The organism is Ralstonia sp. RL, from assembly GCF_001683835.1.
Taxonomy (GTDB): Bacteria; Pseudomonadota; Gammaproteobacteria; order Burkholderiales; family Burkholderiaceae; genus Ralstonia; species Ralstonia mannitolilytica.
Genome location: NZ_LWRX01000247.1, coordinates 57,672 through 112,574, shown reverse-complemented (window position 1 = coordinate 112,574; position 54,903 = coordinate 57,672). Strand labels below are relative to the sequence as shown.

Genomic DNA, 54,903 nt, shown 5'->3' with positions numbered 1-54,903 from the left:
CGGCATAAGCGCCGTCAGAGATCGATCGACTGCTGCACGGCATTGCGCCCAAGCAGCGCATCGACCAGCCCGTAGCCGCGTGTAAGGCCGGCATCTTCGGCGTGCGCGCGCGTGGGCAGCGGCCGCTCGTCATGCGAATGGGCGACGAGCGTCTCCACCGCTGTCGGATCCGCCCCCGACTCGCAGATGCGCACCACAAAGTCCCATTGCGACGGCGCCGTTGCGCCTTCGCCGGACGCCCGCTCCGCGCGCGGAATGGCCAGCACGTAGACGTCGAAGCCCTTGTAGAACTCGGTGCGCCAATTCGATTGCACTGTCATGTTGCCTCCTGGAGAAACGGCCCGAAGGTACGTTGACCGTGCCGGGCGCTGCATCACAGACCGTGTTCGCAAAAAACAAGCCGGTCCAGGACCGGCTTGCCGTTGCAGCGTCAGTATCAGCACTCGCCCTTGCGTGCGTGGCCCGGCGGGCAGTGATAGCGGCCATGGCCGCGCCCGTGTCCGTCGTCGTCGCGATCCCAGCCGCCTTCACGCAATACCCAGCCACGCGGACCCTGCTCCCAGCGTGGCTCGCGCCAGTAATAGCCTGGCCGGGCATGCACGCGATATCCGGAGCGCCAGACATAACGCCCGTCACGCCATTGCCAGTAACCGGGCGTCCAGACATAGCCGGGCGGCAGGACCGGCACGGCTTCATAGCGAGGCGGCGGCGGAGCGTAGCTCGGCCCGATCTGCACCCCAATGGAAACCTGAGCCTGTGCCGGCAGAGCGATCGAACCGGCCAATCCGGCTGCCACCAGGCAGGCGGCGAGCATCCATGCGTTCTTCTTCATATCAGGACCTCCTTCAAGGCAATCGAGCTTGATTCGATCGTAGCATCGCGCACCTCGACCGGCTCTAGGGTGTTACGCAGCGTTACCTTCGTTACGGGAGACCGACAATGTGTTCACGTTTGTGTGACGTTGTGGGCGAGGCTCCTCCAGCCACGCACAGAATGCCTGCACCACTTCGTCGCCCAGGTTGCGCGCGGGGCAGTACCAGTAGTAGCTGCGCGCGCTCAACGCAAGGTCCGGAAAGGGGGCCACCAGACGCCCCTCCTCCAGGTCCTCGGTGATGAGCGCCGAGGGCCCCATCGCCACACCGAGCCCGTCGATCGCGGCCTGGATCGACAGATAGAAATGCTCGAACGTGAGCGCATGCGCCGGCCGCAGGTTCGGCACCTCCGCGAGCACGAGCCAGCTCGGCCACACCGAGGGCAACGTATCGGAATGCAGCAGCGTGTGATGGCGCAAATCCGATGGCGCCCGCAACGGCACGCGTTCGAGCAGCGCCGGGCTGCATACCGGAAAGCGACTCTCGTCGAGGAACCGGCCCGAGCGGAATCCCGCGTGGATCTCCGGCCCGCCACGGATGATCACGTCGAAATGGTCGGGCAAGTCTTCGATGTCGTCGGTGGAGGTGGTGAGCCGCACCTCCACCCGCGGAAACCGCATCTGAAATGTCGAAAGCCGCGGAATCAGCCAGCGCATCGTGAAGGTCGGGATGCTGTTCACGCGCAGAATGCGCGCCGCATCGCGATCACGCAGTGCCTGGCTGGCCATGCTGATGCGATCGAGCGCGACACCGATCTCGGACAGGTAACGCTGGCCGGCGTCGGTCAGCTCGACGCGGCGATTCAGCCGTCGGAACAACACGACGCCGAGCCACGCTTCCAGCGCGCGGATCTGCCGGCTGATGGCGCCATGCGTGACGTTGAGCTCTTCGCCGGCGCGCGTGAAGCTCAGATGGCGGGCCGCCGATTCAAAGGCGCGCACCGCGTTCAGTGGGGGCAGCTGGCGCATTCACGTGAGTTTTTTGCACAGATCGGGTCAGTATATATCGATTGTGAATCCCTCTTTCTGGGGATACGCTGGCGCTTCTTCATCCAATCCATGCGATATCGGGTGAGAAAAATCCACCCGATCACACATCGCCATCGTGACCCCCGCCGTCATCGCTCTCGTCCTGTGCGCCGCGCTGCTTCATGCGTCTTGGAATGCGCTGCTCAAAAGCGGCACCGACCGCCTGCGCGCCATCACGCTGATGACGCTGGCCTCGGGCGTGGCGGCCGTGCCGATGGCGATCGCCCTGCCGCTGCCCGCCCCGGCGGCTTGGCCGTACGTCGCGGTCTCGGCCGTACTGCACGTCGGGTACAACGTCTTCCTCGCGCGCGCCTACCGGTTCGGAGAGTTCGGGCAGGTCTATCCCATCGCGCGGGGCTCGTCGCCGCTGCTGGTGACGGTCGGTGCCGCCCTGTTTGCGGGCGAGATGCCCGGCGCGATCGCGCTGACCGGCGTGGTACTGGTCAGCGGCGGCATCTTGAGCCTGGCGCGCGGCCGCAAGGCAGACGTCGGCTCGACGCTGGCTGCGCTGGCCACCGGTGTGTTCATCGCCTGCTACACGGTGTGCGACGGCATCGGCGCGCGCGCGGCGGGCAACGCCAACGCCTATTCGGCGTGGCTGTTCATGCTCGATGGCCTGCCGATGGTGCTGCTGTATCGCGTGTGGAAGGGCCCGCTGAACATCGACGTGCGCGACGCCGACACGCTCAAGGCGTTCGGCGGCGGCGTGGTGTCGCTGGCCGCGTACGGCATCGTCATCTGGGCCGTCACGCTCGCGCCGATGGGCCCGGTATCGGCCCTGCGCGAAACGTCGGTGGTATTTGCTGCACTGCTCGGCCGCGTGTTCCTGAAGGAGTCGCTCACCGCGCGACGCCTGTCGGCCTGCTCCGTGATTGCCCTGGGCGCCTATTGCCTGGGCCATCCGGCCTGAGCGTCGCGCTCACGTCTTGCGCGGCGGATACCGGACTTCAAGGATGTCGATCTGCTCCACGCCCGTGGGCGTGCGCAGCGGCACCGTATCGCCTTCACGCGCCTTGATGAGCGCGCGCGCAATCGGCGAGATCCAGCTCACGTGACCCTTGTCGAGATCGACCTCGTCCATGCCGACGATCGTGATGGTGGTTTCCTCGCCGGCCTGGTTCGCATAGGTGACCGTGGCGCCGAAGAAGATCTGGTCGTTGTCGCCCTGCAGGCTGGCGTCGACCACCTCGGCCTTTTCGATGCGGCGCGTGAGGAAGCGGATGCGCCGATCGATTTCGCGCAGCCGCTTCTTGCCGTAGAGGTAGTCGCCGTTCTCGGAGCGGTCGCCATTTGACGCGGCCCACGACACGATGCCCACCACTTCGGGCCGCTCGGTGTCGATCAGGTGCATCAGCTCGGTGCGCAGGCGCTCGTACCCCGCAGGTGTGATGTAGTTCTTCGACCCCGGCGGCAGCGGCGCAGCACCTTCGGGCAGGTCGTCTTCATCGTCGCCGGCATCTTCCCGGACGAAAGCCTTGTTCATGGTCGGACCAACGGTAAAGCCTGATGGATCAAGGCTCCATTATAGAAAGGTGGCCCCGTCGACAACTCCAGCGAAGAAAAAGTGAAGAAGGGGGTTCACAAGATCGAAAATCTCTGTATAATCTCATTTCTCGGTTGCGGCTGTAGCTCAGTTGGATAGAGTACTTGGCTACGAACCAAGGGGTCGTGGGTTCGAATCCTGCCAGCCGCGCCAACCTCATTCAAAAAGGGCTTCCAGAAATGGAAGCCCTTTTCTTTTGCCCGTTCGACAGGCTCGGGGCACGACCTCACGCCGACGTGCTTCGCGCGTGGATCACAAACAAAAAAGCGAAGCCTCGTGGCCTCGCCTTCTTGGTTCCTCGCTCGGGCAGGACGTCAGTCGCCGCCACGATCCCGCGCAATGCGGATCACATCCGGGTTGCGCCGCAGCGCGCGCATCACGTCTGCCAGGTGCACGCGGTCATGCACCTGGATCAGGAACGTCATGAACGTCGCCTCCTGGTCGCCCTCCTGCTCCATCGACACATGCGCCACGTTGGCGTCGGCCGACGTAAGGTCCGCCGCCACGCGCGCGAGAATGCCCTTGGTGTTGCGCACCAGCACCTTGATCGACACATCGAAGGCGCGCGTCGTGTGCTCGGCCCACATGACGTCGATCCAGTGTTCCGGATCCTTGCCGTGCAGCCGCTTGGCGACGCGGCACTCCTGCACGTGGATCTGCAGCCCTTCGCCCTTGCCGATGTAGCCGACGATCGGGTCGCCGGGGATGGGCCGGCAGCACGGCGAGAACACCATCGCCATGCCCTCGTCGCCGCTGACCGTGACGGCCGGTGCCTCGTCGCCCGCAAAGGTATGGACCGCGGCCATCAGCGCCTCGTCGCCCTCGTGTCCGGCATCCTGCAGGACGATCTCGATGCGGCGCGCCACCACGGCGGCCACCCTGCGCCCGAGCGCCAGGTCTGCGAAGACGTCTTCGCGCGCCTTGTTGCCCGTCCACTGCACGATGCGCTCCCACACCGGCGCCGGCACGGCCTTCATGTCGATACCGAGCTGGCGCAGGGCCTGATCGAGCAGGCGTTCGCCCAGCTGAATCGCCTCGTCCAGCTTGGCCGTCTTGAGGAAATGACGGATGGCCGCACGCGCCTTGCCCGTGCGCACAAACGTGAGCCAGGCCGGATTCGGCTTGGAGTACGGCGCGGTCACCACTTCAACGATGTCGCCGTTCTTGAGTTCGGTACGCAGCGGCAGCAGCTCGTTGTTGATCTTGACCGCCACGCACTGGTTGCCCAGATCGCTGTGCACGGCATAGGCGAAATCCAGCGCCGTGGCGCCGCGCGGCAGTGCGCGGATCTCGCCCTTGGGCGTGAACACATAGACGGCATCGGGGAACAGGTCGATCTTGACGTGCTCGAGAAACTCCTGCGAATCGCCCGTCTGGCTCTGGATATCCAGCAGCGACTGCAACCACTGATGCGCCTGCTGCTGCGCGCGATCGGGCTCGTCGTGATGCTGCTTGTACATCCAGTGCGCGGCCACGCCGGCTTCCGCGATCTGGTTCATCTCGCGCGTGCGGATCTGGAACTCCACCGGCGTGCCGAACGGGCCCACCAGCGTCGTGTGCAGCGACTGGTAACCGTTGATCTTCGGAATGGCGATGTAGTCCTTGAACTTGCCGGGCATCGGCTTGTAGAGGCTGTGCAGCGCGCCCATCGCCATGTAGCACTGCATCTGCGTGTCGACCACCACGCGAAAACCGTACACGTCCAGCACCTGCGAAAACGACAGCTGCTTGTCGTGCATCTTGCGATAGATGCTGTAGAGCGTCTTCTCGCGGCCGGTCATCTCGGCCGGGATGCCGGCATCCGTCAGGGCCCGCTGCGCGGCCTCAAGGATGCGACTCACCACTTCGCGCCGGTTGCCGCGCGCCGCCTTGACGGCCTTCTCGAGCGTGGCATACCGGAACGGCGACCCGATGCGGAAGCTCAGTTCCTGCAGCTCGCGATACGTCGTGTTCAGACCGAGCCGGTGCGCGATCGGCGCGTAGATCTCCATCGTCTCGCCCGCGATGCGGCGGCGCTTCTCGGGCGGTACATGGTCGAGCGTGCGCATGTTGTGCGTACGGTCGGCCAGCTTGACGAGGATCACGCGCACATCGCGCGCCATCGCGAGCAGCATCTTGCGGAAGCTCTCGGCCTGCGCCTGCTCGCGGCTCTGGAATTCGAGCTTGTCCAGCTTGGTCAACCCATCGACGAGTTCCGCGACCTTCGGGCCGAATTTCTCGGCGAGTTCGCTCTTGGTGACGCCCTGGTCTTCGATCACGTCGTGCAGCAATGCCGCCATGATCGATTGCACGTCGAGCTTCCAGCCGGCGCAGATTTCCGCCACCGCCACCGGGTGCGTGATGTACGGCTCGCCGCTCTGGCGGTACTGGCCGAGGTGCGCCTCATCGGAGAAGTGGAATGCCTCCTTCACCAGCTTGAGGTCAGCGGGCTTCAGGTACGACAGTTTCTCTGTGAGCCCCGCGATGGAAACGACCTGCTGGCGCGGCGGCGCGGCCGGCTGCGAAGTCGGGCCGAACAGGTGCCGGTAAGTCTGCTCCAGCACCGCATCGATGAAGAGGGTGTCGCCGGCCTCCGGCTTGGCGGCCGGAGTGGCCGCGTCGGCGGCAGGGCTCTTGTGGGATTTGGGCGGCAGTGCCGACCGCTCCCCTACCAGGTCGGCGCCACGCGGGTCAGGCAGGTTCGGCGCGCCCGTGCGAGGCGACGTGGGGCCGGAAGCGGATGACGGCATGGAGACCAACGAAGCGGAGGAAGACCCAGATGGCGGCACCGACTCGGCCGGCGCGCTGCCGGACGGTCCCGCCGGCGGCACGTGGTTCTCGTGCGTGGCGGGACGTTTGGTCCTGGGAGAAGAGGAAGCAGGCGAGGTAGGCATGCCGGGTCTCGGGCAATCGCGGCTTTCACATCCATGAAAGATCGCACGAACGATCCATCGCCGCGATCAGTGACCGGGGCAGCGTACCACGCCAGGCAATGCGTCAGCTCAGGAAGGGACCTTCTTGAGCATTTCGATACCGACCTGGCCGGCGGCGATCTCGCGCAGCGCGATCACGGTGGGCTTGTCCTTGGCATCGACCTTGGGCGTGTGGCCCTGCACCAACTGACGCGCGCGGTACGTTGCGGCCAGCGCCAGTTCGAAGCGGTTCGGAATCTGTTTCAAGCAATCTTCGACGGTAATACGCGCCATGAAAACTCCACCTGGTGGCAAATCTTGTTGATCTCGGTATTTTAGCAGCAGCACAGCCCTCGCCTCGCAGCCGGCGGCGGCACGAGCGCTACCACACTTTTGCCGGTGCACCGGAAAACCCGGGCGCACCGCACGGCTCAATGGATGCCCAGTTCCACGAAAAGCTCGCCGTGGCGCGCCTTCTGTGCACCGAAACGCAGCCGCGTCGCCTGCACGACCGTGCGAAGTTCGGTGAGTGCCGTGTTGAAATCTTCGTTGATGATCACGTAGTCGGCTTCGGGCGCGTGGGCCATCTCGGAGCCGGCGGCGAGCAGGCGGCGCACGATCACATTGGGTTCGTCCTGGCCGCGCTTCTTCAGGCGGTCTTCCAGCGCCGTGAGCGATGGCGGCAGGATGAAGATCTCCACCGCGTTGGCAAAACGGCGGTGCACCTGCTGCGCACCCTGCCAGTCGATCTCCAGCAGGACGTCGGTGCCGGCGCGCATCTGCTCTTCGATCCACACGCGCGAGGTGGCGTAGTAGTTGCCGTGCACCTCCGCCCATTCGAGGAACTCGCCGCGGTCACGGCAGGCCTTGAATTCCTCCACGGTCATGAAGTTGTATTCGCGGCCATGCTGCTCGCCCGGGCGCGGCTTGCGCGTGGTGGCCGAGATCGACAGCCGGATCGATGGATCCTGCGCCAGCAGCGCGTTCACCAGCGTCGACTTGCCGGCGCCAGACGGCGCCACGACCATGAACAGGCTGCCCGGAAAATGGTTCTCGATGGGCGTATCAACGGCGGAGTGCGCTTGAGGGGATGGCATGTTCTCGTTCTGTCGTGCTGAGGGTGTTATTCGAGGTTCTGGACCTGCTCGCGCATCTGCTCGATGAGCAGCTTCAGCTCCATCGACGCGTCCGCCAGTTCCTTGGCGGCGGCCTTCGAGCCGAGCGTGTTGGCCTCCCGGTTGAGCTCCTGCATCATGAAATCCAGGCGTTTGCCGATCTGGCCGCCCTTCTCCAGGATGTGGCGCGTCTCACGCAGGTGCGCCTGCAGGCGCGAGAGCTCTTCGGCGATGTCGATGCGGATGCCGTAGACGGTCGCCTCCTGACGGATCCGCTCGGAGAGCTCGTCGCGGGTGAGCGCCGGCGTGCCTTCCGGCGCGGCGAGCCCGAACGCTTCGCGCAGGCGCTCCGTCAGCTTGTCCTGATGCTGCTGGATCAGCACGGGCACCATCGGCGTCAACCGATCGACGATCGCCAGCATCGCGTCGACGCGCTCCAGCAACACGGCCTTGAGCGCATCGCCTTCGCGGCGGCGCGACTCCAGAAGTTGCTTGAGCGCCTCTTTGGCGGCGTCGATCACGGCATCGCGCAGAGCGTCCTGCGTCAGTTGCGGCTCTGCGAGCACTCCGGGCCAGCGCAGGATCTCGCCCATGCGCAGCGATCCCGAAGCGGGCAGATGACGGGTGACTTCCTGCTCCAGCTTCACCAGCTGTTGCAGCACGTCGACATTGAGGGCGGCGACATCGCTGGCGGCTTCCTGGCGCTGGAGGTTGATCCGGCATTCGAGCTTGCCCCGCGACAGCGCGCTCATGAGCATCTCGCGCAGGGCCGGCTCGAAGGCGCGGCACTCTTCCGGCGCGCGGAACAGCAGGTCGAGGAAGCGCGAATTGACGGTGCGGAATTCGACCGACACGGTGGCAACGCCGCCGCTGGGTGCGCCATGCGCATCGGTAAAGGCTGCCTGGCGTGTAGCGACGCCGTAGCCGGTCATACTGTGGATCATGGAATCGTGGTGTGTTCTGGATACGGATCGGGAATCCGGCGGCGTCTTTTCAGGCCCCGAATTGGCGGGGAATCCCCCACCTTTTGTCGCTTTACAACGTATGGACTGCTCGGGGAGAATCCGTCAGCCATTTCGCGATACAAACCCATGACAGAGTCAAAAGGCTCAGGACAGCCACGCAGTGCGCCGCTGCCGGTCGGCACGTTGCTGTCCAACTATCGTATTGTAAAGAAGTTGGCCAGCGGGGGGTTCAGCTTCGTCTATCTCGCCACCGACGAGCATGGGACGCCGGTGGCCGTGAAGGAATACCTGCCGTCGTCACTGGCCCGTCGCGCGCCCGGCGAGCTGATCCCCGTCGTGCCGGAAGAAAGCGCAAGCGCGTTCCGCCTGGGGCTCAAGTATTTCTTTGAAGAAGGCCGGTCGCTGGCCAGGATTTCGCACCCCGCCATCGTGCGCGTGCTGAATTTCTTCCGGGAAAACGGCACCGTCTACATGGTGATGGCGTACGAGCAGGGCAAAACGCTGCAGGAGCACATTCTCGCCGCGCGCCAGCAGGGCAAGCTGAAGATGCTGCGTGAGCGTTTCATTCGCCAGGTCTTCCACGACCTGATGAGCGGTCTGCGCGAAGTCCACATCCACAAGCTGCTCCACCTCGACATCAAGCCTGGCAACATCTATCTGCGCGAAGACCACTCGCCGATCCTGCTCGACTTTGGCGCGGCACGGCAGACGCTGACTGCCGAGGCGTCGCGCTTCCAGCCGATGTATACGCCCGGCTTTGCCGCGCCGGAGCTGTATCGCAAGCACAACGAACTGGGGCCGTGGACCGACATCTACAGCATCGGCGCCACGATCTACGCCTGCATGGCCGGCACGCCGCCCCAGGAAGCCACGCAGCGCGAAAAGGAGGACAAGCTCGAAGAAGGCCTGGAGCGCCTGCGCAAGGTCTATACGAGCAGCCTGATCGACCTGGTCGGCTGGTGCCTGAAGCTGAAGCCGGAAGAGCGCCCGCAAAGCGTCTTCCGCCTGCAGAAGGTGTTGCGCGAAGAGAGCAATGCCCTGACCGAGATGCAGGCTCTGACTGCCGTCACGCTGGGCGGTCCCGTGCCGGACGAAAAAGAGCCGCTGACCACGCGATTCATGAGCCTGTTGCGCCGCCGGGACAACTGACCCGCTCGCGCGGAGTATGATTTTTACATTCCAACGGTGCAGCACTGGACGCGACCAGCCGCTGCACCGTTTTCCCTTTTGATCGAAACCTCACTGCCACGATGCGTTTCTCGGTTTATCAAGAAAGCAAGAAGGGCGCGCGACGCGTCAACCAGGACCGCATGGGCTACTGCTTCACGCGCGACGCCATGCTCATGGTGCTGTGCGACGGTCTGGGCGGACACTCCCTGGGCGAAGTCGCGGCCCAGCAGGCGCTGCAGACCATGGCGCGCCAGTTCCAGCGCCACGCCCGCCCGTCCATCCGCAATCCGCGCGATTTCCTGCATGAAGGCATCATGCTCGCGCACCGCGACATCCACCGCTATGCCGAGACCAACGGCCTGCCCGATGCACCGCGCACGACGATCGTCTGCGCCCTGGCGCAGCGCGGTGCCCTGCATTGGGCGCACGCGGGCGACTCGCGCATGTACCTGATGCGCAAAGGCGCGCTCGTCACGCGCACGCGCGATCACTCCAAGATCGAGAACCTGCTGCAGCAAGACCGCGTGCTGCCGATGCAGGTGGCCAACCATCCCGAGCGCAACAAGATCTACAACTGCCTGGGCTCACCCAACCTGCCGCTGATCGACATCGGCGGGCCGGTCAACCTGGAGCCCGGCGACGTCGCCATGCTGTGCTCCGACGGCCTGTGGGGCAGCGTGCAGGAAGACGAACTGGTCGACACCTGCACGAGCTTCTCCGTCACGCAGGCCATTCCGGAGCTCATCGCGCGCGCCCTGCGCAACGCCGGCGACACGGCGGACAACACCACGGCCATCGCCATGATGTGGGAACTCGATGCGGTGACGACCACGCAGGATTCGGTGCAGACCGACACCCTGCCGCTGAACGCCTTCACCACGTCCATCCTTGACGCGCCCAGCGGCGAATCGGGGCTGATGTCGGAGGAAGAGATCGAGCGCTCGATCGCCGAGATCCGCGCCGCCATCGACAAGACGAGCAACCTGACGCGCTGAGCCGCTGGTCTGCACGCCGCCGGCCCGCCCTGCCAGCATCACGCTGGCAGCGCGGGCCGGTATCATGTCGGGCTACACGTTTTCTCAAGCGAGACCCCACATGCGACCCAGCGGCCGCCAGCCCGACCAACTCCGCCCCGTCACCCTCACCCGCCACTTCACACGCCATGCCGAAGGCTCGGTGCTGGTGTGCTTTGGCGACACGCAAGTGCTCTGCACGGCAAGCGTGCTGCCCAAGGTGCCGCCCCACAAGAAAGGCAGCGGCGAAGGCTGGGTGACGGCCGAATACGGCATGCTGCCGCGCTCGACGCACACCCGCTCCGACCGCGAAGCCGCGCGCGGCAAGCAGACCGGCCGCACGCAGGAGATCCAGCGCCTGATCGGCCGCGCGATGCGCTCGGTGTTTGACCTGGCCGCACTGGGCGAACATACCCTGCACCTCGATTGCGACGTGCTGCAGGCGGACGGCGGCACGCGCACCGCCAGCATTACCGGCGCATTCGTCGCCGCACATGACGCCGTTTCGGTGATGCGCGAAAGAGGCCTGCTCGTGGGCGAGCCCATCCGCGATTTCGTGGCGGCCGTCTCGGTCGGCGTGGTCGACGGCGTGCCGGTGCTCGACCTCGACTACCCCGAAGACTCCGCGTGCGACACCGACATGAACGTCGTCATGACGGGCAGCGGCGGCTTTGTGGAGGTGCAGGGCACGGCCGAAGGCACGCCCTTCACGCGCGCCGAAATGGAGGCGCTGCTCGGCCTCGCCGACAAGGGCATCCGCGAACTAATCGGCCTGCAGAAGCAGGCGCTGGGCCTGTGAGCGCAACCGTCGCGGCAGCCATGCGCAAGATCGTGCTCGCCTCCAACAACGCCGGCAAGCTGGCGGAATTCAACGCCCTGCTCGCCCCGCTCGGCTTCGACGTGACGCCGCAGGGCGCACTGGGTATTCCCGAAGCGGAAGAACCGTACGCCACGTTCGTGGAAAACGCGCTGACCAAGGCGCGCCATGCAAGCCGCGCGTCGGGCCTGCCGGCGCTGGCCGACGACTCCGGCATCTGCGTGCATGCGCTGGGCGGCGCACCCGGCGTGTACTCCGCCCGCTATGCGCAACTGGCCGGCGAAGAGAAGTCCGACGCCGCCAACAACGCCCGCCTCGTGCGCGAGCTCGCAGGCAAGGCCGACCGCGGCGCGCACTATGTTTGTGTGCTCGTCTATGTGCGCCATGCCGACGACCCACAGCCCATCATCGCCGAGGGCAACTGGTTCGGCCAGGTGATCGACACTCCGCGCGGCGACGGTGGCTTCGGCTACGACCCGCATTTCCTGCTCCCGGACCTCGGCAAGACTGCGGCCGAACTGTCCAAGGCCGAGAAGAACCGCGTGAGCCATCGGGCACAGGCGCTCGGACGGTTGGTCCAGCGCCTGCGCCAGTTTGACAACGCCTGACGTTTCCATGATCCCGATTCATCCAGCCGGCGCTGGCAGGACGCCCCCCGCGCCACCCGCCGAGACGGGCGACAAGGTCACCTCCGTCTTTTTGCAGCCCGGCAAGATCAGCCTGCCCGCCTCGCCGCCGCTGTCCCTGTACGTGCACGTGCCGTGGTGCGTGCGCAAGTGCCCGTACTGCGATTTCAACTCGCATGCGGAGCCGGAACACGGCATCCCGGAAGCGCGCTTCCTGGCGGCCGTGCGGCAGGACCTGGAGGCCGCGCTGCCGATGGTCTGGGGCCGCCCCGTGCACACCATCTTCATCGGCGGAGGCACGCCGAGCCTGCTCTCCGCGCAGGGACTGGACCGCCTGCTGTCGGACATCCGCATGCTGCTGCCCGTGGACGCCGATGCCGAGATCACGATGGAAGCCAACCCGGGCACGTTCGAAGCCGAGCGCTTCCGCAGCTACCGCGCCAGCGGGGTGAACCGGCTGTCGATCGGCATCCAGAGCTTCAATGACAAGCACCTGCAGGCGCTGGGCCGCATCCACAGCGCGGCCGAGGCGCGTGCCGCCATCGAGATCGCCCGGGCACACTTCGACAACATCAACCTCGACCTGATGTTCGCGCTGCCCGGCCAGACCCTCGCCGAATGCGAGGCCGACGTGGAAGCCGCGCTGTCGTTCGAGACGAACCACGTGTCGCTGTATCACCTGACGCTGGAGCCGAACACGTACTTCGCCAAGTACCCGCCCGCACTGCCGGACGACGACACGGCGTTTGCGATGCAGGACTGGATTCACGCGCGGCTGGCCGCGGCGGGCTACCAGCACTACGAGGTGTCGGCATATGCCAGGCCCGGCAAACGCTGCAAGCACAACCTGAACTACTGGCAGTTCGGCGATTACCTCGGCATCGGGCCGGGTGCCCACGGCAAGCTCAGCTTTCCGCACCGGGTCATCCGCGAGATGCGGCACAAGCATCCGGACACGTATCTGCGCAACGCCGAGAGCGCCGGCGGCGCGGCGCTCGTGCAGGAGCAGCGGGAAGTGGACGCGGCCGACCTGCCGTTCGAATTCATGCTCAACGCGCTGCGCCTGACGGACGGTTTCCCCGTCACGCTGTTCCAGGAGCGCACCGGCCTGCCGCTGCGTTCCATCGAGCGCGAACTCGATGCGGCCGAGCAGCGCGGCCTGCTCACGCGCGACCACGTGGCCATCCGCCCCACCGAGCTTGGCCAGCGATTCCTGAACGACCTGCAGGCGCTGTTCCTGTCCGACGACGAAAACTGACAGCGACCCGGTGCCAAGTTGCACCGGGTGCCGTTACAATGGCGACCTTGCACGCACTGCGTAGCAAAGTCCAGGGAAGCGTGGCCGAGTGGTTTAAGGCAGCAGTCTTGAAAACTGCCGATGGGGTGACCCATCCGTGAGTTCGAATCTCACCGCTTCCGCCAATTCCCCCTCCCACCTGCCCCAAGGCCGGGCCTTGGTGGGGGAGCGCTTGCGCTCGCCGGGTTTCCTTTGTCACCGGTACGCCAACCTTGCCATGTGCCCGGCCACCCGATTGGCGTCGGGCGCCGCGAGCAATCGCAGTCCCCTTCCCCACTAACCAGTCGCAACCTCGAGCGCGAGATTGAATCGCTCCAACAGCAACGCGCCGATCTCGTGCGAGCGCTGGCAGCGGCCGAAGATCCGTAAGAACATTCCCCATCGGCTCATTGCAACAGGCCAACGCACGGGCTCGCGTCACGCGTTTGCAGAGAGAGTTTCGGCGCTTGAAAGCCGCGCTTGGCACGTCAAAGCGGCATCAGGACGTCGGCGACTTCCTGATCGAGATGTTCCGCGAGCGCGTCTTATTCAGCGAATGGCATTGCATCGTGGCCGAGGCGCGACGCCGCCATGATTCAAAGGCGACGGAAGGTCAAATCGGTACGCTCGCTGCGGGGCCGGGCGCACAAAGCTGATATAGTCGCGTCGCCTCCGATTTCTGAACCTTGCGATGTCTTTCGTCCTCCGCCGAACCGTCCTCACGTTCGTTGCCGCAGCCTCGGTTGCGGGCGCCGGCCTCGTCCACGCGCAAGCCAGTGCGCCACAAGCCCCGGCAGTGTCCACGGCTGCGTCGGGCGGCACCGTCGCAGAACTGCAGCAATTGCTGGCGCAGAAGCGCCTGACCGAACTGCGCACGACCTACAACGGCGACTACGGCACGAGCCTGCTGCTGGTCAACGAAGACACCACGGCCTACGTCGCCCTGTCGTATCGCAAAGAACTGTGGCGTGTTTACAAGTTTGCGTCGGTCGCTCCGGCCGAGGGCGCGTACGAAACGCTGGCCAGCCAAACCCGTACGTGGGCGGAAGACGATCTGCGCCGCGCCGTCACGGCCGGCCAGAAGGCGCAACTGGAGCGCGAAGCCCAGGCAGCTCAGCAGCGCGCCGCCTCGCTCAGCGAGGAAGTTCGCATCATGCAGGCGCAGCGCCGGAAGATGCTGACCGAACAGCAGACCATGCGTCAGGAAACGAAGGCGCTGGACATCGAGCGCCGGGCGTACCAGGCGCAGGTCGAATCGCTGCAGCAGCAGATCCGCCTGCTGGAAAAGCAACTCAACGATCCGCACTGGTCGCCGACGCCCTAAACGTCTAGTCAAGGTCTTTGACATTCACCTTCCCGGCCTGGCGCAACTGCGGCAGGCCGGCATCCTCTCCGCCTTCGCAACGCGCATCGAGTTAAGAGCAATCTGATCGACCACCGTCCATCTCCCGCTTAGCATGGCGCCTGCTTGCGCAGCCAGCTCGGATGCGCGCTGCGGCCACCAGCGGAGACGGACTTGGAATCCCCCAACTTCATCATCGACGGACACCTGCGCCTCCCGGGCTTGGTGCGTATGCCGCCGCCATTCGGGCCAGCACTCGACAGCGCGCAGCCCAGCGCGACAACGCAGGTAAGCGCACCGATCGAGCCGGTAGCCGACACATGCGTTGACACCGGTACAGCGGGCCATGGGCAGTGGCGTCAACGCATGACCGTGCTGTCCATTGGCATGGCATGCACATTGGCGGCAGCGTTGCTTGGCTGGTGGACCGGGCAGCATGGGCAGGCAGCCGCAGAGTTGGAGCAAGCAACCGTGGCCGCCCTCGCCCCGCAGACCGTACCGCCCCTTTCGCTCCAGCATGCCCCTGCGTCAGAGGCGGCGTCCACGGAACCAAATGAAGCCACGGAATCCGAGGTCGTTGCCACACCCGTAGCCCACGTGGTCCCGGCGGCCGACATGGCGCTCGACGAAACGAAAGTTGCCGCGCCGGCCATCGCCGCAGCAGAGTCAGCCGTAGCGCAGTTGCCGGCGAAACCGCGTCGACCGCGCCCCCTGGTGCGGGCCGCCGCGCCGACGCCACCGAAGTTGCTGCGCTCGCCCGCATTGCACGACGAAGCGCCAGCGACGATCGAAGTCGAATGGCCGACGACCGACACGGCGCCGATCACCTCAGCCTATGCAGCGCCGGGCACGCCGGTGCGCATCGAACTGCAACGGCATACGCGCTTCACAGACTGACCGGAGCGCGTGCCGCCGCGCCGGCTCAGTGCAACTGGCCGCCGGTTTCGCGTACGTCGTGCAGCGTGCGCAGCGTTGTCTCGATGGCGATGCGCAGCCCGGCGACGATGGTGTCGTGCGCCATGCTGGGTTGCCCCGGGTGCTTGGCCGCCTGCGACGGCAGATACGGGATGTGGATGAAGCCGCCGCGCGTGGGCAGCTTGTGGCGGGCGATGGCGTGCATCAACCCATAGAAGACGTGATTGCAGACAAAGGTGCCCGCCGTCTGCGAGACGGACGCGGGAACACCGCCCGCACGCAGTTCGCGCACGATCGTCTTGATCGGCAGCGTTGAAAAATACGCGGCCGGCCCGTCACTCGCGATGGCGATATCGATCGGTTGCTTGCCGGCGTTGTCCGCAATGCGCGCATCGTCGACATTGATGGCGATGCGCTCGACAGCCATCTCGGCACGGCCACCGGCCTGCCCCACGGCGATCACGACATCCGGCTGTAGCGTCTGCAGCAACTTGCCGAGCACTTTGTTGGACTCGCCAAAGATGGTCGGCAACTGGCGCGCGACGATGTCGGCGCCTGCGATTCCCTGTCCATCGAGGGTGCGCACGGCTTCCCACGACGGATTGATGGGTTCGTTCTCGAACGGATCGAAGCCGGTGACGAGGACGGTAGGCATGACGTTCTCCTGCTTGCTGCGTAAGACAAAAACGATGATAAACGTCCGTCGAACATCATGCCCAAGCGCGTTGCGGCGTCAGTGTGCCTTGCTGCGCTTGTTCTCGAAGTTCAACAGGATGTCGACTTCGTCCGTGCCCGCGGTGTGCAGCCATTCACGCGTCAGACGCTCGCCCAGGCGGCGCATGTCGCCCTGCAGGGTCACGTCGGGATTGAGCACGCGCACGCCGGTCTTGGCGAGTTCGGCTTCATCGCGCTCGTAGGTCTGGCGGCTGGAATCCCAACCGCGCGCCTCGTAATCCTTGGCGAGCTTGAGCACCGTCTGCTGCATCGCGGGCGGGAGCTTGGCAAAGCGCGCCTCGTTCACGAACACGGCATTCTTCGGAATCCACGCATTGACCTTGTAGTAATACGTCATGCGCTGGCCGGCCTTCGTCTCCAGACCGGTGGACGGCGAGGTGACCATGGTGTCGATGCGGCCACCGGCAATCGCGGCGGTCAGATCGGCGGCTTCCACCTGCACGGCCTGCGCGCCATACAACTCGGCAATGCGCTTTTGCGCCGCGTTATACGTACGCAAACGATGTCCCTTCAGGTCAGACAAACGGGCAATCGGTGTTTCGGAATACAGGTTCTGCGGCGGCCAGGGCACGGCATACAGCAAGTGCAGTCCGTTGGCCTTCATCAAGGCTTCGATGTGGCCGCGCGAGGCTTCCCACAGCAGGCGCGCATCGTTGTAGCCCGATACCACAAAGGGAATCGAATCCACGCCGAAGAGCGGATCGCGCTGGGCCAACGTCGACAGCATCACTTCGCCCGCCTCGGCCTTGCCTTCCTTGACACCGTCAAAGATCGCGGCCGGCTTGAGCAGCGTGCCGTTCGGATAGACCTCAAGCTTGAGCCCGCCATTGGTGGCGCTGCTGACCGCATCTGCGAAGGCCTGCAGGTTTTGCGTATGGAAATTGAGGGCCGGATACGGCGTGGCCACTCGGAGCGTTTCCGCACAGGCTTGCGCGGCGGAAATCAACGACAGCGCGCTGGCTGCGAGAACACAAAAAAAGCGGCGTCCCGACATGGAACGGCCGCTCGTCATCTGGCTGCTCATGAATCCCCCCGGAGAAGAGCACGATGCGAGGTCTACGACCGCGTGCCCTTGTCTCGCGGGCAGCGACCGCGCTTGGCGGCGTCCGCCGGCTGAGAACCGCCAGCGTGACGCGCACCGCACGCGTCGCATTAAACACGATTAGTGGAGCATCAGGAAGTACAAGAGCACGATATTGGCTGCAAGCAACATCAGCGCCGTCGGCACCTGCGCCTTGATGACGGCGTTCTTGTCGGACAGCTCCAGCAGCGCCGCCGGCACGATGTTGAAGTTGGCCGCCATCGGCGTCATGAGCGTGCCGCAGTAGCCCGAGAACATGCCGATGGCCGCCATGACCGCTGGGTTCGCATGGAACACGCCCACCAGGATGGGCACGCCCACCCCGCCGGTCATGACCGGGAAAGCGGCAAAGCCATTGCCCATGATGACGGTAAACAGCGCCATGCCCACGCAATAGACGATGACTGCGACGAGGCGATAGTCCATGTTGATGTAGGCGGTGGTCAGGTGCGCCACGGCCTTGCCCACGCCGGCATCGGCAAAGACGAGACCCAGCATGGCCAGCATCTGCGGCAGCACCAGCGCCCAGCCGAGCGACTCCGTCAGCCGACGCGACTCACGCATGGCCTGCACCGGCGTGTCACGCGTCAACCAGCACGCCAGCGCCAGCGAGATGATGCAGCCCAGGCCCAGCGAGACGAAGGTCTGGTTCTTCGGATCGAGCAGCAAGTCGCCACCGATCTTCACGTCCTTCAGGAACACGCTGCCGATGACGGTGACCACCGGAATGGTCAGCGCCGGGATGAAGAGGCGGTTGCCCAGGCGCTTGGCCGAGGCGCGGCGTTCCTCCACCGACAGCTCGCCGTGCTTGCCGAGCGTGACGCCGCCCATGCCCGCCAGCAGCGCCATCACCACGGCGCCCACCCCCACCACGATCGGCGGAATCTTGTCGCCGACCAGGAAGATGACGGCGAAGATCGCCCAGAACAGGCCCGTGGTCCAGCGGCGCGGGTGGTGCTTGTCGGCAAAGGTCATCAGCGCGGTGATCGTCAGGATGATCCCGGCCAGCCAGTACAGATAGTTGATCGACAGAATCATGGCTTACCCCTGCTTGGCCGCAGCCGCGTTGGTGTTGGCGCCGCCCAGCTCGCGGGCCAGCCAGCCGTCCAGGCGCTTGAGGCGCACGGAATGGATCAGGAACGCGCAGATCGCGGTCGGGATGCCCCACACGGCGATATGCAGCGGTTCCACGTCGATGCCCGAGCCCAGCAGGAACGTGTGCATCAGCGCGATGGCGCCGAAGGCCACGAAGATGTCTTCGCCGAAGAACAGGCCGACGTTGTCGGTGGCAGCGCAGAAGGCCAGCAGGCGTTCGCGCACCGGCGCCGGCAGCTTGCCGAAACGGTTCTCGGCAGCGCCTTCTGCCATCGGGGCCAGCAGCGGACGCACCATCTGCGGATGACCGCCGAGGCTCGTCAGACCGGCAGCGGCCGTCAGCTCGCGCACGGCGAGATAGACGATCAGCAGACGGCCAACGGTGGCCGATTGAATGCGCGCGATCCAGTTCTGCGCATGCTCACGCAAGCCGTGGCGCTCGAGCAGGCCCACCACCGCGAGCGGCAGCAGGATGATCAGCGGCAAGGTCCGCGTCTTGACGATGCCCGTCCCGATCGCCGTCAGGATTTGTTCGATGGACATCGACGCCGCAAAACCGGTAGCGATGGCGGCCACGGCCACCACCAGCATCGGATTGAATCGCAGGATGAACCCCGCGATGATGACGACCACCCCGATCAGCGGCCATAGATTCACTGCCGTACTCATGTGGTGCTTCCCCCCCAAAGGTCAAAAAAGCCCCGCCGCAAGGACGGGGCCATCATGGTTCAGGCGCCGGCGCGGACAGCGATGCCTTCGCTGCCAAGCCGTTCCCGAATGCGTCGCGCGAACGCCAGCGCATGCGCGCCGTCGCCGTGCAGACAAACCGTTTCCGCGCGGATCGGAACCCACGTGCCGTCGATGGCCTTCACACGCTGTTCGCGCACCATCGTCAGCGTCTGGTCCAGCGCGGCGTCTTCGTCGTCGATCAGCGCGCCGGGCGTGCCGCGTTTGACGAGCGAGCCGTCGGCGTTGTAACCCCGATCGGCAAACACCTCTTCCTTGACATGCAGGCCCAGCTCGCGCGCGGCTTTGATGAGCTCGCCGCCGGCAAGGCCGAACACGACCAGCGACGGATCGAAATCGCGGATCGCGCGCACGACGGCCATGGCCAGCGGCCGGTCACGCGACGCCTGGTTGTAGAGCGCACCGTGCGCCTTCACGTGCGCGAGTTTGCCGCCCTGCGCGCGCACGATGGCTGCGAGGCCGCCGATCTGGAACAGCACGCCGGCGTAGATCTCTTCGGGCGGCAGGTGCATCTCCGTGCGGCCGAAGTTCTCGCGGTCGGGAAAGCTCGGATGCGCGCCGATCGAGACGCCTTCGCGCAGTGCCCACGCCACCGTCCGGCGCATGGTGTTGACGTCGCCGGCGTGCCAGCCGCATGCGACGTTGGCGGAGCTCACGAGCTTGAGCAGCGCCTCATCGTTTTCGCAGCCTTCGCCCAGGTCGGCGTTCAGATCGATCGTCGTCATGATGTTTTCCGGTGCATCAGGCGTTCAATCGCGTGCGCGCGGTGCGCCGCGCGGTCGAGAGAATGCCCTGGCGCTGCCAATCCAGCGCGGTTTCGATTTGCTGCAGATAACGTGCCACGTCGGCGCGGGCGGCTTCGGCCTGTTCCAGCGTCACGCGTTCGAAGCGGATGCGCTGCCCCAGCGGAATCTGCGCCAGGCGCCACTGGTCGGCGAGGATGACCGTGGCGATCTTCGGATAGCCGCCGGTGGTCTGCGCGTCGGCCATCAGGACGATGGGCTGGCCCGAGGGCGGCACCTGGATCACGCCTGGCACCACGCCGTGGGAGAGCAGATCGCCGCTGCGCTGCTTCTTGCGGGCAAGCTCGGGCCCCTGCAAGCGGAACCCCATGCGGTTGCTGTTTGGCGTGAGCGTCCAGTCGGATTCCCAGAACGCGGCCTGCGCATCGGCGAGGAAGTCGTCGTATTCGGGGCCGGGCAGCACGCGGATGATCGGGGTGTCGTGATGCGTGCGGTCGAACGTCCAGCGCGCGGCTTTCACGGCGACGGCGTCGCCGCTGATGTCGGGCGCGTATGTGGTGTCCGCTGGCAGCACGGGCAGCCTGTCGCCGTCTTTGAGCGGGCGGCCCTCAAAGCCGCCGAAGCCGGCCTTCAGGTCGGTACTGCGCGAGCCCATCATTTCCGGCACATCGATGCCGCCGGCCACGCACAGATACGCCCGCACGCCGCCCTGTGCCACGCGCAGTGTCAGCGTTTGCCCGCGCTGCACCGGAATCGCGCGCCAGGCGTGCACCGGGGCGCCGTCGAGCGTCGCCCGGCAGTCAGCGCCCGTCAGCGCGATCAGGCCATTCGCATGGAAGCGCAGCGTGGCGTTGCCCAACGTGAACTCGATACCGGCCGCATTGCTGGGGTTGCCGACGAGGCGGTTGCCGACGTACAGCGACAGCGGATCGAGCGCGCCGGACGTACACACGCCAAAGCGGCGGTATCCGGTGCGGCCCAGATCCTGCACCGACGCGAGCACGCCGGCCCGCACGATCTCGATCATCGGCTGGAGCTTGGCACTCATACGCGCACCTTCGAGGCAACAAAGTGGACGCGGTCTCCGGGCGACAGCAACGCCGGAGGATTGCGCTGCGGCATGAAGAGCGCTGCATCCGTACGGCCGATCAGTTGCCAGCCGCCTGGCGACGCGGCCGGGTAGATGCCGGTCTGCTCGCCGCCAATGCCCACGGATCCGGCCGGCACCGCCATGCGCGGCTCGGCGCGGCGTGGCGTGGCCAGCGACTTGTCGAGGCCGCCCATATAGGCAAAGCCTGGCTGGAAGCCCAGGAAGTACACGATGTATTCGGGCGCGGTATGGCGGCGCACGACCTCGGCCGGCGTCAGCCCGGTGTGCCTGGCCACCTCGCGCAGATCGGGACCCTCCTCGCCGCCGTAGGCCACTTCGATGTCGACGAGCTTGCCGTCGGCGACCAGCGCCTCGCTTTCTTCCCAGGCCTCGCGCAGTTGCGTTTCAAGCCGTTGCGCGTCGGCCAGCGGACCGAACACGAGCGTCAGGTTGTTCATGCCGGGGACCACGTCGACCACATCCGGCCAGTTGGACGCGCGCGAAGCCATGGCCCAGATGCGCTGCTGACAGTTCAAGGTCGCCGGCGGCGGCACCTCGCACAACAGCGCCAGTTCGCCCAGCCGGTGAATCGTGCACTGCAACTTAACCCCCGTCTCGTGTGCGCGATTCGCGGGAGATCCCGGCAAAACCGTGCGCGATTGAAAACGAAAGCGATACGTTAATAAAACGTTGATAAATTCTATATAAGAAGTAACCCTTAGTCCGTCCGGGATCGGCGGGCGTCAACTGCCAGCGCGACCGGCCCACTTTCATGATAGGCACCGGGCATACGGGGGGAAGAACCGCACGCGGGCGCCCCACCCATCAACGTGAAAACGCCCGGAGAGCCCGGGCGCAGAAGGGTGCAGGAATCAGGCCGTCGGCTCTTCGCGCGTAATGCGCAAGCCGAGGACGAGCGCGGCGACGGCGCAGATGGCCATCATGCCGAGCAACGGTAGCGCGGTCTGCCCGATGGCGGCGACCACGGTGCCGGTCACCATGCCGAGGCCGAACTGCATGGCGCCCATCAACGCCGAGCCCGTGCCTGCGCGGGCGCCCTGTCCGGCCATCGCCAACGCGCCGGTGTTGGGCGAAATGCAGCCGATCGAGGCGATGTAGCAGAACAGCGCCGCCAGCACGAGCGGCAACGGCGTAAAGCCGGCGACGGCGGCCAGTGCGGCCAGCACGCTCGTGATCGTCGGCACCCACAGCGCCCGGCGCAGCACCCGCACCGGCGAGTACTTGCGCACCAGCCGCACATTCACACGCGAGGCCGCGATCATCCCCGCCGCGTTGCTGCCGAACACCCAGGCGTAGCGCGACGGCGTCAGCCCATAGCCGTCGATCAGCACAAACGACGACACGGTGATGTATGCAAACATGCCCGACAGGAACACCGCGCCGCACCACATGTAGGCGGCGTAGTGGCGATCGCGCAGCAATTCCCAGTAGTCGCGCAGCACGTGGCCGACGGCCAGCCTGCGGGCCTGCTCCGGCGCCAGCGATTCGCGCATGAGGTAGTGCACGGCCACCAGCGATGCCAGCCCGAACGCCGCGAGCAGCACAAAGATGACGCGCCACGACGCCACCTGCAGCACTGCCCCGCCGATCATGGGCGCCAGGATGGGTGCCACACCCATCACCAGCATCAGCGTGGAATAAGCCTGCGCCGCGCCGGCCGGGTCCATGCGGTCGCGCACGGCCGCGCGCGCGATCACCATGCCGGCGCAGCCGCCGAAGCCCTGCACGCCGCGCAGGGCCGCCAGCGTGGTGGCGTCCTGGGCGAATGCGCAGCCGATGGAAGCGGCCACGTACATTGCCAGGCCGATATAGAGCGGCGGCTTGCGGCCGAACCGGTCGCTGGCGGGCCCGTAGATGAGCTGGCCGATTGCCAGGCTGATCAGGAAGACGGTGAGCGTGAGACCGGCTGCCGCGGACGATGTGTTCAGCTCGCGCGCGATGGTCGGCAAGCTCGGTAGATACATGTCGACGGAAAGCGGGCCGACGGCGGTCAGCGCGCCGAGCAAGAGAAGCCAGCCGGGAATCGGGCCCGGCACGCGGGATCGGGGATTGGGAGCGGTCATGAGAATGCGGGACGCGCGGCAGGGATGGCTTCCGTGCCGGGGCAAACAGTGAACTGTAGCGCAAACTCGCAAACGCCGCCGCGCACCGCGTGGGTGCAAAATCGCCTGCGCGCCCCACGCGAGAGCGGCCCCCGCCACGTGGATACCTCGGCATGACAAGTTGCGACCGGCAGATCAACGTGGTCGGGCCGGCACGGCTTTTGCACTCCCCCACCCCCCGTACGAGGCATGCGCCGATCCCGCCAGACCAGACGTCCGGCACGGTGCCGGACGATATAATTCATCGTTGATGATAAGCATCACACACCCATGATGATTGCTGCGATGCGTCGGCGCGAATCTGCGTCGGCATCGCCTGTTGTGCAGTGTCGTCAACGCCCTAAAAAGACTGCCTCCGCGACATGCGCTCGCGGTGAGCGGCACGGAAACCACGAGCCAACCTGTTGTGACACCACTCCCACCACGCCTGTCGCTGACGGGCATGACCAAGCGCTACCCGAGCGTGGTCGCCAACGACGGCGTCAGCCTGACTGTCGCGCCGGGCGAGATCCACGCCGTGCTGGGCGAAAACGGCGCCGGCAAGTCGACGTTGATGAAGATCATCTTCGGCGCCGTGCAGCCTGACGCCGGCGAGATGCAGCTCGACGGCCAGCGCGTCGAGATCGCCAATCCGCACCAGGCGCGCGCGCTCGGCATCGCCATGGTGTTCCAGCACTTTTCGCTGTTCGACACGCTCACGGTGGCGGAGAACATCCTGCTCGGCCTGCCCGCAGGCACCGATTTGCGCGACGTGGCTGACCAGGTGCGCAGCACGGGCGAGAAATACGGCCTGCCGCTGGAGCCGCATCGCCATGTGCATACGCTTTCCGTGGGCGAGCGCCAGCGCGTGGAAATCGTGCGCGCCCTGCTCACCAAGCCGCGTCTGCTGATCCTTGACGAGCCGACCTCGGTGCTGACGCCGCAGGCCGTCGAAAAGCTGTTCGTGACGCTGCGCCAGTTGGCGGCAGAAGGCACGAGCATCCTCTACATCAGCCACAAGCTCGACGAGATCCAGGCCCTGTGCCACACCGCCACGGTGATGCGCATGGGCAAGGTCACGGGCGTGTGCGACCCGCGCCAGGAAACGGCGGCGTCGCTGTCGCGCATGATGATCGGCGGCGAGCCTCCGCGCGAATTGCGCCCCCAGACCACACCCGGCGAGGTGCGCATGGAGGTGGCCGGACTGTCGCTGCCCAAGGCCCACGCCTTTGCGACGGAGCTGCGGGACATCGCCCTGCAGTTGCGCAGCGGCGAGATCGTCGGCATTGCAGGCGTATCGGGCAACGGGCAGCAGGAACTGCTGGCAGCCCTGTCCGGCGAAGACACCCGCGCGTCGGCACAGACCATCAGCATCGGCAACGAGCCGGTCGCCAAGCTGGACCCGCGTGCGCGCCGCAAGCGCGGGCTGTCGTTCGTGCCGGAAGAGCGCCTGGGGCGCGGCGCCGTGCCCTCGCTGTCGCTGGCAGCCAATACGCTGCTGACGCATCAGCGTGCACCCCAGGTGCGCGGCGGGCTCATCGACAAGAAAGCCGCCGCCAAGCTGGCTACCGCCATCATCAGCCGGTTTGGCGTGAAGGCCGGCGGCCCCGACGCGTTGGCCAAGAGCCTGTCGGGCGGCAACCTGCAGAAATTCATCGTCGGCCGCGAAATCGAATGCGCGCCGCGCGTGCTCATCGTCGCGCAGCCCACCTGGGGCGTCGACGTGGGCGCCGCTGCTCAGATCCACAACGAAATCCTCGCGCTCAAGGCGGGGGGCTGCGCCATCCTTATCGTGTCGGAAGAACTCGACGAACTCTTTGCGCTGTGCGATCGCCTGCACGTGATCGCCAACGGGCGCCTCTCCCCCTCCACGCCCACGCACGCCACCGACCGCGAACAGATCGGCCTGTGGATGAGCGGCATGTGGGACAAAGCGTCCGCGCCAGCCGCTGCCAGCTCGGAGGTGGCCCATGGCTGATGTCATGCATGGCAGCCGTCTGGCGTTGCCGGTTTCGCTGGAGTTGCGGGCGATCCCGTCGCGCACCATGGCCTATGCCTCGCCGCTCATCGCGCTGGTGCTGACGATGGCGTTCGGCCTGCTGCTGTTCGCGCTGCTGGGCAAGGATCCGGTGGCGGGCCTGCGCGTGTTCCTGGTCGAACCGCTGGTCAGCAAGCGGGCGATTGGTGAAGTGCTGCTCAAGACCGTGCCGCTGGTGCTGTGCGCGCTGGGCTTGTCGGTGTGCTATCGCGCCAACGTATGGAACATCGGCGCGGAGGGGCAGCTCATCGTGGGCGGCATCTTTGCAGCGGCCACCATCATCTACTTCGATACGCCGATGCCCGCCATCCCCGGCGGCTTTGCGCTGGTGCTGGCCATCATTGCCGGCCTGATCGGCGGCGCGCTGTGGGCGGCGATCACCGCGCTGCTGCGCGATCGCTTTCATGCCAACGAGATTCTCGTCTCGCTCATGCTCACGTACATCGCGCAGTTGCTGCTGCTGTACGTGGTCAACGGGCCGTTGAAAGACCCGAACGGCATGAACTTCCCGCAATCGATCGTGTTCGACAGCGCGTTCGTCCTGCCGACGCTCGTGGCCGGCACGCGCCTGCACGTCGGCTTCCTGTTCATGCTGGTGATGACGGCGGCGATGACGTTGTTTGTCTTCCGCAGCTTTGCGGGCTATCGCCTTCAAGTCGGCGGCCTGGCACCGCAAGCCGCGCGCTATGCAGGTTTCTCGTCGCGGGCGGCGCTGTGGACGGCGCTGCTGGTGTCGGGCGGCCTGGCAGGCATTGCCGGCGCCTTCGAAGTCACCGGGCCGATCGGGCAGCTGCTGCCATCCATTTCCCCCGGCTACGGCTTTGCGGCCATCGTGGTGGCGTTCGTCGGGCGCCTGAACCCGGTGGGCACCGTGCTGGGCGCGATCGTGATGTCGCTCTTCTATATCGGCGGCGAGCTTGCGCAATCGCGCCTGGGGCTGCCGTCGGCCATTACCGGAGTGTTCCAGGGGATGTTGCTGTTCTTCCTGCTCGCCTGCGACACGCTCATCGAATACCGCCTGCGCTGGCGCGCGCACCACTGATATGGAAAGTCTCGCTCCCCTGATCGCCGCGTCGATCAACGCCGGCACCCCGCTGCTGCTGGCCGCCCTTGGCCTCTTGATGAACGAGCGCTCCGGCGTGCTCAACCTCGGCGCCGAAGGGATGATGCTGGTGGCGGCCGTGGTCGGTTTCATGGTCGGCTACCAGACGCAGATTCCGCTGCTGGGTTTTGCTGCCGGCGCGATTGCCGGCATGGTGATGGCGTCGCTGTTTGCATGGCTGGCGCTGGTGCTCGTCACCAACCAGGTCGCCACGGGCCTCGCCCTGTCTATTTTCGGCACCGGGCTGTCGGCCTTCATGGGCCAGCGCTTTGTCGGCATGTCGCTGCCGGCGCAGGCGCACGGCATCCCCGGGCTGGAGTCGATCCCGTTTGTCGGCCCCGCCCTCTTCGCGCATCACTGGATGGTCTATTTCAGCCTGCTGCTGTGCGGCGCGATTGCGTGGTTCCTGTTCAAGACGCGGGCTGGTCTCACGCTGCGCGCGATCGGTGAATCGCCGGAGTCGGCGCATGCTCTTGGCTATCCGGTGCGCACCGTCCGCTTTGGCGCGCTGTTGTTTGGCGGCGCATGCTGCGGGCTGGCCGGCGCGTACCTCTCGTTGGTCTACACGCCGATGTGGGTCGAGAACATGGTCGCCGGCCGCGGCTGGATTGCCCTCGCGCTGACCACCTTTGCTACCTGGCGCCCGCTGCGCATCCTGTTCGGTGCGCTGCTGTTCGGCGGCGTGACGATCCTGCAATTCCACCTGCAAGGGATGGGCGTGTCGGTGCCGTCGCAGATTCTGTCGATGGCGCCTTTTGCGGCCACCATCGTCGTGCTGGCCATCATCTCGCGCAACCCGGACTGGATTCGCCTGAACATGCCCGCATCGCTTGGCAAGCCGTTCCGCCCCGGGGCTGCCTAAACTGCATGCAGCCTCAGCTTCTGCATTCCGCTTTTATTTGCTTCAACACAGTCAACGAGCCACACAACAGGAGAAATCGATGAACGTCACTCGCAGGATCACGCTGGCCGCCCTGGCCGCCGGCGCTGCCCTGACCCTCTGGGGTTGCGGCAAGTCCAACGACAACGCCGGCGGCAATGCCGCGCCGGCCGCATCGTCGGCCCCCGCCGCTGCCGCACCGGCGCCGGCCAATGAGCCGCTGAAGGTTGCGTTCGTCTACGTCGGCCCGGTGGGCGACGCAGGCTGGACGTACGCCCACGACGCCGGCCGCAAGGAGGTCGAAGCCAAGTTCGGCGACAAGGTCAAGACCAGCTTCGTCGAAAGCGTCCCCGAAAGCGCTGCGGACGCCGAGCGCGTGTTCCGCGATCTCGCCACGCAGGGCAACAAGGTCATCTTCGGCACGAGCTTCGGCTTCATGGAATCGATGCTCAAGGTCGCCAAGGAATTCCCGGACGTGAAGTTCGAGCACGCCACCGGTTTCAAGACCGCCGACAACCTCGGCCAGTACGACGTGCGCACGTATGAAGGCGCGTACCTCGCGGGCGTGGTGGCCGGCAAGATGAGCAAGTCGGGCAAGCTGGGCGTGGTGGGTTCGGTGCCCATCCCCGAGGTGATCCGCAACATCGATTCGTTCACGCTGGGCGCGCGCAGCGTCAACCCGAAGGCCACCACCCGCGTGGTGTGGGTCAACAAGTGGTTTGACCCGGGCAAGGAGCGCGAAGCGGCCACCACGCTCATCGGTCAGGGCGTCGACGTGCTGATGCAGAACACCGACTCCGCCGCCGTCGTGCAAACGGCCCAGGAAAAAGGCGTCTACGCCATCGGCTGGGACAGCGACATGACCAAGTTCGGCGAGAAGGCCCACCTGGCCGCCTCGATGAACAAGTGGGGCGTGTACTACACCAAGGTCGTCGGCGACGTGCTCGAAAACAAGTGGAAGCCGGAAACCGTGTGGTGGGGCCTGAAGGAAGGCGCCATCGACCTGGGCGCCTACAACGCCGTGGTGCCGGAAGACGTGAAGACGCTGATCGAAACCCGCAAGAAGGGCATCATCGACGGCTCCGCACCGATCTGGAAGGGTCCGCTCAAGGACAACACCGGCAAGGAAGTCCTGCCCGCCGACAAGGTCGCCGACGACGGCTTCCTGCACGGCATCAAGTTCTACGTGGAAGGCGTGGAAGGCAAGATTCCGGGTTGAGTTCTACCCGTGGCGGCAAAAAGCCGGCACCTCGCAAGAGGGCCGGCTTTTTTCATGGACGATGGGGCCCCACCTTGAAAGCCCGGCCATGTCCCCAAGCTGATACGATGGTTTGCCGGCCAAACGCCCTCATGTGACGCCGACTTTTCATCAAGGAGCCCACGATGTTCGGACGACTTTTCCGCCTGTGGAGCGTGGTGCGCAACGACGTGCGCCTGCTGTGGTTTGCGCTGCGCCATCCCGACAAGCCGTGGTGGCTCGCGCCGGCTGCGCTGCTGCTGGTGGGGTATGTGGTATCGCCGGTCGACCTGATCCCGGATGTCATCCCGGTAATCGGCTGGGTGGACGACATCGTGCTGGTGCCGTTCGCGCTGCACATGCTGCTGCGCGGCCTGCCCGACCGCGTGCGCGAGGATGCGCGCTTTGCCGCCGCCCGGCGGGTGAAGCCCTCCGGGCGGTAACGTCTCAACTTACGGCAAGAGGATCGTCGAACCGGTCGTCTTGCGCGCTTCCAGATCGCGGTGCGCCTGCGCCGCGTTCTGCAGATCGTAGCGCTGGTGAATCTCGATCTTCACCTTGCCGCTGCTCACCACATCAAACAACTCTGCCGCCATCGGCTCCAGCAGCTCGCGCCGCGCCGTGTACGTCATCAGCGTCGGTCGCGTGATCTTGAGCGAGCCTTTTGCGCTCAGCACGCTGAGGTCAACCGGCGGCACCGGCCCCGATGCGTTGCCGTACGTGACCATCATCCCGCGCGGCGCGAGGCAATCCAGAGAGCCCGCGAACGTGTCTTTGCCAATGCCGTCGTAGACCACGGGCACGCCCTTGCCGCCCGTGATTTCGCGCACGCGTTCGGTGAAGTTCTCACGCGTATAGACGATGGTGTGATCGCAGCCGTGCGCGCGGGCAAGTTCGGCCTTGGCATCGCTGCCGACGGTGCCGATCACCGTGGCGCCAAGGGCCTTCAGCCACTGGCATGCGATCAGGCCCACGCCGCCTGCGGCTGCATGAAACAGCACCGTATCGCCCGGCTGAACGCGGTAGCTGTCACGAAGCAGGTATTGCGCGGTCATGCCCTGCAGCATCATCGCGGCGCCGGTTTCAAAGTCGATCGCATCCGGCAGCCGCACAAGAATGTCGGCAGGCATCGTGCGCACCGCAGCGTAGGCGCCGGTGGGGCGGCCGGCATAGGCCACGCGGTCGCCGGGCTTGACGTGCGTCACGCCCTCACCGACCGCTTCGACCACCCCGGAGGCTTCCATGCCGATACCGCCCGGCAGCGGCTGCGGATACAGCCCGGTGCGGAAATAGACGTCGATGTAGTTCAGACCGATGGCGTGCTGCTTGATGGTGGCCTCGCCGGGGCCGGGTGCAGGCACGTCGACATCGACGTACTGCATCACTTCCGGACCGCCGGTCTCGAAGATGCGGATGGCTTTCGCTTGTGTCATGCGTGGATCTCCTTCGGGTCGGGCTGCACCACCTGCAGGGCGGACATCACCAGGTCGGCGGTCGCCAGGTTGGTGGCGCAGGGAATGTTGTGCACGTCGCACGCGCGCACGAGCGCGTTGATGTCGGGTTCATGCGGCTGCGGCGTCATCGGGTCGCGCAGGAAGATCACCGCGTCGACACGGCCTTCAGCAAGCTGCGCGCCGATCTGGAGGTCGCCGCCCCACGGGCCGGACAGCATGCGCTGCACGGTCAGGCCGACCTCCTTCTCCAGCCGGCCGCCGGTGGTGCCCGTAGCCAGCAGATCGCATTGCGAGAGAAAGGCCTGATGCGTCTGCGCGAACGCCACCATGTCGTCTTTCTTGTGGTCGTGCGCGATCAGGGCGATGCGGCGGCGTTTCGGGGGGGCGCTCTCGGGCGTCAGGGTCGTCATCGTGGTTGGCTCAGAAGGTGCCAGGGTATGCGCCGCCATCCAGCAGGATGTTCTGCGCGTTCAGGTAGCCGGCGTGCTGGCTGCACAGGAAGGCGCACACGGCGCCAAATTCGGCCGGCTGGCCAAAGCGCCGCGCCGGGTTGCCCTGGCGCTTGCGCTCGTAGTTTTCTTCGGCGCTGATGCCCGCCGCCTTGGCGCCGGCTTCCAGCGTCTTGGCCAGGCGGTCGGTCTCGAACTGGCCCGGCAGCAGGTTGTTGACGGTCACGCCGTGCTTGGCGACCTCGCGCGCCAGCCCCGCCACAAAGCCGGTCAGGCCGGAGCGCGCACCGTTGGACAGGCCCAGCACGTCGATCGGCGCCTTCACCGCACCGCTGGTGATGTTGACGATGCGGCCCCAGCGGCGCTCGATCATCTTGTCGACGGTCGCCTTGATGAGCTCGATGGGCGTGAGCATGTTGGCATTCAGTGCGGCGATCCACGCCTCGCGGTCCCAGTCACGGAAGTTGCCCGGCGGCGGTCCGCCCGCGTTGTTGATGAGGATGTCCGGCGAGCCGCCCAGGCGCTCGCACGCGAGCAGCGCCTCGGCGCGGCCTTCCGGCGTGGTGATGTCGGTGGCCACGGCCTCCACACGCACGCCATGTGCGCTGCGAATGCGGTCCGCCGCAGCCTGCAATGCCTCGGCGCCACGCGCGACGATCACCACGTCCACGCCTTCCGCTGCCAGCGCATCGGCGCAGGCGAAGCCCAATCCCTTGCTCGCGCCGCACACCAGCGCGCGCTTGCCTTTCAAGCCCAGATCCATCCTGCCTGACTCCTCTTGAGGTTTATTTCGGCGGACCGCCGGATTGACCACCGCGGCGGGACAGCAGCGCCATGCCCGCGAGTACCAACGCACTGCCGGTGATCTGCCACAACGTGATCGGCTCGCCCAGCAGCCACCAGCCCAGCAGCAGCGTGGACACCGGCCCGATCATGCCCGCCTGCGAGGCCACCGGCGCACCGACGCGCGCCACGGCCATCATCGTGAGCGTGACCGGCGCCACGGTGCAGAACACCGAATTGATGGCCGACAGCCCATACACCTGCCACGGCAGCACCAGCGCATGCACCGGCCGCAGCACCAGAAACTGGACGATGCACGCCACCGTCGAGACGCACATCGCATAGGCCACGAGCCGCATCGAGCCGACGCGCTTGACGAGCTCGCCGCTTGCCAGCAGGTAGACGCCATAGCTGATGGCGCTGGCGAGCACCAGGCCGCCGCCGAGCCACACGTGGCCGCCGCCCAGATCGAGATCGTGCGCGAACACCAGCACGATGCCCGCGTAGGCGAGCGCCAAGGAGGCCCACTGCAAGCCGGTAATGCGCCGCTTGAACACCGTCGCCGTGATCAGCAGCACGAACGACGGCGTCAGGAACAGGATCAGCCGCTCCAGCCCGGCCGTGATGTATTGCAGGCCCAGGAAGTCGAGGAAGCTCGAGAGGTAGTAGCCGATCAGCCCCAGGCCGACGATGCGCCAGCGGTCGGCCGGGGCCAGGGGCGCAGCCCGCCGCGATTGCCACCAGCCCATCGCCATGAACAGCGGCGCGGCCAGCAGCATGCGCAGGGTGATCACCATGACGGCATCCACCTGATACCGGTACATCAGCTTGGCGACGATGGCCTTGGCCGAGAACAGCACGGCGCCCACGGAGGCAAGCAGCAGGCCGCCGGTGTCGGTGGTGCGCGTGGAGGTGGAAGACGCAGAGGACGCGGTGGTCACAGCGGGGAGCGCGGGGCGGGTTGGCGAGCGCGTCGATTGTATTTGAATTCAACAAATCGTTCCGGGCGGGGTGCAACCTCCGTGGCACGGCGTTCGCTTGGGCGCGCCCAGGACCGCCGTACAATCGCGCCTGCATTCCGGACTATCACAACGACAACGGATTCCACATCGACATGAGCCAAACCACCTCCCCCGCCCACTCCGGCGGCGCCAGCGGGGCGCCGGATCCGACGCTCTGGAACGAAGACCTCAACCCCACCCCGCCGGCCGCCCGCACCTGGACGGCCGCCAACTACGCCGCCCTGTGGGTATCGATGGTGGTGTCGGTGCCCGCCTACATGCTCGCCTCCGGCCTGATGAGCGAGGGGATGAACTGGTGGCAGGCGGTGCTGACGGTGTTCCTCGGCAACCTGATCGTGCTGGTGCCGATGGTGCTGGTGGGACACGCGGGCACCAAGTACGGCATCCCCTTCCCCGTGCTGGTGCGTGCGTCGTTTGGCGTGCGCGGCGCGCAGTTGCCGGCCATCCTGCGCGCGATCGTGGCGTGCGGCTGGTTCGGCATCCAGACGTGGCTGGGCAGCCAGGCCATCTACACCATCCTGAACGTCATCACCGACAACATGCTGGTGGGCGGCAACATCCCGGGGCTGGGCATCAACCCGGGCCAAGGGTTCTGCTTCCTGCTGTTCTGGGGCCTGCACATCTGGCTGATCACCCGTGGGCTCGAATCGATCAAGCGTTTCCAGGCGCTGGCCACGCCGCTGCTGATCCTGGCTGCGCTGGGGCTGGTGTGGTGGGCGTACACGAATGCGGGCGGCTTCGGGCCGATGCTGTCGGCGCCATCGGCCTTTGCCGACGGCGGCAAGCGCGCGGGCGAGTTCTGGGGCTTCTTCTGGCCTTCGCTGACCGCCATGGTCGGCTACTGGGCCACGCTGGCGCTGAACATCCCCGACTTCACCCGCTTCGCGCGCAGCCAGCGCGACCAGCTCGTCGGGCAGGCCATCGGCCTGCCGGGGCCAATGGGGCTGCTGGCGCTGGTGGCCGTGCTGGTCACCTCGTCCACCGTGGTCATCTACGGCCAGGCCATCTGGGATCCGGTCACGCTGGCCGGCAAGATGACGGGCCCGTCCGTCATCGTCGCACTGCTGGCCTTGATCACCGCCACGCTGATGACGAACATCGCCGCCAACGTGGTCTCGCCGGCATATGACTTCTCGAACCTGGCGCCGCATCGCATCTCGTTCCGCATCGGCGGCTACATCACCGCGGGCATCGGCCTGGCGATGATGCCGTGGAAGATCCTGGAGACGACCAAGGGCTACATCTTCACGTGGCTGGTTGGTTACGGCGCGCTGCTGGGCCCGGTGGCCGGCATCATGATGGTCGACTACTTCCTGGTGCGCCGTACGGTGCTCAAGACCGGCGAGCTGTTCCGCCTGGACGGCCCCTATGGCTACGGCAACGGCTGGAACGGCCGCGCGATTGCAGCGCTGGTCATCGGCGTGCTGCCGAACCTGCCGGGCTTCTTCAAGCAGGCCGGGTTCGTTCCCAGCGTGCCGGCCGTCTTCGAGGCGCTGTACACGTATGCGTGGTTCGTGGGGCTGGCGATCTCCGCCGTGGTGTACGTCATCCTCATGCGCGGCCGCCGATAAACCGTTCGACTCTCCGGGTGGGGCCCGCCGTACAATGCGCCCCATCACCGCATTCCCGTCTTCCCGCCTTGCCATGAAACAAGACCCGCGCTTCCCGAACCTGTTCATCCTCGATCATCCGCTGATCCAGCACAAGCTCACGCACATGCGCGACAAGGACACGTCCACGCGCACGTTCCGCGAGCTGCTGCGCGAGATCACGCTGCTGATGGGCTACGAGATCACACGCAACCTGCCGCTCACCACGCGCCACATCGACACGCCGATGGGCCCGATGGACGCGCCCGTCATCGCCGGCCGCAAGCTGGCCGTGGTGCCGGTGCTGCGCGCGGGCGTGGGCATGAGCGACGGGCTGCTGGAACTGATTCCGTCCGCGCGGGTCGGCCACATCGGTGTGTACCGCGATGAGCAGCATCGTCCGGTGGAGTACCTCGTGCGGCTGCCTGACCTGGAAGAGCGCACGTTCATCCTCTGCGATCCGATGGTCGCGACGGGCTACTCGGCCGCGCACGCCATCGACGTGATGAAGAAGCGTGGCGTGCCGGATGAGAACATCCTGTTCCTCGCCCTCGTGGCCGCCCCCGAAGGGGTGGAGGTCTTCCAGAAGGCGCACCCGGGCGTGAAGCTCTTCGTGGCCTCGCTCGATTCGCACCTGGACGGCAACGCGTACATCATCCCGGGCCTGGGCGACGCGGGCGACCGCCTGTTCGGCACGAAGAACTGATCGCGACAGGTTCTGCGCAAACGAAGACAGCCGGCATTGCCGGCTGTTTGCTTCTGGGCGCGGCAAACGCTCAGCGCTTTTTCGATCCGCCCAGGATGCTGCCCAGCACGCCGCGCACGATCTCGCGCCCGACCGTCGAGCCGATCGTGCGCATGGTCGACTTGGCCAGCGTTTCGACAATTGAATCGCCACGCCCGCTGCGGCCGGTGCCCTTGGTGAGGATCGAACCGACTTCGCCGAGCCAGCCGCCGCCTTCCTGGGCAGGCGCCGTCGGCGCGGGGGCGGGCTCGGGCGCCGAACCTGCCGAGGCGCCGAAGTCCGTGCCGATCGTGCCCGGCGCGGGGGCGGCCGCCCCATTGCCGTCCGGCGCCACGCGGCCCTTGAGCTTTTCGTAGGCGGATTCGCGGTCGATGGCGGTGTCATAGCGGCCGGCCACCAGCGAGTTCGCGAGCAGCGCCTTGCGCTCGTCGTCCGAAATCGGCCCGATGCGCGATGCGGGCGGCACGACAAACGCGCGCTGCGTCACCTCGGGGCGCCCGCCCTCGTCGAGCAGCGAGATCAGCGCCTCGCCCACAGCCAACTCGCTGATCGCCTGTTCGATGCTGAACTCCGGGTTCGCGCGCATCGTGGTGGCCGCGGCCTTGACGGCCTTCTGGTCGCGCGGCGTGAAGGCGCGCAGCGCGTGCTGCACGCGGTTGCCCAGCTGGCCGAGAACCGTGTCCGGCACATCGGCCGGATTCTGCGTGACAAAGTACACGCCCACGCCCTTCGAGCGGATCAGCCGCACGACCTGCTCGACCTTCTGCAGCAGCGACGGCGGCGCATCGTTGAACAGCAGATGCGCCTCGTCGAAGAAGAAGGCGAGCTTCGGCTTGTCGAGGTCGCCGACTTCGGGCAGATGCTCGAACAGCTCGGAAAGCATCCACAGCAGGAACGTGGCGTACAGCCGCGGCGCGTTGAGCAGCTTGTCCGCCGCCAGGATGTTGACCACGCCCTTGCCGCCGATGGTCTGCATCAGGTCGTTGATGTCGAGCATCGGCTCGCCGAAGAACCGGTCGGCGCCCTGCTCTTCCAGCGCGATCAGGTTGCGCTGGATGGCGCCGATGCTCGCCGACGAGATATTGCCGTACTGGTTCGTGTAGTCCGACGCGTGCTCGCCGACGTGCTGGAGCATCGCGCGCAGGTCTTTCAGGTCGAGCAGCGCAAGGCCCGAATCGTCTGCGATCCTGAAGACGAGGTTGAGCACGCCCGTCTGGATGTCGTTGAGCTCGAGCATGCGCGACAGCATCAGCGGGCCCATGTCCGACACCGTGGCGCGCACGGGGTGGCCGCGCTCACCATACACGTCCCACAGCGTGACGGGGCAGGCGGCCCATTGGGGCTCGTCCAGGCCCCGCTCCTGCAGGCGCGCCTTGAGCTTGTCGTTCGACTGGCCGGGCTGGGAAATGCCGGTCAGATCACCTTTGACGTCGGCCATAAACACGGGCACGCCGATGTTCGACAGGCCCTGCGCGATGGTTTGCAGCGTCACCGTCTTGCCGGTGCCGGTGGCGCCGGTGATCAGGCCATGCCGGTTGGCAAGCTGGGGCAGCAGCACCAGTTCGGTCTTGGCGTTCTTGGCAATCAGAATGGGATCGGTCATGGCGTTCAGACGTGGATCAATCGGAGGGTGGCGCACCCGCGTGCCAGACCGGACGGACGGCGCGGCGGTCGGGTTCAGCATGCTAAAATCCGCGACCGATTATAGAGCGTGCAGGTGGCGTCGGACCGCCATCTGCGCGCCAGATTCCACTGCATTCCGCTCGGAGAGTTTCATGGCCGGTCATTCCAAATGGGCCAATATCAAGCATAAAAAAGCCGCTGCCGACGCCAAGCGCGGCAAAGTTTGGACACGCCTGATCAAGGAAATCACCGTGGCGGCCCGCCTGGGCGGAGGCGATGCCGACTCCAACCCCCGCCTGCGCCTGGCCATGGACAAAGCCACCGACGCCAACATGCCCAAGGACAACATCCAGCGCGCCATTCAGCGCGGCGTGGGGGGCCTGGAAGGCGCGAACTACGAAGAAATCCGCTACGAAGGCTACGGCATCAACGGCGCCGCCGTCATCGTCGACTGCATGACCGACAACCGCACGCGCACCGTGGCCGAAGTCCGCCACGCGTTCGACAAGCACGGCGGCAACATGGGCACGCAGGGCTCGGTGGCATTCCTGTTCGACCACGTCGGCCAGTTCATCTTTGCCCCCGGCACGCCCGAAGACAAGCTGATGGACGCCGCGCTCGAAGCGGGCGCCGACGACGTCGTCACGAATGAAGACGGCTCGCTCGAGGTCATCTGCCCGCCGAACGATTTCGGCAAGGTCAAGACCGCGCTCGAAGCCGCCGGCTTCAAGGCCGAACTGGCCGAGGTCATCATGAAGCCTCAGACCGAAGTCGAGTTCACCGGCGACGACGCGGTCAAGATGCAGAAGCTGCTCGACGCCCTGGAAAACCTGGACGACGTGCAGGAAGTCTTCACCAACGCGGTCATCGGGGAATAAGCCCCGGACGCGCGCATAACGGCGATCGACCTCACGATCGCCGTTTTTGTTTTTCAGATTTCGAATCGGATTTGCAATCTCAGGTAGGTACAGCATGAAAGTGATGGTCGTCGGTTCGGGCGGACGGGAGCACGCCCTGGCATGGAAGCTGGCACGCTCGCCCAAGGTGCAGGTGGTGTACGTGGCGCCGGGCAACGGCGGCACGGCGCTCGACAAACGCCTGCAGAACCTGCCGATCACGGACCCGGAAGTGCTGGCCGCCTTTGCCGAGCGCGAAGGCATCCACTTCACGGTGGTGGGCCCAGAGGCGCCGCTGGCCGCCGGTATCGTCGACCTCTTCCGCGCCAAGGGCCTGCGCATCTTCGGCCCGACGAAGGCGGCGGCGCAGCTCGAATCGTCGAAGGATTTCGCCAAGGCGTTCATGCAGCGCCACGGTATTCCGACCGCCAAGTACCAGACCTTCAGCGATGCCGCGCAGGCACATGCCTACGTCGACCAGGAAGGCGCCCCCATCGTCATCAAGGCCGACGGCCTGGCTGCGGGCAAGGGCGTGGTCGTGGCCATGACCGCTGAAGAAGCGCACGGCGCCATCGACATGATGCTGGCCGACAACCGCCTGGGCGACGCCGGTGCTCGCGTGGTGATCGAAGAATTCCTCGCCGGCGAAGAGGCGAGCTTCATCGTCGTGTGCGACGGCAAGAACGTGGTGGCGCTGGCCACGAGCCAGGACCACAAGCGCCTGCTCGACGGCGATGCCGGCCCCAATACGGGCGGCATGGGGGCCTACTCTCCCGCGCCAGTCGTTACGCCGACGCTGCACGCCCGTGCGCTGCGCGAGATCATCCTGCCGACCATCCGTGGCATGGAGAAGGACGGCATCCCGTACACCGGTTTCCTCTACGCCGGCCTGATGATCGACGCCGACGGCAACCCGAAGACGCTCGAGTTCAACTGCCGCATGGGCGACCCGGAAACGCAGCCCATCATGGCGCGCATGAAGACCGACCTGTTCGACGTCCTCGACCGCGCCATCGACGGCAAGCTCGACGGCATGGAACTCGACTGGGACCGCCGCACCGCGCTGGGCGTGGTCATGGCCGCCCACGGCTACCCCGACGCCCCGCGCAAGGGCGACGTCATCACCGGCATCCCGAAGGAAACCGAGGACAGCGTCACGTTCCACGCCGGCACCACGCTCAAGGACGGCGAATTGACCACGAGCGGCGGCCGCGTGCTGTGCGTGGTCGGGCTGGCCGACTCCGTCAAGGCAGCGCAGCGTGCCGCCTACAGCGTGGTCGAGCAGATCCGCTTCGACGGCGCCCAGTACCGCACCGACATCGGGCATCGCGCCATTCGCCACTGAGCCCGCCACGCAATCGTCACCCGATGCCGCGCCTCGCACCCCGGGCGCGGCTTCCGTCACCTCGGGTGATCCCCACCCAGCCGTCAGCGGCCCGCCCGCTACAATGGTGACACCCGCATGACTTGGCCGCCCGGGCGGCCCCTTTCCCGACTGATGGATACCCAAGCCGTCCGCGACTACCTGCTGGACCTGCAGGACCGCATCACCACCGCCGCAAGCACGCTCGACGGCGGCACGTTCGCCACCGACGCGTGGGAGAAGCCGCCCACCGAGCGCCTGCGCGGCAACGGCCGCACCCGCATCCTCGAAGGCGGGGCGCTGCTCGAGCGCGGCGGCGTCGGCTTCTCGCACGTGATGGGCGACACGCTGCCACCGTCCGCCACCGCAAACCGGCCTGAGCTGGCCGGACGCGGTTTCGAGGCGATGGGCGTGTCGCTGGTTTTCCACCCGCGCAACCCATACGTGCCGACCGTGCACATGAACGTGCGCTGCTTCGTCGCCAAGCGACCCGATGCGGAACCCGTCTGGTGGTTCGGGGGCGGCATGGACCTGACGCCCTATTACGGCTTCAAGGAAGACGCCACCCACTTCCACCGCACGTGCCAGAGCGCCCTCACCCCGTTTGGCGAGGACCTCTATCCGCGCTTCAAGCGCTGGTGCGACGACTACTTCTATCTGAAGCACCGCAAGGAAGCACGCGGCATCGGCGGCATTTTCTTCGATGACTTTGCCGAACTCGGTTTCGAGCGCAGCTTCGAGATGATGCGCTCCGTGGGGGATGCCTTCCTGCCCGCCTGGCTCCCCATCGCCGAGCAACGCCGCGCCACGCCCTACGGCGAGCGCGAGCGCGCATTCCAGGCCTATCGCCGCGGCCGCTACGTCGAATTCAACCTCGTGTTCGACCGTGGCACGCTGTTCGGCCTGCAAAGCGGCGGGCGGACCGAATCGATCCTGATGTCGATGCCGCCCGTGGCCAACTGGCGCTACGACTGGCAGCCGGAGCCGGGCTCGCCCGAAGCCGCGCTCTACACCGATTTCCTGCCGGCGCGCGACTGGGTATGACGCTTCCCGCCTTCCCCCGCCCGGCGCTTGGGCGTCCTTATCGTCTCGGCCTGCTGGGCGGCACGTTCGATCCGCCACATGTCGGCCACATCGCCCTGGCCGAGCTGTGCATCGCGCGGCTTGATCTCGATGAACTACTGTGGATTCCGACCGGCGTGTCGTGGCAGAAAGCCGCCGACATCACGCCCGCTCCGCTGCGCCTGGCCATGACCGAGTTGGCCGCCAGGGCGGTGCGCGGCGGGCGCGCCAAGGTCCATGCGAGCAGCATGGAAGTCGACCGCCATGGCCCCAGCTACACGATCGATACCGTGCGCGAATTGCGCCGCGTCTACGGCCCCGGCACCTCCATGGCGTGGCTGATGGGCGCCGACCAGCTCGTCGGCCTGGACACCTGGCACGGCTGGCAGGACCTGTTCGAATACGTGCACCTGTGCGTGGCCACACGGCCCGGTTTTGACCTGCAGGCGCTGCACGCGCCGGTGCAACGCGAACTCGACGCACGCCGGGCCGATGCGGCATTGATACAATGCGCACCCGCCGGGCACATGTGGATCGACCAGACCCTGGCCGTCGATCTGTCATCCACGCGCCTGCGCCAGCGGCTCGCCGCGGGCGAACGCTGCGACGCCGACCTGCCCGCCGGGGTGGCCGACCTGATCCAATCGCATTCGCTGTACCGCCGTGCCGACGGCACGGTCAATGCTTGACCGCGTGATTGACCGCTTTCACGCACCTTTTCCCTGACCTTTTCTCGCCCTTAAACGTTCTTCTCAATCAGCATGGATATTCGCAAACTACAACGCGTGATCGTCGACGCGCTCGAAGACGTCAAGGCGCAAGACATCAAGGTCTTCAATACGACGCACCTGACCGAACTGTTCGACCGCACGGTCATCGCCAGCGGCACGTCGAACCGCCAGACCAAGGCCCTCGCCGCCTCCGTGCGTGACGCCGTCAAGGAAGCCGGCGGCCACATCATCGCCGTGGAAGGCGAAGACGTGGGCGAGTGGGTGCTGGTCGACTGCGGCGACGCCGTGGTCCACATCATGCAGCCGCAACTGCGCCAGTACTACAACCTCGAAGAGATCTGGGGTGACAAGCCGGTGCGCATCGAACTTGGTGGCACGGGCAAGCGCGGCCTGCCCAAGGCCAGCGAGGGCTACGACGACGAGGAAGACGAGGCCGAAGAGGTCACGCCGGCCAAGCGCCGCACCACCAAGCCGAAGCTCGCCGGCGAACGCCCGACCAAGGGCGCGGCACCCGCCAAGAAGGCGCCTGCGAAGACGACCGCCAAGAAGCCCGCCACCAAGCGCGCAGCCGGCACCGCCAAGTCCGCCACGAAGACCGCTACCAAGACCGTCGCAAAAACGGCAACCAAGACGGCAGCCAAGCGCGCTCCGGCCAAGCGCGCATCATAATCCCGCGCCGGGCCTTCCGCCATGCAGTTGCTGATCATCGCAGTCGGGCACAAGATGCCGTCCTGGATCGAGGACGGCTTCTCGGAATATGCCAAGCGCATGCCGCCCGAACTGCGCATCGAACTGCGCGAGATCAAGCCCGAGCAGCGCTCGGGCAGCCGCACCGCCGCCACCGTCATGCAGCTCGAGGCTGCGCGCATCGAGGCCGCGCTGCCAAAGGGCTGCCGCATGATCGCGCTGGACGAGCGAGGCAAGGATCTCACCACCGTCGCGCTGGCTGAATCGCTCACCGGATGGCAGCAGGAAGGCGGCGACGTGGCCTTCGTGATCGGAGGGGCCGACGGGCTGGACCCGGTGCTCAAGGCCAAGGCGCGCATGCTGATGCGACTCTCCAGCCTGACCCTGCCGCACGGCATGGTGCGCGTGCTGCTGGCCGAGCAGCTCTACCGCGCGTGGAGCATCACGCAGAACCACCCGTACCACCGCGTATGACCTTGGACGCTCCGGGCGCGCCGCACCTCTATCTCGCCTCGCAAAGCCCGCGCCGGCAGGAGCTGCTGCGCCAGATCGGCGCGCGCTTCGCGTTGCTGCTGCCCGATGGTGACGAAGACGCCGAAGCGCTGGAGGCCGTCCTCCCCGGTGAGACGCCCGACGACTATGTCCAGCGTGTTTGCGCGTTGAAAGCGCAAGCCGCCGTGCGCCGACGCGCCGCACGCCACCTCCCCGCGCTGCCGATCCTCACGTCCGACACCACGGTGTGCCTGGATGGGGAGATTCTCGGCAAACCGGCCGATGCCGCCGATGCGCACCGCATGCTGCGCGGCATGTCGGGGCGCGCACACCGCGTGCTGACGGCCGTCACCGTCGTCAGGACCGACGGCACGCCCATGCACGCATTGTCCATTTCCGACGTGCGCTTTGCGGTGCTGACGGACAACGACATCGCCCGCTACATCGCCAGCGGAGAACCCTTCGGCAAGGCCGGCGCCTACGGCATCCAGGGGCGCGCCGCAGCGTTTGTCTCCCATATTTCGGGAAGCTATTCGGGTATCATGGGCCTACCCTTGTTCGAGACCGCCGCACTGCTCGCGCAAGCAGGCATCACGCTGTAACCCGCCCTCTGGCCGGCCGCGGACCCACGCTGCGGACAGCGTGCGGAAGCTGGTTTCAAGACACGCTTCGGGCAGCCCGGCCCGGCCCAGAGGCGGGTGCTGAAACCCGCTCTCCAGGTATCCCATGTCCGAAGACATCCTCGTCAATATCACGCCGCAAGAAACGCGCGTGGCCATCGTCCAGCAAGCCGCCGTTCAGGAGCTCCACATCGAGCGCACGCTCACGCGCGGCCTCGTCGGTAACATCTACCTGGGCAAGGTGGTGCGCGTGCTGCCCGGCATGCAGTCGGCGTTCATCGATATCGGGCTGGAGCGCGCGGCGTTCCTGCATGTGGCCGACATCTGGCACCCGCGGGACGCCAAGGACGCCCCGCCGACGCCGCAGGTGGCCATCGAAAAGACGCTCTTCGAGGGCCAGGCCCTGATGGTGCAGGTGATCAAGGACCCGATCGGCACCAAGGGCGCGCGGCTGTCCACCCAGGTCAGCATCGCGGGCCGCACGCTCGTGTATCTGCCGCAGGATCCGCACATCGGCATCTCGCAGAAGATCGGCAACGAGGCCGAACGTGAAGCGCTGCGCGCCCGCGTGACCGCGATGGTGCCGGCGGACGAGCGCGGCGGCTTCATCGTGCGCACCATCGCCGAGGAAGCCACCGACGAAGAACTCGCCAACGATGTGGCGTACCTGCGCAAGATCTGGGCGACGATCCGCCACAACGCGACCACCCTGCCCGCGCCGTCGATCCTCTATCAGGACTTGAACCTCGCCCAGCGCGTGCTGCGCGATTTCGTGACTGACGAGACGCGCAGCATCCAGGTCGATTCGCGCGAGAACCACCAGAAGCTGATCGAGTTTGCGCAGGAATACACGCCGGCCGTGGTCGAACGCCTGACGCACTACACGGGCGAGCGCCCGATCTTTGATCTCTACAACATCGAAGCGGAAATCGAGCGCGCGCTGTCGAGGCGGGTCGATCTGAAATCAGGCGGTTATCTGATGATCGACCAGACCGAAGCGATGACGACCATCGACGTCAACACCGGCGGCTACGTGGGCGCGCGCAATTTCGACGACACGATCTTCAAGACCAACCTGGAAGCCGCGCACACCATCGCGCGGCAGCTGCGGCTGCGCAACCTCGGCGGCATCATCATCATCGACTTCATCGACATGGAGTCGGCCGAGCACCGCGAGGCTGTACTTGCCGAACTGCGCAAGGCCTTGGCGCGCGATCGGACGCGCATCACGGTCAACAACTTCTCGCAGTTGGGGCTGGTCGAGATGACACGCAAACGTACGCGGGAATCGCTCGCGCATGTGCTGTGCGAGCAGTGCCCGGTGTGCCACGGCAAGGGGCAGGTCAAGACGCCGCGCACGGTGTGCTACGACATCCTGCGCGAGATCATGCGCGAGTCGCGGCAGTTCAATCCGCGGGAATTCCGCATCCTGGCTTCGCAGTCCGTGATCGACCTCTTCCTGGAAGAGGAAAGCCAGCACCTCGCGATGCTGGGAGACTTCATCGGCAAGCCGATCTCGCTGCAGGTGGAATCGTCGGCGGCCAGTCAGGAGCAGTACGACATTATTCTGATGTAAGTCCAGCACGCTCCAACGTCACTCAACACGAATAGATAGAACCGAATTAGATCAAGGTTCTACAGCAAGCCCACTCCAACGACATCCATTGCCACCCCACCGCATCGCAGCTAAGACGTGTAGCCACATACTTGGCTACACATGCAGCAATGGGCAACTCGAAAGATCCATATCTGTCCGACCCCGATCGCCTCCGCGCTGACTTCCTGGAAGCGGACGCGACCGATTTCTTTCTCGAGCGCGTTCAACTCGGCCCACAGTTCACGCAACGACTTTGTCATCGGAAGTTCTAGCATCCATCTGGCCGTCCACGAGTAAGCGGAATGGCGCCCCGTCGCTTGCGGTCAGCAGGAGTTCCGTGGCGAAGTCGGGAAGCCGCGCGGCCTCGATCGAACGGGAACCGGCGGCCCCATGGCAGGCATTGCTGCCCTCAGCCCGCTTCATAGCGCCTGTAGTTTTCCGTTTTGCCCACGCGGACTAGACAGCCATCGGATCGCAGACAGGAGACCCCGTCCCTCTCTTTGCGCCAGGCGCGCGGCCAAGTCAGCAGCTCGACCCCGTATGTGGGACGGGATGCCCCGCTAGCAAATCGAGCTTGACCCGCGCCCCCATGGCGCGGCTTGGACCGATGCGCAACAGGTGTCTACGCCACGCATGCACCGACGTTCGTACGGCCCTGGCAACAGCGAGGTATCACATTGGTTCGTTTTCAAGAACAATCTCCACGCGCCGGTTCAACGCCCTGCCCGCGGCGGTGCGGTTGTCTCCAACCGGATCTTTAGCGCCACGACCAATGATCGACAAGCGGTCCGATGCGATCCGTCGCTCCTGCAAATGCCGCGCGACCGCCGTGGCGCGCAAGGTTGACAGCGCGAGGTTTGACTCCATGCGATCACGCGGGCCAGGGGCGTCGTCAGTGTGCCCGAGAACGATCACCTTGCCCCGTATGTCTGCAAGCACGGTGGCGAGCCGGTCGAGCTGGCGCGCGAGCATCGGCATGAGGTCGGCTCTTCCAGAGGCGAACCCACCTGAGACCGTCATGGATCAGTGCCGCCCTCGCCTCCATTCGCGCCGCCCGGAGTTGGTTTGAGGCGCATGAGCCAAGCAGCCCCGTGGGGCTTTTGCTCAAGCAAGCGGAACGGCTCTGCGGCAAGCGTTTTGATGAAGTGTTTCAGGCGATTCCTGCCGATCTCGTGGGGCGCTGGGCACACGATGATTGATACGCGGGCATCTCGGTGAAAGCGCGAAGTCGTCAGCGACATGTCATTCTGCTGCCGTAACAGAGCATTGTCCTCGCCACCTGACCACACGCATCGACACACCCAAGCTCGGCGGCAAAGCCGGTGTGGAAATTCTGGAGGGGAGTGTGGGACCGACTGGCCGAAGGGCTGGTCAAACACGAGATCGATCTCGCGCTGTCCATGGCGATGCCCGATACGGAAGAGATCGTGGCGATCGCAGATTGCCGCTGGGAAGACGCGAGCTGTGCGGTGGCCTCACCCGGGCACGCGCTGCGCAAGCGCCCCTGCCCTGACCCTTGCGATACGCTGGAGGTGCCCTGGGCCGTTGCACCGCGCGGAACCGCCCCATTCGAGCACGTGCGGCAGGTGTTCGAGGCCGCCGGTCTGGGGCTCCCGAACATTGTGGCGGAAACGCGCTCGGTGACGGCGCTGAAAAACCGGGTCGCGCACTCCGGCCTTCTGACCTGGGTGGCCGAACCGATGATCGACGCCGGACGCCGCGCCGGCGTGATCCAACCGCTGCCCATTCCCGGTCTCATATCGCGCCGCACGCTCACGGCATTCCGGCGCCGTCGCGGCTTCCTGCCGAGCCCCGCTGTCAAGCTGCGCGAAGCGCTGCGCACCCTGGCGGCCGGAGCGGACTACCGCCCTACCGCTTGTCGCGCGGCAGTCGGCCCATCAGGAAGAACTCATCGTTCGGCCGCATCGAGATCACGTTCGCCATGCGGTTCGACAGTCCGAAGAAGGCCGTGATGCCGGCGATGTCCCAGACGTCCTCGTCATCAAAGCCGTGCGCATGCAGCGCGTCGTAGTCGGCCTCGGTGACGGTGTGCGAGGCGGTGCAGACCTTCATCGCAAAATCGAGCATCGCGCGCTGACGCGGCGTGATGTCGGCCTTGCGGTAGTTGACTGCAACCTGGTCCGCCAAGAGCGGGTTCTTTTCGTAGATGCGCAGAATGGCGCCGTGCGCGACCACGCAATACAGGCACTGGTTGGCGCCCGAGGTGGCCACGACGATCATCTCGCGCTCGCCCTTGGTCAAGCTGCTGCCCTCGCGCAGCATCAGGGCATCGTGATAGGCGAAGAAGGCACGGCACTCGTCGGGCCGATGCGACAGCGTGAGAAAGACGTTCGGCACAAAGCCGGTCTTCTCCTGCACTTCCAGGATGCGTGCGCGAATGTCTTCAGGAATGTCGGCCAGTTCAGGAACGGGGAACCGGCTGATGGGCGGCGTGGTGGTCGTCATGATGTCTCCTTTGGTTTGAGCATCCTGCGCACGCCGCCCGGGGCAACGCTTATTGGGTGGCGAACTGGATACGATGCAATCCAGCATACAGCCCATCGCGCTCGAGCAGTTCGCGGTGCGTGCCAGCTTCGGCAATCTTGCCGTGCTCAAGCACGACGATGCGGTCGGCATTCTCGATCGTCGACAGGCGGTGCGCGATGACCAGCGTCGTGCGGCCCTCCATCAGGCGTTCGAGTGCGGCCTGCACCTGGCGCTCGGATTCGGAATCGAGCGCCGAAGTCGCTTCGTCCAGGATCAGGATCGGCGCGTCCTTGTAGATCGCCCGTGCGATCGCCAGACGCTGACGCTGGCCGCCGGAGAGCTTCGAGCCGTTGTCGCCGATGTTGGTGTCGATGCCCTCGGGCAGGTTGTCCACCACATCGGTCAGGTAAGCAGCCTCGAGCGCGCGGCGCACGCGGGCCATGTCGATCTCCGACGCATCACGCGCGCCATAGGCCACGTTGGCGGCGATGGTGTCGTTGAACAGCACCACGTCCTGGCTCACGAAGGCGATCTGGCGGCGCAGGTCGTGCAGCGACAGATCAGCCAGCGCATCGCCGTCGAGCGAAATCGTGCCCGAGGTCGGATCGAAGAAGCGCGGCAGCAGGTTCACCAGCGTGGTCTTGCCGCTGCCGGACGGCCCCACCAGCGCGACGACCTCGCCGGGCTTGACGTGCAGGTCGATGCTGTCGAGCGCTGCCTTGCCGTCGTGGCCGTAGCGGAACGTGACGTCGTCAAAGCGGATGTCGCCGCGCGCGCGGTCAATGCGCTTGCCGCCTTCCTGCGGTTCGACCGGCGTGTCGATCAGTCCGAAGATGAACTCGGCGGCAGTCAGCCCGCGCTGCAGCGGCTGGTTCACGTCAGTCAGGTGCTTGAGCGGCGAGATCAGCAGCAGCATCGCCATCACGAAACCGGTAAAGCCGCCCACCGTGGTCTGGTTGGCCTGCGCCTGCAGCATGGCAATGGCCAGGATGATGGACAGCGCCAGCGCCGCCAGGAACTGCGTGACCGGCTGGTTCAGGCCGCCGGCCACCGCCACGCGCATGGCATAGCCGCGCAGCCGATTCGTCATGGCGTTGAAGCGCAGCGACTCATACGCCTCGCCGCCGTGCAGCTTGACGACCTTGTAGCCGCCCACGGCCTCTTCCACCACGTAGGCGGCCTGGTTGGTCAGGTTCTGGCTCTCACGGTTCAGGGAACGCAACCGGCGGTTGATGCGCGACATCAGCAGGCCGATGATCGGCAGAATCACCGCCACCACCAGCGTCAGGCGCCAGTTGGTATAGAACAGGAACACCAGCAGCGCCAGCACCGTCATCGAATCGCGCACCAGCGTGATGAACACACCGGTCAGCACCTGCAGCACCTGGTTCACCTCGAAGATCACCGCATTGATGATCGACGCCGCCGTGTTGCGCTGGTAGAACGACGCGGGCGCCTGCAGCAGGCGCTCGAACATCGTCATGCGCAGGTTCAGCAGCACCTTGTTCGACACCAGGCTCAGCAGGTACGTGGACGCAAACTGCGCCACGCCGCGCACCACGGCAATGCCAACCAGCATGGCCGGCACCTGCCACAGCTTGCCGGCGTATTCGCCGCCGAAGCCCTGGTCCAGCAGATCCTTCACGACCTTGGGGATGATCCCTTCAGTGGCAGCCACCACGCCCATGGCAACCATGGCCAGGATGAACGCGGTGAGCTCTGGGCGCAGGTAGGTCCACAGCCGCTTGAGCATCGGCTTGGAGGGGGCTGGGTGATCGGACTTTGCTTGTATACTCACGGCGTTTTCAAAGATGGGTGGGCAGCTTGCATCGCATTGCGACCTGGCTGCCGGCAAGATGCGCCGCCCGCACTGCCATCCGGCAGCGAGGCGACCCGGCATTTTAGCGGCAATCGACCACCCCGGCCCAGCTTGGCACCAGCCCTTTCCGCATGACTTCGCGCGTCCCCACGTTTTTCATCAACCTCGATCACGACGTAGGGCGCCGCGAGGCACTGGAGCGTCAGCTCGACGCACTCGGCTTGCCGCATACCCGCTTTCCGGGGGTGTACGGGAAGGCACTTCCGCCCGAAGAACTGGCACGCCAGTACGATCATGCCCGCGCCCTCGCGCAAAGCCGCGAGCTGACCGTCGGGGAAGTCGGCTGCGCGTTGAGCCACCTCGGCGTCTACCGCGCGATGCTGGAGCAAGACCTGCCGCACGCCCTCATCCTCGAAGACGACGCAAAGCTCGGCGCCGATGTTCCTGCCGTACTTGACGCGCTGGCGCAGCAGGTCTCGCCCGACGAGCCGGTCGTGACGCTTCTCACCCACATCGATCGTTACTACAAGCGGAGCGCGAGGCCGCTGACGGCGCATCACGACGTGGTGAAGCTCGCGAACTACCAGTGGCTCGCGCACGGCTACTTCGTCACGCGGGCGGCGGCAAGGCGCATGGTCGAGCAGCTCTATCCCGTCTGGCTTGCCGCCGACTACTGGTACAAGTTCGAGCGTGAAGGCATCGTGCAGATGCGCGCGGTGGTGCCGTACGTGATTGGCGTGCAGAACTTCGACAGCGGCTCCAACCTGGAAGCCGATCGCGCCATCAAGAGCCGCGAAGCCGATGATCGCCTTGGACTCGGCCATCACCTGCACCAGATCCTGGTACGCAAGTTCCTCTACCAGATCTTCGTGCGGCCATTCCTGGGCCTGGCCAAGCAGAAGAAGACCTGGTAGACGCAGGTCTCTGCCAGTCAGGCACGCTGTTCACGCAGCTCTGCCAAGCCCGATTCTGCACGGATGACATCGGTGTTCCTGCGCGCCATCATGCGGCGGTAGTTCGGGCTTTCCTGCTCGCGCGACTGCTCGCGATGCCAGAGGTGGAACACTTCCGTCGCACAGAAGCCGCGCTTGCGCCGCACACCGGCGTTGTACAGCCGCACTGCCAGGTCCGCATCTTCGTGACCCCAGCCGACGAAGCTCTGGTCGAAGCCGTTGACGCGCTCGAAATCGCTGCGCCATACGCCCAGGTTGCAGCTCTTGATGCCACGCAGGCTGGTGTCGCGGAAGGTGCGCGGCGCGGGAAGGCCGGGCACCAGCAACGGCAGGAACTTGTTGATACGGCCGGCGCGCCACGCACGGAACCAGTACGCGCGGTCCTTCAAATGAATATCGATCTGGTGGGCCACAACTTCACGCGTCATTTCCTCATCGAGCAGGATGCGGCTGCCGGACAAGAACCGGCCCGGCTCGGCCAATGCCCGATGACGCGCCACGAAGTCGGGGCGCGGGACGCAGTCGCCGTCGAGAAAGACCAGGTAGTCCGCGTCCGTTGCCAGCACACCGCGGTTGCGGATTTCCGCCGCGCGGAAGCCTTCATCGGGGTGCCAGACGTGGCGCAACGGGTACGGCGCCGTCTTGGCAGCCGCCTCCACGGCCGCGCGTGTATCGTCACGCGAACCGTCATCGGCGACGATCACATCGAATGCGGTGTCGGTCTGCGCCGCGCACCCGGCCAGCACGCGTGCGAGCGCCTCCGGCCGGTTGTACGTCGTGACAACGAGGGCGAGGCGGCGCGGGCGCTCAGCGCTTGCCATGGCGATGCAGCATCATCAGCTTGACATAGCGGTAGTACGTGCCCTCGGCGTTCGACACGGCGAGCATGAAGCCCTCCGCCCCATCGAGGAACCCGCGCTGGATGATGTACGTGCGGATGAACGCCCACAGCCCGTGGCCGATCGCGCTACCCAGCGATGCACGCTTGCCTTTGGCGTAAGCCGCCGCGGCACCGGCGGTCGAATAATCGTTGGCCTTGTCGAGCGCCGCTTCTAGATCGGGAATGGAGTAATGGATGATCGGCGAGCGGAAGTCGCCGACCGTACCCTCGAAAATCAGGTGCGAGTGCACCGGCGCATCGAAGAACGTGACCTTCTCGCGCTTGAAGAAGCGCCGGATGCGGTCGGGCCACCAGCCCGAGTGCTTCATGAACCGGCCGCAGAAGCTGGAACTGCGCGGCATCGAATACACGGTGTGCGAGCTGCCCGACTCGAGCACGGCGATCATCTCCGCACGCAGTTCGGGGCTGACGCGCTCATCGGCGTCCAGTGAAAGAACCCAGTCGGTGCGTGCCTCGCGCAAGGCGCGGTTCGACTGTTCGCCATAGCCCGGCCAGTCGGTTTCGAATACGCGCGCGCCCAACTGGCGGCAGATCTCTTGCGTGCCGTCGGTGCTGCCGGAGTCGAAGACGATCACATCGTCGGCCCAGTCGCGCACCGAGCGAATGCAGTCACCAATGTCTGCGGCTTCATTCTTGGCAACGATGATGACGGCCAGCGTGGCGCGGTTGGAAGCAGGCATGCGAAAGACGATCTCAGAGGACAGGATGGGCGCCAAGCTCCTGCCGGCGCCGGTGAATATGCGCGGCAAAGACGGCCGCCATGACGCTATAGAACACCACGGTCTGCGCGATGATGAACATCACCTCCGTCAGCCCGAAGAGCACGAAGCCCACGCATAGCGTGAGGCCCATCGCACCGGTGGTGCGCAGGATGCGGTCATCGCACAGTGCAGCGCGCAGGAAGTAAGCGGCGGGCGCCAAGTACAACGCCAGCAGCGCGCCAAGACCGAGTACCCCGAGCGTGGCGCCATTGTATAGAAACTCGTTATGGGCATGCTCGAAGCCCGAGGCCTGCTGCGTGATCACGCCTTCCTGGGACATCGCCTTCAGCGTGGGCTCAAACCGGCCCCGACCGACGCCGGCAACCGGGTGGCGGGTCAACATGAGGGTTGCGGCTTTCCACAGTTGAAACCGGATGCCGACCGAGGTGTCGAGTTGCCCGGCCTGATAGGCGCGAATGTCGTTCATGGCCTGATCAAAACGCGTGCGAACGAGGCTCGACGACGCGCAGACCGCGGCAAGCACAGCGAAGAACAGTAGCAAGGCCGCCACCCGCTTCCGCCAGCTCACGTGCCGCAGCGTCGCTACGGCGATCAGCAGGAGCACCGGAATCGAGATCCAGCCGCCGCGCGACTGCGACAGGTACGACGCATAGAGCCCCGCCGCGCCCGCCGCGAGGCGCAGCACCGTCAGCGGCCAACCATCGCCCTTCGACCAGCCGATCGAGATGAGGGAAAACAGCCCCATCAGCAGCGACAGGTTGCCGAACGGGATGGCGTTGGAAAACGCGCCGACCGTATCCGGACGGGCGTTACGCAGTTCGAGATACGCCCAGACCACTGAAGCCAATGCCCCGGCCACGCAGCCCCATTGCACGCTCTGCAACTGTGTTGGCCGCAGCTGCAGCAGCGCGAGCAGTACAAACCCGAACAACCAGAGCCTTCCATAGGCAAACGGAACGCCGCGCGGCGCTTGCGGATTCAGCAGCGCACTGATGAGCATGGCGGTCGGCATGGCGGCCATTGCGAGTATCAGCCACCGGTGCTCGCGCCACATGGCGCGCAGGCGCGACATCACATCAGCGGGCGGCGCAAGCATCGACCACAGCGCGGCTGCCAGCAGCAGCGAAAACGCGAGAAAGGCCGCGCCACGCACCGACAGCATGAAGGCGGGCAGGATGGCGATCGCGACCACGGCCAGCACCTCCGGCACGCTGCGAACCAGCGTCCGGCCACGTCGTACCACGGCGCTCATCGGTCGGTCTCCGCGTGGGGAGCCAGGGCCAGCAAGGCATCGATATGCGCGGCGACCCCCGGGTCGTAGCGCAAGTGCTCGCGCGGGTGCGCAAGACGTGCCTGGCCGGCCTGCGCACGTGCAACGGCGGCTTCGATTGTGCGCGCGAGCGTGGCAGGATCGTTCACGTCGAAGGTCGGTGCGCCTTCTTCGGAAATCACCTCGGTGCAGGCGATGTTGCTCGCCAACACCGCGGGCGTGCCGCAGAGCACGGACTCCACGCCGATCAGTCCGAAGGGCTCGTAATGCGAGGCCAGGATCGTGTAGTCGGCCGCGCGGTAGACGTTTTCGATGTCCTTGCGATAGCCGAGATACCGGATATTCGGCGAGGACGACGACACCGGCCGCCCGATCACCACGAGCTGCACCGGCAGGTTCGTTTTGGAGAAGAACGCTTCCAGCAGCGGATACCCCTTGCGCTTGTGGCTCGACGACGGGAACACGAAAGTCACGCGGTCCTCGGCAAACCCGAGCTCATGGCGCAAGCGCTGGCGCTCCGCTTCGCCCACAGGCCGGAACTTTGCCTCGCTCACCGGCGGGTACACCGTCTTCACCTTGGCCTCGGGGATGTCGTAGTAATCGAGCACCTCCTGCGCCATCAGGCGCGAATGCGCGACGATGACGTGCGAACGCACGTAGTCGCGGCGTTCCAGCGCGATCTGCTGGCGATCCCAGAACGCGGCCGGCTTGGGAAAGCTCTTCAGATAACCGATGTGCGTGCCGCCGCAGATGGCAATGTCAGACGCGCCCGTGCGGTTGCAGCCGATCATCAGGTCGACGTGTTCGCGTTTGGCCAGATGGCGCACCAGCCAGCCGAAGGCGTGGTCGTTCAGCTTGCCCGGCAGCTTGCGCGTGGGCAAGGCGACCGCCTTGACCTGGTGATACTCGGGAATGGCCTTGTCGACCATCTTGGCGAAGAACACGGGACGGATGGCGCGCTCGTGCAACCCGCGAACCAGATCCATCGCATAGCGCTCACTGCCGCCGCTGTAGCCCAGCGCGTTGCACGAGATTCCAACGTTCATGGAAGTTGTCGTCGTAATTGTGTGAAGTGCAGTCGTGCGGGGGTGCGTCCCCCCGATGGCGCCCCCGCGCGCCATCTCCGGACTACTCGTAGAGCGTTGCCACGTTCTCCGCCGCCAACGCCTGGCGCAAGGCGGCGATCGCATCCTCGCTGGGGACGATGCGCCATGCATCTCCGAGCACCGCTTCGCAGCGCGCCTGCTCGCACACGTAGCTGATGCGCACCGACACGCCGTTGCCGTCGGCCGCCACGTGCGGCGTCAGCAGGTCGCGCAGCCTGGCGGCCGTGGAATCGCCGTTCATCGACAGGCGGATCGCCCGCGCGAACTTCGCACGCGCCTGGGTCAGATCCATCACGGTCTCGGCCGTCACGCGCACGCCCCCCGTGAACATGTCGTGACGCGCGCTGCCCTGCACGATCAGCACTTCGTCTTCCTTGAACAGTGCGCGATTGGCTTCGTAGACTTCGTTGAAGACCGTCACCTCGGTCGCTTCGCTGGCCGAGCCGTCGTCGAGCATGACGATCAGCATCTTGCCGCGCTGCGTCATCTGCGTGCGCAGGCCGACGATCACGCCGGCCACGGTCTTGTTGCGCGCATCGCGGTTGCCGTAGCCGCCACCGCTGCCCTTGTCGGTCACCTCGCGGGCGAGATCGGCCAGCGTCGTACGTGCAAAACGGCGCACCTCGTCGCGGTACTCGTCGAAGAGGTGCCCAGAGAGATAGAAGCCGAGCGCCTGCTTTTCTTCCTGCAGCTTGCGCTTGGTCGTCCACGCCGGTTCGTCGACGAGTTCGGGCCGATGCTGCTCGGCGTCGTCGCTGCCCATCAGGTCGAACAGCGAGACCTGATTGGCGGCGGCAGCCTTCTGTTCGGCGGCTTCCATGGCCAGGCCGATCGAGGCGAGCAGCTGCGCGCGATTGTCGTTGAGGCTGTCGAAGGCGCCGGCGCGCACCAGCGCTTCGATGGTGCGGCGATTGACCTGGCGGCGATCCACACGCTCGCAGAAGTCGAACAGATCCTTGAACGGGCCGTCTTCGCGCGCGCGCAGGATGTCTTCGATTGCGCCCTGGCCGCTGCCCTTGATGCCGCCCAGGCCGTAGCGGATGGTCTTGGCGTCGGTCGGCGTGAAGCGGTACTGGCTCGCGTTGATGTCGGGCGGCAGCACCTTCAGACCGTTCTTGCCGACCGCATCGTCATAGAGGATCTTCACCTTGTCGGTGTCGTCCATGGCGAGCGACATGTTGGCCGCCATGAATTCGGCCGGGTGATGCGCCTTGAGCCACGCGGTGTAGTACGCCAGCAGCGCATACGCGGCCGCGTGCGATTTGTTGAAACCGTAGCCGGCGAACTTCTCCATCAGGTCGAAGATCTCGTCGGCCTTTTCGGTGGAGAGCCCGTCCTTGGCTGCGCCCGCGCGGAACAACTCGCGGTGCTGCGCCATCTCTTCGGGCTTCTTCTTGCCCATCGCACGGCGCAGCAGGTCGGCGCCGCCGAGCGAGTATCCGCCCACGATCTGCGCCATCTGCATCACCTGCTCCTGGTAGACCATGATGCCGTAGGTCTCCTTGAGCACCGGCTCGACGCGCGGGTCGGGGTACTCGACCTTCTCGCGACCGTGCTTGCGGGCGCAGAAGCTCGGGATCAGGTCCATCGGGCCCGGGCGATACAGCGCCACCAGGGCGATGATGTCTTCAAAGCGGTCGGGCTTGGCGTCCTTCAGCATGCCCTGCATGCCGCGGCTTTCCAGCTGGAACACCGCCACCGTGTTGGCCGTCTTCAGGATGTCGAACGCCGCCTTGTCGTTCAGCGGAATCTGGCTGCAATTCCAGTCCGCCTTGGACGGGTCGAGCATGCGGATATAGCGCTCGGCCCAGTCGAGGATGGTCAGCGTGGTCAGGCCCAGGAAGTCGAACTTCACCAGGCCGACAGCTTCCACGTCGTCCTTGTCGTACTGGCTCACGACGCCGGCGTCTTCACCGCCCTGCGTGTAAAGCGGACAGAAGTCGGTCAGCTTGCCGGGAGCGATCAGCACGCCGCCTGCATGCATGCCGACGTTACGCGTCATGCCTTCCACGCGCTGCGCGAGCTCCAGCAGCTGCTTGACCTCTTCTTCGTTGGCTTCGCGCTCGGCCAGCAGCGGTTCTTCTTTCTTGGCCTCTTCAATGGTGACAA

At 65.9% G+C, this 54,903-nt stretch carries 57 protein-coding genes, 2 tRNA genes and 1 pseudogene (2 of these 60 running past the window's edge); 30 read left to right on the top strand and 30 right to left on the bottom strand.

The genetic code is table 11. The annotated features are described in order from the left end of the window. On the top strand, nucleotides 1-8 hold the 3' portion of the coding sequence (locus tag A6M56_RS22665) for an extracellular catalytic domain type 1 short-chain-length polyhydroxyalkanoate depolymerase (RefSeq protein WP_286758448.1). 1,027 nt of this gene lie to the left of the window's left edge; only the last 8 of its 1,035 coding nucleotides appear in the window; the start codon falls outside the window, past its left edge; its stop codon occupies nucleotides 6-8. 6 nt (nucleotides 9-14) lie between these two features. Here A6M56_RS22665 and A6M56_RS22660 read toward each other — a convergent pair whose 3' ends face one another. The 3 genes from A6M56_RS22660 to A6M56_RS22650 all read right to left on the bottom strand — a co-directional run bounded on the left by A6M56_RS22660 (nucleotide 15) and on the right by A6M56_RS22650 (nucleotide 1,840). Beyond that, the gene (locus A6M56_RS22660) at nucleotides 15-320 is read right to left on the bottom strand and encodes a hypothetical protein (protein ID WP_045787268.1); all 306 of its coding nucleotides are present in this window, start codon (nucleotides 318-320) and stop codon (nucleotides 15-17) included. A gap of 116 nt (nucleotides 321-436) precedes the next feature. After that, on the bottom strand, nucleotides 437-832 hold the full coding sequence (locus A6M56_RS22655) for a YXWGXW repeat-containing protein (protein ID WP_102079954.1): 396 nt from the start codon (nucleotides 830-832) through the stop codon (nucleotides 437-439). A gap of 72 nt (nucleotides 833-904) precedes the next feature. After that, entirely contained in the window at nucleotides 905-1,840 is a 936-nt protein-coding gene (locus A6M56_RS22650; RefSeq protein WP_102079955.1) for a transcriptional regulator GcvA, read from the bottom strand. A 136-nt stretch (nucleotides 1,841-1,976) separates the two neighbouring features. Here A6M56_RS22650 and A6M56_RS22645 point away from each other — a divergent pair, with 136 nt between their 5' ends. Then, a complete protein-coding gene (locus A6M56_RS22645) occupies nucleotides 1,977-2,810 on the top strand; it encodes an EamA family transporter (protein WP_045787271.1) in 834 nt (277 codons plus the stop codon). Between the two features lie 9 nt (nucleotides 2,811-2,819). Here A6M56_RS22645 and greB read toward each other — a convergent pair whose 3' ends face one another. Next, nucleotides 2,820-3,383 (bottom strand): transcription elongation factor GreB, encoded by a 564-nt coding sequence (gene greB, locus A6M56_RS22640; protein WP_062738347.1) that lies wholly within the window; start codon nucleotides 3,381-3,383, stop codon nucleotides 2,820-2,822. A gap of 136 nt (nucleotides 3,384-3,519) precedes the next feature. Here greB and A6M56_RS22635 point away from each other — a divergent pair. Beyond that, nucleotides 3,520-3,596, top strand: a tRNA-Arg gene (locus A6M56_RS22635). 161 nt (nucleotides 3,597-3,757) lie between these two features. Here A6M56_RS22635 and A6M56_RS22630 read toward each other — a convergent pair. Continuing rightward, a complete protein-coding gene (locus A6M56_RS22630; RefSeq protein WP_045787273.1) occupies nucleotides 3,758-6,172 on the bottom strand; it encodes a RelA/SpoT family protein in 2,415 nt (804 codons plus the stop codon). Here A6M56_RS22630 and A6M56_RS22625 point away from each other — a divergent pair. Beyond that, complete coding sequence (locus tag A6M56_RS22625; protein ID WP_045787274.1) at nucleotides 6,171-6,353, top strand: hypothetical protein; 183 nt, start codon at nucleotides 6,171-6,173, stop codon at nucleotides 6,351-6,353. The two genes, A6M56_RS22630 and A6M56_RS22625, sit on opposite strands and share 2 nt — an antisense overlap. 71 nt (nucleotides 6,354-6,424) lie before the next feature. On the opposite strand, the gene rpoZ is transcribed toward A6M56_RS22625, so the two are convergent. From rpoZ to A6M56_RS22610, 3 genes are all read right to left on the bottom strand, one after another. Then, the gene (gene rpoZ, locus A6M56_RS22620) at nucleotides 6,425-6,628 is read right to left on the bottom strand and encodes a DNA-directed RNA polymerase subunit omega (protein WP_045787275.1); all 204 of its coding nucleotides are present in this window, start codon (nucleotides 6,626-6,628) and stop codon (nucleotides 6,425-6,427) included. Nucleotides 6,629-6,765: 137 nt separating this feature from the next. Beyond that, nucleotides 6,766-7,431 carry a guanylate kinase gene (gmk, locus tag A6M56_RS22615; protein ID WP_045787276.1) on the bottom strand — a complete coding sequence of 222 codons (666 nt, stop codon included), beginning with the start codon at nucleotides 7,429-7,431 and terminating at the stop codon, nucleotides 6,766-6,768. Between the two features lie 26 nt (nucleotides 7,432-7,457). After that, complete coding sequence (locus A6M56_RS22610) at nucleotides 7,458-8,393, bottom strand: YicC/YloC family endoribonuclease (protein WP_045787277.1); 936 nt, start codon at nucleotides 8,391-8,393, stop codon at nucleotides 7,458-7,460. A 147-nt stretch (nucleotides 8,394-8,540) separates the two neighbouring features. Here A6M56_RS22610 and A6M56_RS22605 point away from each other — a divergent pair, with 147 nt between their 5' ends. The 9 genes from A6M56_RS22605 to A6M56_RS22565 all read left to right on the top strand — a co-directional run bounded on the left by A6M56_RS22605 (nucleotide 8,541) and on the right by A6M56_RS22565 (nucleotide 15,555). Beyond that, entirely contained in the window at nucleotides 8,541-9,563 is a 1,023-nt protein-coding gene (locus A6M56_RS22605; RefSeq protein WP_045787278.1) for a serine/threonine-protein kinase, read from the top strand. Between the two features lie 101 nt (nucleotides 9,564-9,664). After that, nucleotides 9,665-10,579 (top strand): PP2C family protein-serine/threonine phosphatase, encoded by a 915-nt coding sequence (locus A6M56_RS22600; RefSeq protein WP_045787279.1) that lies wholly within the window; start codon nucleotides 9,665-9,667, stop codon nucleotides 10,577-10,579. A 100-nt stretch (nucleotides 10,580-10,679) separates the two neighbouring features. Continuing rightward, nucleotides 10,680-11,396: a ribonuclease PH gene (gene rph / locus A6M56_RS22595; protein WP_045787280.1), complete on the top strand. Its 717-nt coding sequence runs from the start codon at nucleotides 10,680-10,682 to the stop codon at nucleotides 11,394-11,396. A gap of 20 nt (nucleotides 11,397-11,416) precedes the next feature. Then, nucleotides 11,417-12,022 (top strand): RdgB/HAM1 family non-canonical purine NTP pyrophosphatase, encoded by a 606-nt coding sequence (gene rdgB / locus A6M56_RS22590; protein WP_045787903.1) that lies wholly within the window; start codon nucleotides 11,417-11,419, stop codon nucleotides 12,020-12,022. 7 nt (nucleotides 12,023-12,029) lie between these two features. Continuing rightward, a complete protein-coding gene (hemW, locus tag A6M56_RS22585; RefSeq protein ID WP_045787281.1) occupies nucleotides 12,030-13,298 on the top strand; it encodes a radical SAM family heme chaperone HemW in 1,269 nt (422 codons plus the stop codon). Between the two features lie 74 nt (nucleotides 13,299-13,372). Beyond that, a tRNA-Ser gene (locus A6M56_RS22580) sits at nucleotides 13,373-13,462 on the top strand. A gap of 321 nt (nucleotides 13,463-13,783) precedes the next feature. After that, complete coding sequence (locus tag A6M56_RS22575) at nucleotides 13,784-13,972, top strand: hypothetical protein (protein WP_238587561.1); 189 nt, start codon at nucleotides 13,784-13,786, stop codon at nucleotides 13,970-13,972. Between the two features lie 35 nt (nucleotides 13,973-14,007). Beyond that, the gene (locus A6M56_RS22570; RefSeq protein WP_045787282.1) at nucleotides 14,008-14,640 is read left to right on the top strand and encodes a DUF2968 domain-containing protein; all 633 of its coding nucleotides are present in this window, start codon (nucleotides 14,008-14,010) and stop codon (nucleotides 14,638-14,640) included. Between the two features lie 192 nt (nucleotides 14,641-14,832). After that, the gene (locus A6M56_RS22565) at nucleotides 14,833-15,555 is read left to right on the top strand and encodes a ribonuclease E (RefSeq protein ID WP_257984046.1); all 723 of its coding nucleotides are present in this window, start codon (nucleotides 14,833-14,835) and stop codon (nucleotides 15,553-15,555) included. A gap of 25 nt (nucleotides 15,556-15,580) precedes the next feature. On the opposite strand, the gene pcp is transcribed toward A6M56_RS22565, so the two are convergent. The 8 genes from pcp to A6M56_RS22525 all read right to left on the bottom strand — a co-directional run bounded on the left by pcp (nucleotide 15,581) and on the right by A6M56_RS22525 (nucleotide 23,148). Continuing rightward, nucleotides 15,581-16,228 (bottom strand): pyroglutamyl-peptidase I, encoded by a 648-nt coding sequence (gene pcp / locus A6M56_RS22560; protein ID WP_045787284.1) that lies wholly within the window; start codon nucleotides 16,226-16,228, stop codon nucleotides 15,581-15,583. Nucleotides 16,229-16,306: 78 nt separating this feature from the next. Continuing rightward, nucleotides 16,307-17,332, bottom strand: a complete 1,026-nt coding sequence (locus A6M56_RS22555) for a TRAP transporter substrate-binding protein (protein ID WP_045787285.1) — start codon at nucleotides 17,330-17,332, stop codon at nucleotides 16,307-16,309. A 138-nt stretch (nucleotides 17,333-17,470) separates the two neighbouring features. Next, complete coding sequence (locus tag A6M56_RS22550) at nucleotides 17,471-18,427, bottom strand: DUF979 domain-containing protein (RefSeq protein ID WP_045787286.1); 957 nt, start codon at nucleotides 18,425-18,427, stop codon at nucleotides 17,471-17,473. 3 nt (nucleotides 18,428-18,430) lie between these two features. Then, nucleotides 18,431-19,153, bottom strand: coding sequence for a DUF969 domain-containing protein (locus A6M56_RS22545; RefSeq protein ID WP_045787287.1), 723 nt, complete (start codon nucleotides 19,151-19,153; stop codon nucleotides 18,431-18,433). 59 nt (nucleotides 19,154-19,212) lie between these two features. Continuing rightward, nucleotides 19,213-19,956: a 5-oxoprolinase subunit PxpA gene (pxpA, locus tag A6M56_RS22540; protein WP_045787288.1), complete on the bottom strand. Its 744-nt coding sequence runs from the start codon at nucleotides 19,954-19,956 to the stop codon at nucleotides 19,213-19,215. Between the two features lie 16 nt (nucleotides 19,957-19,972). Next, on the bottom strand, nucleotides 19,973-21,022 hold the full coding sequence (locus A6M56_RS22535; RefSeq protein WP_102079956.1) for a 5-oxoprolinase subunit C family protein: 1,050 nt from the start codon (nucleotides 21,020-21,022) through the stop codon (nucleotides 19,973-19,975). After that, the gene (gene pxpB / locus A6M56_RS22530) at nucleotides 21,019-21,666 is read right to left on the bottom strand and encodes a 5-oxoprolinase subunit PxpB (protein WP_102079957.1); all 648 of its coding nucleotides are present in this window, start codon (nucleotides 21,664-21,666) and stop codon (nucleotides 21,019-21,021) included. Before pxpB ends, A6M56_RS22535 begins: the two co-directional genes overlap by 4 nt. Nucleotides 21,667-21,936: 270 nt before the next feature. Further along, nucleotides 21,937-23,148, bottom strand: a complete 1,212-nt coding sequence (locus A6M56_RS22525) for a multidrug effflux MFS transporter (protein WP_102079958.1) — start codon at nucleotides 23,146-23,148, stop codon at nucleotides 21,937-21,939. Between the two features lie 481 nt (nucleotides 23,149-23,629). Here A6M56_RS22525 and A6M56_RS22520 point away from each other — a divergent pair, with 481 nt between their 5' ends. From A6M56_RS22520 to A6M56_RS22500, 5 genes are all read left to right on the top strand, one after another. Beyond that, nucleotides 23,630-25,144 carry an ABC transporter ATP-binding protein gene (locus A6M56_RS22520; protein WP_102079959.1) on the top strand — a complete coding sequence of 505 codons (1,515 nt, stop codon included), beginning with the start codon at nucleotides 23,630-23,632 and terminating at the stop codon, nucleotides 25,142-25,144. Further along, nucleotides 25,137-26,246, top strand: a complete 1,110-nt coding sequence (locus A6M56_RS22515; protein WP_102079960.1) for an ABC transporter permease — start codon at nucleotides 25,137-25,139, stop codon at nucleotides 26,244-26,246. Before A6M56_RS22520 ends, A6M56_RS22515 begins: the two co-directional genes overlap by 8 nt. A 1-nt stretch (nucleotide 26,247) precedes the next feature. Continuing rightward, the gene (locus A6M56_RS22510) at nucleotides 26,248-27,168 is read left to right on the top strand and encodes an ABC transporter permease (protein ID WP_102066471.1); all 921 of its coding nucleotides are present in this window, start codon (nucleotides 26,248-26,250) and stop codon (nucleotides 27,166-27,168) included. Nucleotides 27,169-27,247: 79 nt separating this feature from the next. Continuing rightward, the gene (locus A6M56_RS22505; protein WP_027680954.1) at nucleotides 27,248-28,405 is read left to right on the top strand and encodes a BMP family ABC transporter substrate-binding protein; all 1,158 of its coding nucleotides are present in this window, start codon (nucleotides 27,248-27,250) and stop codon (nucleotides 28,403-28,405) included. Between the two features lie 164 nt (nucleotides 28,406-28,569). Further along, nucleotides 28,570-28,866: a YkvA family protein gene (locus tag A6M56_RS22500; protein WP_009241129.1), complete on the top strand. Its 297-nt coding sequence runs from the start codon at nucleotides 28,570-28,572 to the stop codon at nucleotides 28,864-28,866. A gap of 9 nt (nucleotides 28,867-28,875) precedes the next feature. Here A6M56_RS22500 and A6M56_RS22495 read toward each other — a convergent pair whose 3' ends face one another. Genes A6M56_RS22495 through A6M56_RS22480 form a run of 4 tightly spaced genes read right to left on the bottom strand, consistent with a single transcriptional unit; the run spans nucleotide 28,876 to nucleotide 32,050 of the window. Then, entirely contained in the window at nucleotides 28,876-29,856 is a 981-nt protein-coding gene (locus A6M56_RS22495; RefSeq protein ID WP_102079961.1) for a quinone oxidoreductase family protein, read from the bottom strand. Then, nucleotides 29,853-30,287, bottom strand: coding sequence for a methylglyoxal synthase (locus A6M56_RS22490; RefSeq protein ID WP_062738336.1), 435 nt, complete (start codon nucleotides 30,285-30,287; stop codon nucleotides 29,853-29,855). Before A6M56_RS22490 ends, A6M56_RS22495 begins: the two co-directional genes overlap by 4 nt. 10 nt (nucleotides 30,288-30,297) lie before the next feature. Then, a complete protein-coding gene (locus tag A6M56_RS22485) occupies nucleotides 30,298-31,089 on the bottom strand; it encodes an SDR family oxidoreductase (protein WP_102079962.1) in 792 nt (263 codons plus the stop codon). 22 nt (nucleotides 31,090-31,111) lie between these two features. Further along, nucleotides 31,112-32,050, bottom strand: coding sequence for a DMT family transporter (locus A6M56_RS22480; protein ID WP_102079963.1), 939 nt, complete (start codon nucleotides 32,048-32,050; stop codon nucleotides 31,112-31,114). A gap of 173 nt (nucleotides 32,051-32,223) precedes the next feature. Between A6M56_RS22480 and A6M56_RS22475 the strand changes: the two genes are divergently transcribed. Next, nucleotides 32,224-33,702 carry an NCS1 family nucleobase:cation symporter-1 gene (locus A6M56_RS22475; protein ID WP_062738388.1) on the top strand — a complete coding sequence of 493 codons (1,479 nt, stop codon included), beginning with the start codon at nucleotides 32,224-32,226 and terminating at the stop codon, nucleotides 33,700-33,702. Nucleotides 33,703-33,775: 73 nt separating this feature from the next. Beyond that, nucleotides 33,776-34,426, top strand: a complete 651-nt coding sequence (upp, locus tag A6M56_RS22470) for a uracil phosphoribosyltransferase (protein ID WP_062738333.1) — start codon at nucleotides 33,776-33,778, stop codon at nucleotides 34,424-34,426. Between the two features lie 70 nt (nucleotides 34,427-34,496). Here upp and A6M56_RS22465 read toward each other — a convergent pair whose 3' ends face one another. Continuing rightward, nucleotides 34,497-36,068: a helicase HerA-like C-terminal domain-containing protein gene (locus A6M56_RS22465; protein WP_102079964.1), complete on the bottom strand. Its 1,572-nt coding sequence runs from the start codon at nucleotides 36,066-36,068 to the stop codon at nucleotides 34,497-34,499. 172 nt (nucleotides 36,069-36,240) lie between these two features. Here A6M56_RS22465 and A6M56_RS22460 point away from each other — a divergent pair, with 172 nt between their 5' ends. From A6M56_RS22460 to rng, 8 genes are all read left to right on the top strand, one after another. Further along, nucleotides 36,241-36,966 (top strand): YebC/PmpR family DNA-binding transcriptional regulator, encoded by a 726-nt coding sequence (locus A6M56_RS22460; protein WP_045787301.1) that lies wholly within the window; start codon nucleotides 36,241-36,243, stop codon nucleotides 36,964-36,966. Nucleotides 36,967-37,060: 94 nt separating this feature from the next. Then, the gene (purD, locus tag A6M56_RS22455) at nucleotides 37,061-38,329 is read left to right on the top strand and encodes a phosphoribosylamine--glycine ligase (RefSeq protein WP_045787302.1); all 1,269 of its coding nucleotides are present in this window, start codon (nucleotides 37,061-37,063) and stop codon (nucleotides 38,327-38,329) included. Nucleotides 38,330-38,482: 153 nt separating this feature from the next. Then, nucleotides 38,483-39,391 (top strand): oxygen-dependent coproporphyrinogen oxidase, encoded by a 909-nt coding sequence (gene hemF / locus A6M56_RS22450; protein ID WP_062738330.1) that lies wholly within the window; start codon nucleotides 38,483-38,485, stop codon nucleotides 39,389-39,391. Then, entirely contained in the window at nucleotides 39,388-40,098 is a 711-nt protein-coding gene (locus A6M56_RS22445) for a nicotinate-nucleotide adenylyltransferase (RefSeq protein ID WP_102079965.1), read from the top strand. The genes hemF and A6M56_RS22445 overlap by 4 nt, the downstream gene beginning before the upstream one ends. Before the next feature lie 72 nt (nucleotides 40,099-40,170). Then, nucleotides 40,171-40,809: a ribosome silencing factor gene (gene rsfS / locus A6M56_RS22440; RefSeq protein WP_062738328.1), complete on the top strand. Its 639-nt coding sequence runs from the start codon at nucleotides 40,171-40,173 to the stop codon at nucleotides 40,807-40,809. Between the two features lie 21 nt (nucleotides 40,810-40,830). Next, nucleotides 40,831-41,301 carry a 23S rRNA (pseudouridine(1915)-N(3))-methyltransferase RlmH gene (gene rlmH, locus A6M56_RS22435; RefSeq protein ID WP_062738327.1) on the top strand — a complete coding sequence of 157 codons (471 nt, stop codon included), beginning with the start codon at nucleotides 40,831-40,833 and terminating at the stop codon, nucleotides 41,299-41,301. After that, nucleotides 41,298-41,921 (top strand): Maf family protein, encoded by a 624-nt coding sequence (locus A6M56_RS22430; protein ID WP_062738326.1) that lies wholly within the window; start codon nucleotides 41,298-41,300, stop codon nucleotides 41,919-41,921. Before rlmH ends, A6M56_RS22430 begins: the two co-directional genes overlap by 4 nt. 124 nt (nucleotides 41,922-42,045) lie before the next feature. Next, nucleotides 42,046-43,515 carry a ribonuclease G gene (gene rng, locus A6M56_RS22425; RefSeq protein ID WP_045787308.1) on the top strand — a complete coding sequence of 490 codons (1,470 nt, stop codon included), beginning with the start codon at nucleotides 42,046-42,048 and terminating at the stop codon, nucleotides 43,513-43,515. Nucleotides 43,516-44,208: 693 nt separating this feature from the next. Here rng and A6M56_RS22420 read toward each other — a convergent pair. Both A6M56_RS22420 and A6M56_RS24250 read right to left on the bottom strand, forming a co-directional pair. Further along, on the bottom strand, nucleotides 44,209-44,556 hold the full coding sequence (locus tag A6M56_RS22420; RefSeq protein WP_257984047.1) for an OmpA/MotB family protein: 348 nt from the start codon (nucleotides 44,554-44,556) through the stop codon (nucleotides 44,209-44,211). Beyond that, on the bottom strand, nucleotides 44,553-44,777 hold the full coding sequence (locus tag A6M56_RS24250; protein WP_164491060.1) for a hypothetical protein: 225 nt from the start codon (nucleotides 44,775-44,777) through the stop codon (nucleotides 44,553-44,555). Before A6M56_RS24250 ends, A6M56_RS22420 begins: the two co-directional genes overlap by 4 nt. A 99-nt stretch (nucleotides 44,778-44,876) precedes the next feature. On the opposite strand from A6M56_RS24250, the pseudogene A6M56_RS22410 reads away from it, so the two are divergent. After that, a pseudogene (locus A6M56_RS22410) lies at nucleotides 44,877-45,383 on the top strand (LysR substrate-binding domain-containing protein); the annotation flags it as partial. 22 nt (nucleotides 45,384-45,405) lie between these two features. Here the strand turns inward: A6M56_RS22410 and A6M56_RS22405 are convergent. Both A6M56_RS22405 and msbA read right to left on the bottom strand, forming a co-directional pair. Further along, nucleotides 45,406-46,002, bottom strand: a complete 597-nt coding sequence (locus tag A6M56_RS22405; RefSeq protein ID WP_102079967.1) for a peroxidase-related enzyme — start codon at nucleotides 46,000-46,002, stop codon at nucleotides 45,406-45,408. Nucleotides 46,003-46,051: 49 nt separating this feature from the next. Beyond that, complete coding sequence (msbA, locus tag A6M56_RS22400) at nucleotides 46,052-47,776, bottom strand: lipid A export permease/ATP-binding protein MsbA (RefSeq protein WP_062738321.1); 1,725 nt, start codon at nucleotides 47,774-47,776, stop codon at nucleotides 46,052-46,054. A 197-nt stretch (nucleotides 47,777-47,973) separates the two neighbouring features. Between msbA and A6M56_RS22395 the strand changes: the two genes are divergently transcribed. Further along, entirely contained in the window at nucleotides 47,974-48,756 is a 783-nt protein-coding gene (locus tag A6M56_RS22395; RefSeq protein ID WP_062738320.1) for a glycosyltransferase family 25 protein, read from the top strand. Between the two features lie 17 nt (nucleotides 48,757-48,773). On the opposite strand, the gene A6M56_RS22390 is transcribed toward A6M56_RS22395, so the two are convergent. From A6M56_RS22390 to dnaE, 5 genes are all read right to left on the bottom strand, one after another. After that, a complete protein-coding gene (locus A6M56_RS22390; RefSeq protein WP_286758447.1) occupies nucleotides 48,774-49,616 on the bottom strand; it encodes a glycosyltransferase family 2 protein in 843 nt (280 codons plus the stop codon). Continuing rightward, nucleotides 49,603-50,376, bottom strand: a complete 774-nt coding sequence (locus A6M56_RS22385; RefSeq protein ID WP_062738386.1) for a glycosyltransferase family 2 protein — start codon at nucleotides 50,374-50,376, stop codon at nucleotides 49,603-49,605. Before A6M56_RS22385 ends, A6M56_RS22390 begins: the two co-directional genes overlap by 14 nt. A gap of 13 nt (nucleotides 50,377-50,389) precedes the next feature. Continuing rightward, nucleotides 50,390-51,670 carry an O-antigen ligase family protein gene (locus tag A6M56_RS22380; protein WP_286758446.1) on the bottom strand — a complete coding sequence of 427 codons (1,281 nt, stop codon included), beginning with the start codon at nucleotides 51,668-51,670 and terminating at the stop codon, nucleotides 50,390-50,392. Continuing rightward, on the bottom strand, nucleotides 51,667-52,734 hold the full coding sequence (locus A6M56_RS22375; RefSeq protein ID WP_102079970.1) for a glycosyltransferase: 1,068 nt from the start codon (nucleotides 52,732-52,734) through the stop codon (nucleotides 51,667-51,669). The genes A6M56_RS22380 and A6M56_RS22375 overlap by 4 nt, the downstream gene beginning before the upstream one ends. Nucleotides 52,735-52,816: 82 nt before the next feature. Continuing rightward, nucleotides 52,817-54,903 carry the 3' portion of a DNA polymerase III subunit alpha gene (gene dnaE, locus A6M56_RS22370; protein WP_102079971.1) on the bottom strand. 1,432 nt of this gene lie beyond the right edge of the window, so 2,087 of the gene's 3,519 nt are visible here — the last part of the coding sequence; its start codon lies beyond the right edge, outside the window; the stop codon is at nucleotides 52,817-52,819.

Coding starts and splice junctions, on each gene's coding strand:
- A6M56_RS22660 (WP_045787268.1), bottom strand. CDS start 320: ATGACAGTGCAATCGAATTGGCGCACCGAGTTCTACAAGGGCTTCGAC.
- A6M56_RS22655 (WP_102079954.1), bottom strand. CDS start 832: ATGAAGAAGAACGCATGGATGCTCGCCGCCTGCCTGGTGGCAGCCGGA.
- A6M56_RS22650 (WP_102079955.1), bottom strand. CDS start 1,840: ATGCGCCAGCTGCCCCCACTGAACGCGGTGCGCGCCTTTGAATCGGCG.
- greB (WP_062738347.1), bottom strand. CDS start 3,383: ATGAACAAGGCTTTCGTCCGGGAAGATGCCGGCGACGATGAAGACGAC.
- A6M56_RS22625 (WP_045787274.1), top strand. CDS start 6,171: ATGGAGACCAACGAAGCGGAGGAAGACCCAGATGGCGGCACCGACTCG.
- A6M56_RS22630 (WP_045787273.1), bottom strand. CDS start 6,172: ATGCCGTCATCCGCTTCCGGCCCCACGTCGCCTCGCACGGGCGCGCCG.
- rpoZ (WP_045787275.1), bottom strand. CDS start 6,628: ATGGCGCGTATTACCGTCGAAGATTGCTTGAAACAGATTCCGAACCGC.
- gmk (WP_045787276.1), bottom strand. CDS start 7,431: ATGCCATCCCCTCAAGCGCACTCCGCCGTTGATACGCCCATCGAGAAC.
- A6M56_RS22610 (WP_045787277.1), bottom strand. CDS start 8,393: ATGATCCACAGTATGACCGGCTACGGCGTCGCTACACGCCAGGCAGCC.
- A6M56_RS22605 (WP_045787278.1), top strand. CDS start 8,541: ATGACAGAGTCAAAAGGCTCAGGACAGCCACGCAGTGCGCCGCTGCCG.
- A6M56_RS22600 (WP_045787279.1), top strand. CDS start 9,665: ATGCGTTTCTCGGTTTATCAAGAAAGCAAGAAGGGCGCGCGACGCGTC.
- rph (WP_045787280.1), top strand. CDS start 10,680: ATGCGACCCAGCGGCCGCCAGCCCGACCAACTCCGCCCCGTCACCCTC.
- rdgB (WP_045787903.1), top strand. CDS start 11,417: ATGCGCAAGATCGTGCTCGCCTCCAACAACGCCGGCAAGCTGGCGGAA.
- hemW (WP_045787281.1), top strand. CDS start 12,030: ATGATCCCGATTCATCCAGCCGGCGCTGGCAGGACGCCCCCCGCGCCA.
- A6M56_RS22570 (WP_045787282.1), top strand. CDS start 14,008: ATGTCTTTCGTCCTCCGCCGAACCGTCCTCACGTTCGTTGCCGCAGCC.
- pcp (WP_045787284.1), bottom strand. CDS start 16,228: ATGCCTACCGTCCTCGTCACCGGCTTCGATCCGTTCGAGAACGAACCC.
- A6M56_RS22555 (WP_045787285.1), bottom strand. CDS start 17,332: ATGAGCAGCCAGATGACGAGCGGCCGTTCCATGTCGGGACGCCGCTTT.
- A6M56_RS22550 (WP_045787286.1), bottom strand. CDS start 18,427: ATGATTCTGTCGATCAACTATCTGTACTGGCTGGCCGGGATCATCCTG.
- A6M56_RS22545 (WP_045787287.1), bottom strand. CDS start 19,153: ATGAGTACGGCAGTGAATCTATGGCCGCTGATCGGGGTGGTCGTCATC.
- pxpA (WP_045787288.1), bottom strand. CDS start 19,956: ATGACGACGATCGATCTGAACGCCGACCTGGGCGAAGGCTGCGAAAAC.
- A6M56_RS22535 (WP_102079956.1), bottom strand. CDS start 21,022: ATGAGTGCCAAGCTCCAGCCGATGATCGAGATCGTGCGGGCCGGCGTG.
- A6M56_RS22525 (WP_102079958.1), bottom strand. CDS start 23,148: ATGACCGCTCCCAATCCCCGATCCCGCGTGCCGGGCCCGATTCCCGGC.
- A6M56_RS22520 (WP_102079959.1), top strand. CDS start 23,630: ATGACCAAGCGCTACCCGAGCGTGGTCGCCAACGACGGCGTCAGCCTG.
- A6M56_RS22515 (WP_102079960.1), top strand. CDS start 25,137: ATGGCTGATGTCATGCATGGCAGCCGTCTGGCGTTGCCGGTTTCGCTG.
- A6M56_RS22510 (WP_102066471.1), top strand. CDS start 26,248: ATGGAAAGTCTCGCTCCCCTGATCGCCGCGTCGATCAACGCCGGCACC.
- A6M56_RS22505 (WP_027680954.1), top strand. CDS start 27,248: ATGAACGTCACTCGCAGGATCACGCTGGCCGCCCTGGCCGCCGGCGCT.
- A6M56_RS22500 (WP_009241129.1), top strand. CDS start 28,570: ATGTTCGGACGACTTTTCCGCCTGTGGAGCGTGGTGCGCAACGACGTG.
- A6M56_RS22495 (WP_102079961.1), bottom strand. CDS start 29,856: ATGACACAAGCGAAAGCCATCCGCATCTTCGAGACCGGCGGTCCGGAA.
- A6M56_RS22490 (WP_062738336.1), bottom strand. CDS start 30,287: ATGACGACCCTGACGCCCGAGAGCGCCCCCCCGAAACGCCGCCGCATC.
- A6M56_RS22485 (WP_102079962.1), bottom strand. CDS start 31,089: ATGGATCTGGGCTTGAAAGGCAAGCGCGCGCTGGTGTGCGGCGCGAGC.
- A6M56_RS22475 (WP_062738388.1), top strand. CDS start 32,224: ATGAGCCAAACCACCTCCCCCGCCCACTCCGGCGGCGCCAGCGGGGCG.
- upp (WP_062738333.1), top strand. CDS start 33,776: ATGAAACAAGACCCGCGCTTCCCGAACCTGTTCATCCTCGATCATCCG.
- A6M56_RS22465 (WP_102079964.1), bottom strand. CDS start 36,068: ATGACCGATCCCATTCTGATTGCCAAGAACGCCAAGACCGAACTGGTG.
- A6M56_RS22460 (WP_045787301.1), top strand. CDS start 36,241: ATGGCCGGTCATTCCAAATGGGCCAATATCAAGCATAAAAAAGCCGCT.
- purD (WP_045787302.1), top strand. CDS start 37,061: ATGAAAGTGATGGTCGTCGGTTCGGGCGGACGGGAGCACGCCCTGGCA.
- hemF (WP_062738330.1), top strand. CDS start 38,483: ATGGATACCCAAGCCGTCCGCGACTACCTGCTGGACCTGCAGGACCGC.
- A6M56_RS22445 (WP_102079965.1), top strand. CDS start 39,388: ATGACGCTTCCCGCCTTCCCCCGCCCGGCGCTTGGGCGTCCTTATCGT.
- rsfS (WP_062738328.1), top strand. CDS start 40,171: ATGGATATTCGCAAACTACAACGCGTGATCGTCGACGCGCTCGAAGAC.
- rlmH (WP_062738327.1), top strand. CDS start 40,831: ATGCAGTTGCTGATCATCGCAGTCGGGCACAAGATGCCGTCCTGGATC.
- A6M56_RS22430 (WP_062738326.1), top strand. CDS start 41,298: ATGACCTTGGACGCTCCGGGCGCGCCGCACCTCTATCTCGCCTCGCAA.
- rng (WP_045787308.1), top strand. CDS start 42,046: ATGTCCGAAGACATCCTCGTCAATATCACGCCGCAAGAAACGCGCGTG.
- A6M56_RS22420 (WP_257984047.1), bottom strand. CDS start 44,556: ATGACGGTCTCAGGTGGGTTCGCCTCTGGAAGAGCCGACCTCATGCCG.
- A6M56_RS24250 (WP_164491060.1), bottom strand. CDS start 44,777: ATGTCGCTGACGACTTCGCGCTTTCACCGAGATGCCCGCGTATCAATC.
- A6M56_RS22405 (WP_102079967.1), bottom strand. CDS start 46,002: ATGACGACCACCACGCCGCCCATCAGCCGGTTCCCCGTTCCTGAACTG.
- msbA (WP_062738321.1), bottom strand. CDS start 47,776: ATGCTCAAGCGGCTGTGGACCTACCTGCGCCCAGAGCTCACCGCGTTC.
- A6M56_RS22395 (WP_062738320.1), top strand. CDS start 47,974: ATGACTTCGCGCGTCCCCACGTTTTTCATCAACCTCGATCACGACGTA.
- A6M56_RS22390 (WP_286758447.1), bottom strand. CDS start 49,616: ATGGCAAGCGCTGAGCGCCCGCGCCGCCTCGCCCTCGTTGTCACGACG.
- A6M56_RS22385 (WP_062738386.1), bottom strand. CDS start 50,376: ATGCCTGCTTCCAACCGCGCCACGCTGGCCGTCATCATCGTTGCCAAG.
- A6M56_RS22380 (WP_286758446.1), bottom strand. CDS start 51,670: ATGAGCGCCGTGGTACGACGTGGCCGGACGCTGGTTCGCAGCGTGCCG.
- A6M56_RS22375 (WP_102079970.1), bottom strand. CDS start 52,734: ATGAACGTTGGAATCTCGTGCAACGCGCTGGGCTACAGCGGCGGCAGT.